The sequence below is a fragment of the Bordetella pertussis 18323 genome (assembly GCF_000306945.1).
GTDB classification, from domain to species: Bacteria; Pseudomonadota; Gammaproteobacteria; order Burkholderiales; family Burkholderiaceae_B; genus Bordetella; species Bordetella pertussis.
Window position 1 is genome coordinate 1 of sequence record NC_018518.1, and the last position, 57,355, is coordinate 57,355.

The 57,355-nt window shown below is 66.6% G+C and carries 47 protein-coding genes, 4 tRNA genes and 2 pseudogenes (1 of these 53 cut by a window edge); 40 read left to right on the forward strand and 13 right to left on the reverse strand.

What is annotated here, in order from left to right:
* From mnmG to rpoC, 19 genes and pseudogenes are all read left to right on the forward strand, one after another.
* Nucleotides 1–1,920, forward strand: coding sequence for a tRNA uridine-5-carboxymethylaminomethyl(34) synthesis enzyme MnmG (gene mnmG, locus BN118_RS00005; RefSeq protein WP_014905376.1), 1,920 nt, complete (start codon nt 1–3; stop codon nt 1,918–1,920).
* Nucleotides 1,917–2,609: a 16S rRNA (guanine(527)-N(7))-methyltransferase RsmG gene (rsmG, locus tag BN118_RS00010; RefSeq protein ID WP_003806878.1), complete on the forward strand. Its 693-nt coding sequence runs from the start codon at nt 1,917–1,919 to the stop codon at nt 2,607–2,609. Before mnmG ends, rsmG begins: the two co-directional genes overlap by 4 nt.
* Nucleotides 2,606–3,403 (forward strand): ParA family protein, encoded by a 798-nt coding sequence (locus tag BN118_RS00015; RefSeq protein ID WP_003806879.1) that lies wholly within the window; start codon nt 2,606–2,608, stop codon nt 3,401–3,403. The genes rsmG and BN118_RS00015 overlap by 4 nt, the downstream gene beginning before the upstream one ends.
* 6 nt (nt 3,404–3,409) lie before the next feature.
* A complete protein-coding gene (locus BN118_RS00020; protein ID WP_010929570.1) occupies nt 3,410–4,171 on the forward strand; it encodes a GNAT family N-acetyltransferase in 762 nt (253 codons plus the stop codon).
* A 43-nt stretch (nt 4,172–4,214) separates the two neighbouring features.
* A complete protein-coding gene (locus BN118_RS00025) occupies nt 4,215–5,132 on the forward strand; it encodes a ParB/RepB/Spo0J family partition protein (protein WP_010929571.1) in 918 nt (305 codons plus the stop codon).
* Nucleotides 5,125–6,126 (forward strand): annotated as a pseudogene (locus BN118_RS00030) (asparaginase). Before BN118_RS00025 ends, BN118_RS00030 begins: the two are co-directional and overlap by 8 nt.
* Nucleotides 6,127–6,235: 109 nt before the next feature.
* A tRNA-Tyr gene (locus tag BN118_RS00040) sits at nt 6,236–6,322 on the forward strand.
* A gap of 188 nt (nt 6,323–6,510) precedes the next feature.
* Nucleotides 6,511–6,584 (forward strand) — tRNA-Gly (locus tag BN118_RS00045).
* A 6-nt stretch (nt 6,585–6,590) separates the two neighbouring features.
* Nucleotides 6,591–6,665: transfer RNA gene (locus tag BN118_RS00050), tRNA-Thr, on the forward strand.
* Nucleotides 6,666–6,721: 56 nt separating this feature from the next.
* Nucleotides 6,722–7,912 (forward strand): elongation factor Tu, encoded by a 1,191-nt coding sequence (gene tuf / locus BN118_RS00055; RefSeq protein ID WP_003806883.1) that lies wholly within the window; start codon nt 6,722–6,724, stop codon nt 7,910–7,912.
* Nucleotides 7,913–8,022: 110 nt separating this feature from the next.
* A tRNA-Trp gene (locus BN118_RS00060) sits at nt 8,023–8,098 on the forward strand.
* Nucleotides 8,099–8,150: 52 nt separating this feature from the next.
* Complete coding sequence (secE, locus tag BN118_RS00065; protein ID WP_003806884.1) at nt 8,151–8,531, forward strand: preprotein translocase subunit SecE; 381 nt, start codon at nt 8,151–8,153, stop codon at nt 8,529–8,531.
* 9 nt (nt 8,532–8,540) lie between these two features.
* A complete protein-coding gene (gene nusG, locus BN118_RS00070; protein WP_003806885.1) occupies nt 8,541–9,074 on the forward strand; it encodes a transcription termination/antitermination protein NusG in 534 nt (177 codons plus the stop codon).
* A 63-nt stretch (nt 9,075–9,137) separates the two neighbouring features.
* Nucleotides 9,138–9,569 carry a 50S ribosomal protein L11 gene (rplK, locus tag BN118_RS00075; protein ID WP_010929572.1) on the forward strand — a complete coding sequence of 144 codons (432 nt, stop codon included), beginning with the start codon at nt 9,138–9,140 and terminating at the stop codon, nt 9,567–9,569.
* A 2-nt stretch (nt 9,570–9,571) separates the two neighbouring features.
* The gene (rplA, locus tag BN118_RS00080) at nt 9,572–10,270 is read left to right on the forward strand and encodes a 50S ribosomal protein L1 (RefSeq protein ID WP_003806887.1); all 699 of its coding nucleotides are present in this window, start codon (nt 9,572–9,574) and stop codon (nt 10,268–10,270) included.
* Nucleotides 10,271–10,512: 242 nt separating this feature from the next.
* Complete coding sequence (gene rplJ / locus BN118_RS00085) at nt 10,513–11,037, forward strand: 50S ribosomal protein L10 (RefSeq protein WP_003806888.1); 525 nt, start codon at nt 10,513–10,515, stop codon at nt 11,035–11,037.
* Between the two features lie 81 nt (nt 11,038–11,118).
* Entirely contained in the window at nt 11,119–11,502 is a 384-nt protein-coding gene (gene rplL / locus BN118_RS00090) for a 50S ribosomal protein L7/L12 (RefSeq protein ID WP_003806889.1), read from the forward strand.
* A 159-nt stretch (nt 11,503–11,661) separates the two neighbouring features.
* Nucleotides 11,662–15,774 carry a DNA-directed RNA polymerase subunit beta gene (gene rpoB / locus BN118_RS00095; protein WP_010929573.1) on the forward strand — a complete coding sequence of 1,371 codons (4,113 nt, stop codon included), beginning with the start codon at nt 11,662–11,664 and terminating at the stop codon, nt 15,772–15,774.
* The gene (rpoC, locus tag BN118_RS00100) at nt 15,774–20,018 is read left to right on the forward strand and encodes a DNA-directed RNA polymerase subunit beta' (RefSeq protein ID WP_014905377.1); all 4,245 of its coding nucleotides are present in this window, start codon (nt 15,774–15,776) and stop codon (nt 20,016–20,018) included. Before rpoB ends, rpoC begins: the two co-directional genes overlap by 1 nt.
* Nucleotides 20,019–20,126: 108 nt before the next feature.
* On the opposite strand, the gene BN118_RS00105 is transcribed toward rpoC, so the two are convergent.
* Nucleotides 20,127–20,531, reverse strand: a complete 405-nt coding sequence (locus tag BN118_RS00105; RefSeq protein ID WP_014905378.1) for a TssQ family T6SS-associated lipoprotein — start codon at nt 20,529–20,531, stop codon at nt 20,127–20,129.
* Between the two features lie 240 nt (nt 20,532–20,771).
* Between BN118_RS00105 and BN118_RS00110 the strand changes: the two genes are divergently transcribed.
* On the forward strand, nt 20,772–21,917 hold the full coding sequence (locus BN118_RS00110) for a serine/threonine-protein kinase (protein ID WP_014905379.1): 1,146 nt from the start codon (nt 20,772–20,774) through the stop codon (nt 21,915–21,917).
* A 60-nt stretch (nt 21,918–21,977) separates the two neighbouring features.
* On the opposite strand, the pseudogene BN118_RS00115 reads toward BN118_RS00110, so the two are convergent.
* The 3 genes and pseudogenes from BN118_RS00115 to BN118_RS00125 form a co-directional block, all read right to left on the reverse strand.
* Nucleotides 21,978–24,321: pseudogene (locus BN118_RS00115) on the reverse strand (CHASE2 domain-containing protein).
* Between the two features lies 1 nt (nt 24,322).
* Nucleotides 24,323–25,429, reverse strand: a complete 1,107-nt coding sequence (locus BN118_RS00120) for a FecR family protein (protein ID WP_014905380.1) — start codon at nt 25,427–25,429, stop codon at nt 24,323–24,325.
* 17 nt (nt 25,430–25,446) lie between these two features.
* Nucleotides 25,447–26,181, reverse strand: a complete 735-nt coding sequence (locus tag BN118_RS00125) for a response regulator transcription factor (protein ID WP_014905381.1) — start codon at nt 26,179–26,181, stop codon at nt 25,447–25,449.
* 257 nt (nt 26,182–26,438) lie between these two features.
* On the opposite strand from BN118_RS00125, the gene BN118_RS00130 reads away from it, so the two are divergent.
* Nucleotides 26,439–27,242 (forward strand): response regulator transcription factor, encoded by an 804-nt coding sequence (locus BN118_RS00130; protein WP_014905382.1) that lies wholly within the window; start codon nt 26,439–26,441, stop codon nt 27,240–27,242.
* Here the strand turns inward: BN118_RS00130 and BN118_RS00135 are convergent.
* The gene (locus BN118_RS00135; RefSeq protein ID WP_010929577.1) at nt 27,239–28,189 is read right to left on the reverse strand and encodes an IS481-like element IS481 family transposase; all 951 of its coding nucleotides are present in this window, start codon (nt 28,187–28,189) and stop codon (nt 27,239–27,241) included. The genes BN118_RS00130 and BN118_RS00135 overlap by 4 nt on opposite strands.
* Nucleotides 28,190–28,206: 17 nt before the next feature.
* Between BN118_RS00135 and BN118_RS20345 the strand changes: the two genes are divergently transcribed.
* On the forward strand, nt 28,207–28,371 hold the full coding sequence (locus BN118_RS20345; protein ID WP_023998031.1) for a hypothetical protein: 165 nt from the start codon (nt 28,207–28,209) through the stop codon (nt 28,369–28,371).
* Here the strand turns inward: BN118_RS20345 and BN118_RS00140 are convergent, their stop codons facing one another.
* Nucleotides 28,372–29,145 (reverse strand): class I SAM-dependent methyltransferase, encoded by a 774-nt coding sequence (locus tag BN118_RS00140; protein WP_003815086.1) that lies wholly within the window; start codon nt 29,143–29,145, stop codon nt 28,372–28,374. It abuts the gene before it with no gap.
* 89 nt (nt 29,146–29,234) lie between these two features.
* On the opposite strand from BN118_RS00140, the gene BN118_RS00145 reads away from it, so the two are divergent.
* Nucleotides 29,235–30,044: a helix-turn-helix transcriptional regulator gene (locus tag BN118_RS00145; RefSeq protein ID WP_003815084.1), complete on the forward strand. Its 810-nt coding sequence runs from the start codon at nt 29,235–29,237 to the stop codon at nt 30,042–30,044.
* Between the two features lie 10 nt (nt 30,045–30,054).
* Here BN118_RS00145 and mutY read toward each other — a convergent pair whose 3' ends face one another.
* Nucleotides 30,055–31,131: an A/G-specific adenine glycosylase gene (gene mutY, locus BN118_RS00150; RefSeq protein WP_010931673.1), complete on the reverse strand. Its 1,077-nt coding sequence runs from the start codon at nt 31,129–31,131 to the stop codon at nt 30,055–30,057.
* 148 nt (nt 31,132–31,279) lie between these two features.
* Here mutY and BN118_RS00155 point away from each other — a divergent pair, with 148 nt between their 5' ends.
* Nucleotides 31,280–34,888 carry an indolepyruvate ferredoxin oxidoreductase family protein gene (locus tag BN118_RS00155; protein ID WP_014905383.1) on the forward strand — a complete coding sequence of 1,203 codons (3,609 nt, stop codon included), beginning with the start codon at nt 31,280–31,282 and terminating at the stop codon, nt 34,886–34,888.
* 90 nt (nt 34,889–34,978) lie between these two features.
* Here BN118_RS00155 and cheD read toward each other — a convergent pair whose 3' ends face one another.
* From cheD to BN118_RS00170, 3 genes are all read right to left on the reverse strand, one after another.
* The gene (cheD, locus tag BN118_RS00160) at nt 34,979–35,659 is read right to left on the reverse strand and encodes a chemoreceptor glutamine deamidase CheD (RefSeq protein ID WP_014905384.1); all 681 of its coding nucleotides are present in this window, start codon (nt 35,657–35,659) and stop codon (nt 34,979–34,981) included.
* 211 nt (nt 35,660–35,870) lie between these two features.
* Complete coding sequence (locus tag BN118_RS00165) at nt 35,871–36,779, reverse strand: cell division protein FtsX (RefSeq protein WP_010927126.1); 909 nt, start codon at nt 36,777–36,779, stop codon at nt 35,871–35,873.
* Nucleotides 36,776–37,447 carry a cell division ATP-binding protein FtsE gene (locus BN118_RS00170; protein ID WP_003815073.1) on the reverse strand — a complete coding sequence of 224 codons (672 nt, stop codon included), beginning with the start codon at nt 37,445–37,447 and terminating at the stop codon, nt 36,776–36,778. The genes BN118_RS00165 and BN118_RS00170 overlap by 4 nt, the downstream gene beginning before the upstream one ends.
* A gap of 318 nt (nt 37,448–37,765) precedes the next feature.
* Between BN118_RS00170 and BN118_RS00175 the strand changes: the two genes are divergently transcribed.
* The 6 genes from BN118_RS00175 to BN118_RS00200 all read left to right on the forward strand — a co-directional run bounded on the left by BN118_RS00175 (nt 37,766) and on the right by BN118_RS00200 (nt 43,599).
* Nucleotides 37,766–38,782, forward strand: a complete 1,017-nt coding sequence (locus tag BN118_RS00175) for an amino acid ABC transporter substrate-binding protein (protein WP_003815070.1) — start codon at nt 37,766–37,768, stop codon at nt 38,780–38,782.
* 119 nt (nt 38,783–38,901) lie between these two features.
* Nucleotides 38,902–40,092, forward strand: coding sequence for an amino acid ABC transporter permease (locus BN118_RS00180; protein ID WP_014905385.1), 1,191 nt, complete (start codon nt 38,902–38,904; stop codon nt 40,090–40,092).
* 1 nt (nt 40,093) lies between these two features.
* Complete coding sequence (locus BN118_RS00185) at nt 40,094–41,194, forward strand: amino acid ABC transporter permease (protein ID WP_014905386.1); 1,101 nt, start codon at nt 40,094–40,096, stop codon at nt 41,192–41,194.
* 54 nt (nt 41,195–41,248) lie between these two features.
* Entirely contained in the window at nt 41,249–41,989 is a 741-nt protein-coding gene (locus tag BN118_RS00190; RefSeq protein WP_003815064.1) for an amino acid ABC transporter ATP-binding protein, read from the forward strand.
* 120 nt (nt 41,990–42,109) lie between these two features.
* Nucleotides 42,110–43,132 (forward strand): Bug family tripartite tricarboxylate transporter substrate binding protein, encoded by a 1,023-nt coding sequence (locus BN118_RS00195; protein WP_010931671.1) that lies wholly within the window; start codon nt 42,110–42,112, stop codon nt 43,130–43,132.
* Nucleotides 43,132–43,599 carry a CopD family protein gene (locus tag BN118_RS00200; RefSeq protein ID WP_003815061.1) on the forward strand — a complete coding sequence of 156 codons (468 nt, stop codon included), beginning with the start codon at nt 43,132–43,134 and terminating at the stop codon, nt 43,597–43,599. The genes BN118_RS00195 and BN118_RS00200 overlap by 1 nt, the downstream gene beginning before the upstream one ends.
* Before the next feature lie 18 nt (nt 43,600–43,617).
* Here the strand turns inward: BN118_RS00200 and glpK are convergent, their stop codons facing one another.
* On the reverse strand, nt 43,618–45,144 hold the full coding sequence (gene glpK / locus BN118_RS00205) for a glycerol kinase GlpK (RefSeq protein ID WP_010931670.1): 1,527 nt from the start codon (nt 45,142–45,144) through the stop codon (nt 43,618–43,620).
* Nucleotides 45,131–46,588: a DHA2 family efflux MFS transporter permease subunit gene (locus tag BN118_RS00210; RefSeq protein ID WP_010931669.1), complete on the reverse strand. Its 1,458-nt coding sequence runs from the start codon at nt 46,586–46,588 to the stop codon at nt 45,131–45,133. The genes glpK and BN118_RS00210 overlap by 14 nt, the downstream gene beginning before the upstream one ends.
* A gap of 97 nt (nt 46,589–46,685) precedes the next feature.
* On the opposite strand from BN118_RS00210, the gene BN118_RS00215 reads away from it, so the two are divergent.
* From BN118_RS00215 to BN118_RS00230, 4 genes are all read left to right on the forward strand, one after another.
* The gene (locus BN118_RS00215; protein WP_003815055.1) at nt 46,686–46,874 is read left to right on the forward strand and encodes a DUF3460 family protein; all 189 of its coding nucleotides are present in this window, start codon (nt 46,686–46,688) and stop codon (nt 46,872–46,874) included.
* Between the two features lie 26 nt (nt 46,875–46,900).
* A complete protein-coding gene (locus BN118_RS00220) occupies nt 46,901–47,788 on the forward strand; it encodes a segregation and condensation protein A (protein WP_003815053.1) in 888 nt (295 codons plus the stop codon).
* Between the two features lie 44 nt (nt 47,789–47,832).
* Nucleotides 47,833–48,675 carry a pantoate--beta-alanine ligase gene (gene panC / locus BN118_RS00225; RefSeq protein WP_003815051.1) on the forward strand — a complete coding sequence of 281 codons (843 nt, stop codon included), beginning with the start codon at nt 47,833–47,835 and terminating at the stop codon, nt 48,673–48,675.
* 97 nt (nt 48,676–48,772) lie between these two features.
* Nucleotides 48,773–49,120 (forward strand): LuxR C-terminal-related transcriptional regulator, encoded by a 348-nt coding sequence (locus BN118_RS00230; protein WP_003815049.1) that lies wholly within the window; start codon nt 48,773–48,775, stop codon nt 49,118–49,120.
* 82 nt (nt 49,121–49,202) lie between these two features.
* Here BN118_RS00230 and BN118_RS00235 read toward each other — a convergent pair whose 3' ends face one another.
* On the reverse strand, nt 49,203–49,946 hold the full coding sequence (locus BN118_RS00235; RefSeq protein WP_003815047.1) for a copper resistance protein NlpE N-terminal domain-containing protein: 744 nt from the start codon (nt 49,944–49,946) through the stop codon (nt 49,203–49,205).
* 240 nt (nt 49,947–50,186) lie between these two features.
* Here BN118_RS00235 and BN118_RS00240 point away from each other — a divergent pair, with 240 nt between their 5' ends.
* The 6 genes from BN118_RS00240 to BN118_RS00265 all read left to right on the forward strand — a co-directional run.
* Nucleotides 50,187–51,026 carry a prepilin peptidase gene (locus tag BN118_RS00240; RefSeq protein WP_003820519.1) on the forward strand — a complete coding sequence of 280 codons (840 nt, stop codon included), beginning with the start codon at nt 50,187–50,189 and terminating at the stop codon, nt 51,024–51,026.
* A gap of 2 nt (nt 51,027–51,028) precedes the next feature.
* Nucleotides 51,029–51,679: a dephospho-CoA kinase gene (gene coaE, locus BN118_RS00245; protein WP_019247320.1), complete on the forward strand. Its 651-nt coding sequence runs from the start codon at nt 51,029–51,031 to the stop codon at nt 51,677–51,679.
* Between the two features lie 41 nt (nt 51,680–51,720).
* Nucleotides 51,721–52,473, forward strand: a complete 753-nt coding sequence (gene zapD, locus BN118_RS00250; protein WP_023853184.1) for a cell division protein ZapD — start codon at nt 51,721–51,723, stop codon at nt 52,471–52,473.
* 180 nt (nt 52,474–52,653) lie between these two features.
* Nucleotides 52,654–53,904: an MdtA/MuxA family multidrug efflux RND transporter periplasmic adaptor subunit gene (locus tag BN118_RS00255; protein ID WP_010931666.1), complete on the forward strand. Its 1,251-nt coding sequence runs from the start codon at nt 52,654–52,656 to the stop codon at nt 53,902–53,904.
* Complete coding sequence (locus BN118_RS00260; RefSeq protein WP_010931665.1) at nt 53,901–56,969, forward strand: MdtB/MuxB family multidrug efflux RND transporter permease subunit; 3,069 nt, start codon at nt 53,901–53,903, stop codon at nt 56,967–56,969. The genes BN118_RS00255 and BN118_RS00260 overlap by 4 nt, the downstream gene beginning before the upstream one ends.
* Nucleotides 56,966–57,355, forward strand: partial view of a multidrug efflux RND transporter permease subunit gene (locus BN118_RS00265; protein ID WP_003815032.1) — the 5' end (the start) only. It continues 2,718 nt past the right edge of the window; 390 of the gene's 3,108 nt are visible here — the first part of the coding sequence; it begins with the start codon at nt 56,966–56,968; its stop codon lies off the right edge, out of view. Before BN118_RS00260 ends, BN118_RS00265 begins: the two co-directional genes overlap by 4 nt.

Genomic DNA, 57,355 nt, shown 5'->3' on the forward strand with positions numbered 1-57,355 from the left:
ATGGATTTTCCCCGCGAATTTGATGTGATCGTCGTTGGTGGCGGTCACGCCGGTACGGAGGCAGCCCTGGCTGCAGCCCGCGCCGGCGCACAGACATTGCTGCTTACCCACAATATCGAGACCCTGGGCCAAATGTCCTGCAATCCCTCCATCGGGGGGATAGGCAAGGGTCATTTGGTCAAGGAAGTCGATGCGTTGGGCGGCGCGATGGCTATCGCCACCGACGAGGCAGGTATCCAATTCCGTATTCTCAACAGCTCCAAGGGGCCAGCGGTACGTGCCACGCGTGCCCAAGCCGACCGGGTGCTGTACCGAAACGCCATACGTGCACAGCTCGAGAACCAGCCCAACCTCTGGCTGTTCCAGCAGGCGGTGGACGATCTGATGGTGCAGGGCGACCAGGTGGTGGGCGCCGTTACGCAGATCGGGTTGCGCTTTCGTGCCCGTACCGTGGTGCTGACGGCTGGGACCTTCCTCAACGGTTTGATTCACGTGGGGCTGCAGAACTATTCCGGAGGGCGGGCAGGGGATCCTCCCGCCAATTCCCTGGGCCAGTGGCTCAAGGAGCTGCAACTTCCGCAAGGCCGCCTGAAAACTGGCACGCCGCCGCGCATCGACGGACGCAGCATCAACTACAGTGTGTTGGAAGAGCAGCCCGGCGATCTTGATCCCGTGCCGGTGTTCTCGTTCCTGGGCAAGGCCTCCATGCACCCGCGCCAGCTGCCTTGCTGGATCACGCATACCAATGCCCGCACGCACGAAATCATCCGTGGCGGTCTGGACCGTTCGCCCATGTACAGTGGGGTCATCGAAGGAGTGGGGCCTCGTTACTGCCCATCCATCGAGGACAAGATCCATCGTTTTGCGGACAAGGCATCGCACCAGGTATTCCTGGAACCGGAAGGCCTGAATACCCATGAGATCTATCCGAACGGTGTTTCCACCAGCCTGCCTTTCGATGTGCAGTACGAGTTGATCCATTCCCTGCCCGGACTGGAGAACGCGCACATCCTGCGCCCGGGCTATGCCATCGAGTACGATTACTTCGACCCGCGTGCCCTGAAGTCCACGCTGGAGACCAAGGCGATTTCCGGGCTGTTCTTCGCCGGCCAGATCAACGGCACGACCGGCTATGAAGAGGCGGCGGCCCAAGGCCTGCTGGCCGGCGCCAATGCCGCCTTGCAGGCCCAGGGGAAAGAACCTTGGGTGCCGCGTCGCGATGAAGCCTATCTCGGCGTCCTGGTCGATGACCTGGTTACGCGCGGCGTGACCGAGCCTTATCGGATGTTCACGTCCCGTGCCGAATATCGGCTCAGCCTGCGCGAAGACAACGCCGATCTGCGCCTGACCGAAATCGGCCGCCGGCTCGGGCTGGTGGACGACGTGCGCTGGGATGCTTTCAGCCGCAAACGCGATGCCGTGGCCCAGGAAGTCGAACGGCTCAAATCCACGTGGGTGAACCCGCGCGTCCTGCCGGCGCATGCCGCCGAAGCCCTGCTGGGCAAGGCAATTGAGCGTGAGTACTCACTATCAGACCTGTTGAAACGTCCCAATGTTTCCTACGAGGCGTTGATGCAGGCCCGTACCGACGAGGGCGAGTTGCTGGCTGGTCCTGGCGTGCTCGAGGATCAAGTGCTGGCCGAGCAGGTCGAAACCCAGGTCAAGTACGCCGGCTATATCGCGCGCCAGCAAGACGAAGTGCAGAAACACCTCTCGCACGAGCAGCAGCCCATCCCTGCGGATATCGATTACGACGCCGTCACCAGCCTGTCGTTCGAGGTACGCCAGAAGCTGAAGACGCATCGGCCCGAGACCATAGGGCAGGCCGCGCGCGTCTCCGGGGTGACGCCGGCTGCCATTTCCCTGTTGCTGATCCATCTCAAGCGCCTGCATTACGGCTCGCGCAAGCAAGCGGCATGAGCGCCGTTCCCGATATCCCCGGCGGCCCCGCGCAGCGGCTGGCCCAGGCCTGCGATGCGCTGCGATTGCCGGCCGACGCCGGCCAGCAGCAGAAGCTGCTGCGCTATATCGAGCAAATGCAGCGCTGGAACCGCACGTACAACCTGACTGCCATCCGGGATCCGGGGCAGATGCTCGTGCAGCACCTGTTCGACAGTCTGTCGGTCGTGGCGCCGCTGGAGCGTGGCCTGCCCGCCGCCGGGTCCGGCGCGCGCGTCAAGCTGTTCGACGTCGGCTCCGGCGGCGGCCTGCCCGGCGTGGTGCTGGCCATCATGCGCGCCCATTGGGACGTCACATGCGTGGACGCAGTCGAGAAGAAAACCGCATTCGTGCGACAGATGGCCGGCGCGCTCGGACTGCCCAATCTGCAGGCCGCGCATACCCGTATCGAACAGCTCGAACCGGCGCAATGCGACGTGGTGATATCGCGTGCGTTCGCTTCGTTACAGGACTTCGCGAAGCTGGCCGGCCGCCACGTGCGCGAGGGTGGTACCCTCGTCGCCATGAAGGGCAAGGTGCCCGATGACGAAATCCAGGCGTTACAGCAACACGGCCACTGGACGGTCGAACGGATCGAACCGTTGGTGGTGCCGGCACTCGACGCGCAACGCTGCCTGATATGGATGCGACGCAGTCAAGGAAACATATGAAAAACATACCGCCCAGCAAGTCCGCCCGCGTGTTCTGCATCGCCAACCAGAAGGGCGGCGTCGGCAAGACCACCACCGCCATCAACCTTGCGGCTGGCCTGGCTACGCACAAGCAGCGGGTGCTGCTGGTCGATCTCGATCCGCAGGGCAACGCCACCATGGGCAGCGGCATCGACAAGAGTACGCTCGAATCCAACCTGTACCAGGTGCTCATCGGCGAGGCCGGTATCGAACAGACGCGCGTGCGTTCGGAGTCCGGCGGCTACGACGTATTGCCGGCCAACCGCGAACTGTCCGGCGCCGAGATCGACCTGGTGCAGATGGACGAGCGCGAGCGCCAGCTCAAGGCCGCCATCGACAAGATCGCCGGCGAATACGATTTCGTGCTGATCGATTGCCCGCCCACGCTGTCGCTGCTTACCCTTAACGGGCTGGCTGCCGCGCACGGCGTCATCATTCCGATGCAGTGCGAGTACTTTGCGCTCGAAGGCCTGTCCGACCTGGTAAACACTATCAAGCGCGTGCATCGCAATATCAACAACGAACTCCGTGTCATCGGTTTGTTGCGCGTGATGTTCGACCCGCGCATGACCTTGCAGCAGCAGGTGTCGGCCCAGCTCGAATCCCACTTCGGCGACAAGGTCTTCACCACGGTGGTGCCACGCAATGTGCGGTTGGCCGAGGCGCCCAGCTATGGCATGCCGGGCGTGGTGTATGACCGCGCGTCGCGCGGCGCGCAGGCCTATATTGCATTTGGCGCGGAAATGATAGAACGCGTCAAAGAGCTGGATTGAACCTCGATGCCAGCTGTGCTTGCTGTTCCGGCCGCCCACCCCGCTCCCGCAGCGGGAGGGGAGCTGGCGCGCCTGGAAGAGGCGGCGCTCAATGCCACCACGGTTCGCGAGCAGATGCTCTACGAAGGATGGCTGGTGCGTTGGGCGCCTTCGCGGGCCAAGCGTGCGCGCTGCGTCAATGTACTCGGGTTATCCACACGTCCGCTCGATGAGCGGCTGGCGTACTGTACCCGATGGTATGCGGGCCACGGGGTGCCGCTGATCGTGCGGTTGACCTCCATCGGCCCCGATTTTTCCCTGGATGCACAGCTGCATGAGCGCGGGTTCGTCGCGTTCGACCGTACCTGCGTCATGGCGGCGTCCGTCGTGCCGTTCACGGCGCAAGCGCCGTCCGGGCTGGTGTTCGAACGGACAACCCCCGGGCGGTTCGCACAGGAAGCAGGGCGCCTGCAGGCGGCGCCGCTGGAAAACTTGCCGCTGCTGGTGCGCGACGCCAGCGGCGAATGTATCGCGGCAGGGCTGGCGGCATTCGATGCCGAGCTGGTCGGGCTGTTCGATATCGTTACCGCGCCGCAGCGGCGCCGCCAGGGTTGCGGCGCGGCGGTGCTGAAGTATTTGCTGGAGCAGGCCAGCCACGCCGGCGCGCGCCAGGCGTACCTGCAGGTCGAGCCGCAGAACACGGCCGCCCGTGCCTTGTATGCGCGTTTCGGCTTCGTGGATCGCTACACGTATTGGTATCGTTCAATGTCCGAAGCAACGCCCGTTTGAGCGGTCAACGGTCAACTGCTGAAGGGAAGAGGATTTATTCGCTATGGTTACCAAGAAGCCCAAGGGCTTGGGTCGAGGACTGGATGCCTTGCTGGGCGCGGACGTGCCCGCCATCGACAACATCGGCAAGGCCCCCGCGGCCGCGCCGGAGGGACCGCCGGCGACCCTGCCTGTGTCCAAGATGCGCGCCGGCAAATATCAGCCGCGCACGCGCATGGACGAAGGCGCGCTCAACGAACTGGCCGAGTCCATCCGCACCCAGGGCATCATGCAGCCCATCCTGGTGCGTGCGCTGGGCGCCGACGCGCCCGGCCAGTACGAAATCATCGTCGGCGAACGGCGCTTTCGCGCGGCGCAACTGGCCGGCCTGAAAGAAGTGCCGGTGCTGGTGCGCGAAGTCGCCGACGAGAACGCCGCGGTCATGGCGCTGATCGAGAACATCCAGCGCGAAGACCTCAATCCGCTCGAAGAGGCGCACGGTGTTCGCCGCCTGCTCGACGAGTTCGGCCTGACGCACGAACAGGCCGCCCAGGCCATCGGCCGCTCGCGTTCGGCCACCAGCAACCTGCTGCGCCTGCTCAACCTGGCCGCGCCGGTGCAGACCATGCTGCTGGCGGGCGATGTCGACATGGGCCATGCCCGCGCCTTGCTGGCGGTCGATGCCGCCACGCAGATCCAGTTGGCCAACCAGGTCATCGCCAAGCGCCTGTCGGTACGCGAGGCCGAGAAGCTGGTCGCGCGGGCGCAAAAGGATGTCGACGCCGCGCCGCGCAAGAAGGGCAATGGCGCTTCGCGCGATGTCACGCGGCTCGAGGAAGCGCTGTCGGATCATCTCGGCACGCGCGTTGCGCTGAAGGTCGGGGCGCGTGAAAAAGGCCAGATCGTGATCGATTTCCATGGCTGGGAACATCTGAACTCGCTGCTGGAGCGCCAGGGCCTGTCCGGGGTAGTGGATGCCTGAGGCCCGGCTGCCGCGGATTGCCGTCCTGGCGACCGGCGGCACCATTGCCGGCGCGCAAACCGACGCGGCCAGCGGCGCTTACCGCGCCGGCTCGTACGGCGTCGGGCAGTTGCTGGCGGCCGTGCCTCAACTGGCCGGCCTGGCGCGCATCGGCGCCGAGCAGATCGCCAACGTCGGCAGCCAGAACATGAGCCATGCCGTCTGGCGGCAGCTCGCGCTGCGCGCCGCCGCGCTGTGCGACGATCCGGCGACCGACGGCATCGTCATTACCCATGGCACCGATACGCTGGAAGAGACCGCTTATTTCCTCAGCCTGGTATTGCCTGTGGATAAACCGGTGGTGCTGCTGGGCGCCATGCGCCCGGCCACCGCGTTGAGCGCCGACGGGCCGGTCAATCTATACAACGCGGTGGCGTTGGCCTGCCATCCGGCCGCACGCGGCCGCGGGCCGCTGGTCGTGATGAACGAGGATATCCATCTGGCCCGTCATGTGCAGAAAACGGCCGCCTCTGGCATCGCCGCGTTCGCTTCGCCCAATGCAGGCCGGGCCGGCGTCATGCAGGGCGGCCGGCCGGTGTTTCACGCCCGCGCCGAGCGCCAGGCCGCCGACGCGCTGCTCAGGCCGGACGAATTGCCGCAGCAGGCCTGGCCGCGGGTCGACATCGTGCATGCCTGTGTCGATCTCGACGGCGAGCTCATCGATTTCATGGCCGGGCGAGCCCAGGGCATCGTGTTGGCCGGCGTGGGCGACGGCAACGCCACCGACGCGGCCCTGTAGGCCCTGCAGCGGGCCAGCGCGCGGGGCGTTGCGGTGGTGCGGGCGTCGCGCACCGGCTCGGGCAAGGTGGGGCGCAATATCGAGATCGACGACGACGCCTGCGGCTTCATTGCCGCCGGCGACCTCAGCCCCCAGAAGGCCCGCGTGCTGCTTACCCTCGGCCTGTGCCAGACCCGCGATACCGCGCGCCTGCAGGCGTTGTTCGACAGCCGCTGAAACCGGGCGGCGCGTTGGCGCCCCTGTCGGCGGCTGGGCCGCCGATCCCGTTTCAACACCTTAATTTGACATTCAATTTGAATGTGTTCATAATCTCAAATTCTCCGCTGGAGGAGTGCCCGAGTGGTTAAAGGGGGCAGACTGTAAATCTGTTGGCCTTGCGCCTACGTTGGTTCGAATCCAACCTCCTCCACCAGAGACCCATGTTCCGGTCCAGTATGACGCCAGGATCGGCGCTTTGCGAGAGCAGCGCGCCCGTACCAGTTCCAGGCTCAGCAAGACGAAATCCAGGTGCGGTTCGGCCTGGATTTTGCAACGTAAGGCCAGGTGTCCTGGCTTGCCGCTGCGGGAATATGGAGGAGATGCAAGGTGAAAGGGTGGCCTGCGGGTGTAGCTCAATGGTAGAGCAGAAGCCTTCCAAGCTTACGACGAGGGTTCGATTCCCTTCACCCGCTCCAAGATTTGCCCATGTGGCTCAGTGGTAGAGCACTCCCTTGGTAAGGGAGAGGTCACGCGTTCGATCCGCGTCATGGGCACCATCGAATTCTAAGTTCTTCTTCAAGTCAGAAGCTTCAATCCAGGTCAGGAGTCAGCCATGGCAAAAGGCAAGTTTGAACGTACCAAGCCGCACGTGAACGTGGGTACGATTGGTCACGTTGACCACGGCAAAACGACGTTGACGGCGGCGATCACGACGGTGCTGTCGAACAAGTTCGGCGGCGAGGCTCGCGGCTACGACCAGATTGACGCGGCGCCGGAAGAGAAGGCGCGTGGGATCACGATCAACACCTCGCACGTTGAGTACGAGACGGAGACGCGTCACTACGCGCACGTTGATTGCCCGGGTCACGCTGACTACGTGAAGAACATGATCACGGGTGCTGCGCAGATGGACGGCGCGATCCTGGTGGTGTCGGCCGCAGACGGCCCGATGCCGCAGACGCGCGAGCACATTTTGCTGTCGCGCCAGGTTGGCGTGCCGTACATCATCGTGTTCCTGAACAAGGCGGACATGGTTGATGACGCGGAGCTGCTCGAGCTGGTGGAGATGGAAGTCCGCGAACTGCTGAGCAAGTACGATTTCCCGGGCGATGACACGCCGATCGTGAAGGGTTCGGCCAAGCTGGCGCTGGAAGGCGACAAGGGCGAACTGGGCGAGCAGGCGATTCTGTCGCTGGCGCAAGCGCTGGACACGTACATTCCGACGCCGGAGCGCGCGGTCGACGGTGCGTTCCTGATGCCGGTGGAAGACGTGTTCTCGATCTCGGGCCGTGGCACGGTGGTGACTGGCCGTATCGAGCGCGGCGTGGTGAAGGTTGGCGAGGAAATCGAAATCGTGGGCATCAAGCCGACGGTGAAGACGACCTGCACGGGCGTGGAGATGTTCCGCAAGCTGCTGGACCAGGGCCAGGCGGGCGACAACGTGGGTATCTTGCTGCGCGGCACCAAGCGTGAAGACGTCGAGCGTGGCCAGGTGCTGGCCAAGCCGGGTTCGATCAACCCGCACACGGACTTCACGGCCGAGGTGTACATTCTGTCCAAGGAAGAGGGTGGCCGTCACACGCCGTTCTTCAACGGCTATCGTCCGCAGTTCTACTTCCGCACGACGGACGTGACCGGCACGATCGACCTGCCGGCGGACAAGGAAATGGTGCTGCCGGGCGACAACGTGTCGATGACCGTCAAGCTGCTGGCCCCGATCGCCATGGAAGAAGGTCTGCGTTTCGCCATCCGTGAAGGCGGTCGTACCGTCGGCGCCGGCGTCGTCGCCAAGATCATCAAGTAAGGCGCGGTTTTCCCATGGATAGAGGGGCCGGATGGCCCTCTATCCATGTTTGCTGGAAAAGTAGTACTATGTATGGTTCCGCAAGGTGCCACGCGTAGCTTGAAAGTTTTAGGGGTATAGCTCAATTGGCAGAGCGTCGGTCTCCAAAACCGAAGGTTGTAGGTTCGATTCCTACTGCCCCTGCCACCCGCCGGAGAGTATCGCGAGTTGCGCATTCACGGCGGGCTCGTGTCGCAAAATGTCTAATACCAGCATAGAAACCGTTACCAGTACCGCTGACCGGATCAAGCTCGGGTTGGCGGTTCTCGTCGTTATTGCTGGCATCGTTGGGTTTTCCATGCTCGACGCGCAGCCCATGGTGGCGCGTATCGGCGTGTTTGTCGGCGGCCTGGTCGTCGCGGCGTTGCTTGCGTGGTTCAGCGAACCCGGCCGCCGTACCCTCAGCTTTGCCGGCGAGTCGTACAACGAAGTCAAGCGAGTCTCGTGGCCCACGCGCAAAGAGACGATCCAGATGACCGGTATCGTCTTCGCCTTCGTCGCGGTGATGGGTCTTCTGATGTGGGTGCTCGATAAAGGCATCGAGTGGGTTCTCTACGGCCTGTTGCTGGGCTGGAAATAAGGACGGCGCATGAGTAAACGTTGGTATGTCGTCCATGTGTATTCCGGCATGGAGAAAAGCGTACAAAAGGCTCTGAACGAGCGCATCGAGCGCGCGGAGCTGCAGACGTCTTTTGGCCGCATTCTTGTTCCCTCCGAAGAAGTCGTCGAGGTCAAGGGCGGACAGAAGTCGATCACCGAACGCCGCATTTTCCCCGGTTATGTCCTGGTCGAAATGGATCTGACCGACGAAACGTGGCATTTGGTCAAGAACACCAATCGTGTCACTGGTTTCCTGGGTGGTTCGGGCAACCGTCCGACGCCGATTTCCGAACGGGAAGTCGAGAAAATCCTCAACCAGATGGAAGAGGGTGTCGAAAAGCCCCGGCCCAAGATTCTGTTCGAAGTGGGCGAGATGGTGCGCGTCAAGGAAGGTCCGTTTGCTGACTTCAACGGCAACGTCGAAGAAGTCAACTACGAAAAGAGCAAGGTGCGTGTGTCGGTCACCATTTTTGGTCGCGCGACGCCCGTCGAACTCGATTTCAGCCAGGTCGAAAAGACCTGATTTTCAAACCCCGGGGAGCTCTGCGCATAGCCGCAGGGCGCTATAACCCGCAAGGAGCAAAGCATGGCGAAGAAGATCGTCGGCTTTATCAAGCTGCAAGTGCCGGCTGGTAAGGCAAACCCCTCCCCCCCGATTGGCCCGGCGCTGGGTCAGCGCGGCCTGAACATCATGGAATTCTGCAAGGCGTTCAACGCCAAGACCCAAGGCATGGAGCTCGGTCTGCCGATTCCGGTGGTGATCACCGCCTTCGCGGACAAGAGCTTCACCTTCATCATGAAGACCCCGCCCGCGACGGTCCTCATCAAGAAGGCGTCCGGCGTGCAAAAGGGTTCGGCCAAGCCGCATACCGACAAGGTCGGCACGCTGACGCGCGCCCAGGCTGAAGAAATCGCCAAGACCAAGCAGCCCGACCTGACCGCGGCCGATCTGGACGCCGCCGTCCGTACGATCGCTGGCAGCGCCCGCAGCATGGGCATCACGGTTGAGGGGGGTTAATCATGGCTAAATTGTCCAAGCGCGCCGCCGCCATTGCGCAGAAAATCGACCGTACCAAGCTGTACCCGGTCGGCGAAGCCCTGAATCTGGTCAAGGAAACCGCCACCGCCAAGTTCGATGAATCCATCGATGTGGCCGTCCAGCTGGGCATCGACCCCAAGAAGTCGGACCAACTGGTCCGTGGTTCGGTCGTGCTGCCCGCCGGTACCGGCAAGACGGTTCGCGTTGCCGTGTTCGCCCAAGGCGAAAAGGCTGACGCCGCCCGTGCCGCCGGCGCCGACATCGTCGGCCTGGACGACCTGGCCGAGCAGATCAAGGCTGGCCAGATGGACTTCGACGTGGTCATCGCCTCGCCCGACACGATGCGTGTCGTGGGTGCCCTGGGCCAGGTGCTGGGTCCCCGTGGCCTGATGCCGAACCCCAAGGTCGGTACCGTGACGCCCGACGTGGCCACCGCCGTGAAGAACGCCAAGGCCGGTCAGATCCAATACCGTACCGACAAGGCTGGCATCATTCACGCCACCATCGGCCGCGCCTCGTTCGGCGTGGAACAACTGCAAAACAACCTGGCCGCCCTGGTCGATGCCCTGCAAAAGGCTCGTCCCGCCGCTGCCAAGGGTATTTACCTGCGCAAGCTGGCCGTTTCGTCCACGATGGGCGGCGGTGCTCGCGTGGAAATTGCTTCGCTGTCGGCCAACTAACAGGCCGCTGGCACATAGAACTTTGGGCCGCATCCGGACTTGTCCGGATGCTGCTGTCAAAGACCGCTGGAGCGCTAGCCGGTTGTTTGGCGAATGCTTAATCCCGAAGCTGGTTCAGTTCGGATCCAGCGTAGACGGCGTCCCCAGGAAGATTTCTTTACCCGAAGAACTCAACCAGGCGCCGCATTCGGTTGACGCGCAAGGCTAGCGCCCCAAGCGTCTTTTGATGGAGTGTTCAAACCGTGAGTCTCAATCGCCAAGAGAAAGCGGTGGTAATCGAGGAAGTCTCGGCACAAGTGGCCAAGGCGCAATCGATTGTTATCGCCGAGTACCGTGGTCTGGACGTCGCCTCTGTCACCGTACTGCGCAAAACTGCGCGTGAATCGGGCGTTTACCTGCGTGTTCTGAAGAACACGCTGGTCCGTCGTGCGGTTGCTGGCACGGCTTTCGAGCCGCTGTCCGAGCAACTCACCGGTCCGCTGATCTATGGTATCAGCGCTGATCCGGTCGCCGCGGCCAAGGTTCTCGCTGGTTTCGCAAAAAGCAACGACAAGCTGGTCATCAAGGCGGGCTCGCTGCCCAACAGCCTGCTGACCCAGGATGGCGTCAAGGCCCTGGCCACGATGCCCTCCCGCGAGGAGTTGCTCTCGAAACTGCTGGGCACCATGCAAGCCCCGATCGCGCAATTCGTGCGTACGCTCAACGAAGTTCCGACCAAGTTCGCCCGCGGCCTCGCTGCCGTGCGCGATCAGAAAGCGGCGGCCTGATCAGGCTCCGCGTCCGGAATTCGCTGAACGACAAAGCGACACCCAACCCTGGCATTACCCAATTTTGGAGTTCTAAACAAAATGGCACTTAGCAAAGCTGAAATCCTTGACGCCATCGCTGGCATGTCCGTGCTCGAGCTGTCCGAGCTGATCAAGGAAATGGAAGAAAAGTTTGGCGTGTCGGCTGCTGCCGCCGCCGTGGCCGTGGCCGCCCCGGCCGCTGGTGGCGCTGGCGCCGCTGCTGCTGAAGAGCAGACCGAGTTCACCGTTGTGCTGCTGGAAGCCGGCGCGAACAAGGTCAGCGTCATCAAGGCCGTGCGCGAGCTGACCGGTCTGGGTCTGAAGGAAGCCAAGGACCTGGTTGACGGCGCTCCGAAGCCCGTCAAGGAAGCGCTGCCCAAGGCTGACGCCGAAGCCGCCAAGAAGAAGCTGGAAGAAGCTGGCGCCAAGGTCGAAGTCAAGTAAGACCTCGCGTCGACGCCCGGGGACAGCGCTCTTAGCCGTCCCCGGGCTTTTGCGTTTCCAGGAAACCCCTACTGATGGGTCGAGTTCAGCAGGGTTTCCTGGAGTCGTATCACCTGGGGCCGTGGTTTACGGTCCATGCAACCTCGAGTCGGAGTGCTCATGCCTTACTCGTACACCGAAAAAAAGCGCATCCGCAAAAGCTTTGCCAAACGTGAGGACGTTCAAAACGTTCCCTTCCTGTTGGCGACACAGCTTCAATCCTACCTAACTTTCCTGCAAGCCGACACCGCGACCTCGGATCGCGTCAATGAAGGTCTGCAGGCGGCGTTCTCGTCGATTTTTCCGATTGTCAGCCATAACGGAATGGCGCGCTTGGAGTTCGTCAGCTATGCGCTGGGCGAGCCGGTGTTTGATGTCAAGGAATGTCAGCAGCGCGGCCTGACCTATGCGTCGCCGCTGCGCGCCAAGGTGCGCCTGGTGCTGCTGGACCGCGAAGTCAGCAAGCCGACCATCAAGGAAGTCAAGGAGCAGGAAGTCTACATGGGCGAAATTCCGCTCATGACCGGCACCGGCTCGTTCGTCATCAACGGCACCGAGCGCGTCATCGTCTCGCAGCTGCATCGTTCGCCGGGCGTGTTCTTCGAGCACGACCGCGGCAAGACGCACAGCTCGGGCAAGCTGCTGTTCTCGGCCCGCGTGATTCCCTACCGCGGCTCGTGGCTGGACTTCGAATTCGATCCCAAGGACGTGCTGTTCTTCCGCGTGGACCGTCGCCGCAAGATGCCGGTGACGATCCTGCTGAAGGCCATCGGCATGACGCCCGAATCGATCCTCGCGCACTTCTTCGATTTCGACAACTTCGAACTCAAGAGCGAAGGCGGCATGATGGAATTCGTCGCCGAACGCTGGAAGGGCGAGATGGCGCGCTTTGACATCGCCGACCGCGACGGCAAGGTGATCGTCGAGAAGGACAAGCGTATCAACGCCAAGCACCTGCGCGACCTGGCTGCCGGCGGCATCCAGCGCGTGTCGGTGCCCGAGGATTTCCTGTACGGCCGCGTGCTGGCCAAGAACATCGTCGATCCCGACACCGGCGAAGTCGTGGCGCATGCCAACGACGAGATCACCGAAAGCGTGCTCAACGCGATGCGCGCCGCCAACGTGCGCGACATCCAGACGCTGTACACCAACGACCTGGATCGCGGTCCCTACATTTCGCAGACGCTGCGCGCCGACGAAACCGCCGACCAGATGGCCGCGCGCGTGGCGATCTACCGCATGATGCGTCCTGGCGAACCGCCCACCGAAGAAGCGGTGGAAGCGCTGTTCCAGCGTCTGTTCTACAGCGAAGAGACGTACGACCTGTCGCGCGTGGGCCGCATGAAGGTCAACAGCCGCCTGGGTCGCGGCGACGACAGCACCGGTCCGATGACGCTGACCAACGAGGACATCCTCGAAACCATCAAGGTGCTGGTCGAGCTGCGCAACGGCCGTGGCCAGATCGATGACATCGATCACCTGGGCAACCGCCGCGTGCGTTGTGTCGGCGAACTGGCCGAGAACCAGTTCCGCGCTGGCCTGGTGCGTGTCGAGCGCGCCGTCAAGGAGCGTCTGGGCCAGGCCGAGACCGAAAACCTGATGCCGCACGACCTGATCAACTCCAAGCCGATCTCGGCCGCCATCAAGGAGTTCTTCGGTTCGAGCCAGCTGTCGCAGTTCATGGACCAGACCAACCCACTGTCGGAAATCACGCACAAGCGTCGCGTTTCCGCACTGGGCCCGGGCGGCCTGACGCGCGAACGCGCCGGCTTTGAAGTGCGCGACGTGCACCCGACCCACTACGGCCGCGTCTGCCCGATCGAAACGCCGGAAGGCCCGAACATCGGCCTGATCAACTCGATGGCGCTTTACGCGCGCCTGAACGAGTACGGCTTCCTGGAAACCCCGTATCGCAAGATCATCGACGGCAAGGTCAGCGACCAGATCGACTACCTGTCGGCCATCGAGGAAAGCCACTACGTGATCGCGCAGGCCAACGCCGCGCTCGATGACGAAGGCCGTTTCGTCGACGACCTGGTGGCTTGCCGCGAAGCGGGCGAAACCATGCTGACCGCGCCGGGCAACGTGCACTACATGGACGTGGCGCCGTCGCAGATCGTGTCGGTCGCGGCGTCGCTGATCCCGTTCCTCGAGCACGACGACGCCAACCGTGCACTGATGGGCGCCAACATGCAGCGCCAGGCCGTGCCTTGCCTGCGTCCGGAAAAGCCGCTGGTCGGCACCGGCGTCGAGCGCACCGTTGCGGTCGACTCGGGCACGACCGTGCAGGCGCTGCGTGGCGGCGTGGTTGACCACGTCGACGCCGACCGCGTCGTGATCCGCGTCAACGACGAAGAGAACGTCGCTGGCGAAGTGGGCGTGGACATCTACAACCTGATCAAGTACACGCGTTCCAACCAGAACACGAACATCAACCAGCGTCCCATCGTGGCCCGCGGCGACAAGGTCGCCAAGGGTGACGTGCTGGCCGACGGCGCGTCCACCGACCTCGGTGAACTCGCGCTGGGCCAGAACATGCTGATCGCGTTCATGCCCTGGAACGGCTACAACTTCGAAGACTCGATCCTGATCTCCGAACGCGTCGTGGCCGACGATCGCTACACCTCGATCCACATCGAAGAGCTGACCGTGGTCGCTCGCGATACGAAGCTGGGACCCGAGGAAATCACGCGCGACATCAGCAACCTGGCTGAAACGCAGCTCAACCGCCTGGATGACTCCGGCATCGTCTACATTGGCGCGGAAGTCAGCGCCGACGACGTGCTGGTGGGCAAGGTCACGCCGAAGGGCGAAACCCAGCTCACGCCGGAAGAAAAGCTGCTGCGCGCCATCTTCGGCGAAAAGGCTTCCGACGTTAAGGACACCTCGCTGCGCGTGCCCTCGGGCATGACCGGCACGGTGATCGACGTGCAGGTGTTCACGCGCGAAGGCATCGTGCGCGACAAGCGCGCCCAGTCCATCATCGACGATGAACTGCGCCGTTATCGCCAGGACCTCAACGACCAGCTGCGCATCGTCGAGAACGACCAGTTCGACCGTATCGAGAAGATGCTGGTCGGCAAGACCGTCAATGGCGGCCCGCGCAAGCTGGCCAAGGGCGCCACCTTGACCAAGGCCTACCTGGCCGACCTGGATCGCTGGCAGTGGTTCGACATCCGCCTGGCCGACGAACAGCACGCTGTCGTGCTGGAGCAGGCCAAGGAATCGCTCGAGCAGAAGCGCCACCAGTTCGACCTGGCCTTCGAAGAGAAGCGCAAGAAGCTGACGCAGGGCGACGAACTGCCGCCGGGCGTGCTGAAGATGATCAAGGTCTACCTGGCCGTCAAGCGCCGCCTGCAGCCGGGCGACAAGATGGCCGGCCGCCACGGCAACAAGGGCGTGGTTTCGCGCATTACGCCGGTCGAGGACATGCCCCACATGGCCGACGGCACTCCCGCCGACATCGTTCTGAACCCGCTGGGCGTGCCCTCGCGGATGAACGTCGGCCAGGTGCTGGAAGTCCATCTGGGCTGGGCCGCCAAGGGCGTGGGCTACCGCATCGCCGACATGCTGCGCGACGAGCGCACGGCGCAGGCCAAGAGCGTCCGCGGCTACCTGGAGAAGGTGTACAACACCACGGGCAGCAGCGCGCATATCGACAGCCTGACCGACGAGGAAGTGCTGGAACTGGCCAACAACCTGAAGAAGGGTGTGCCGTTTGCCACGCCGGTGTTCGACGGTGCGACCGAAGAAGAAATCGGCAAGATGCTGGAACTGGCCTATCCCGACGACGTCGCCGCGCGCATGCGCCTGACGGCGTCGCGTTCGCAGGCATGGCTGTATGACGGCCGTACCGGCGAGCAGTTCGAGCGTCCGGTCACGATCGGCTACATGCACTACCTGAAACTGCACCACTTGGTGGACGACAAGATGCACGCGCGTTCCACCGGCCCGTACTCGCTGGTTACCCAGCAGCCGTTGGGCGGCAAGGCGCAGTTCGGCGGTCAGCGTTTCGGGGAAATGGAAGTGTGGGCGCTGGAAGCCTACGGCGCCTCCTACACCCTGCAGGAAATGCTGACGGTGAAGTCCGACGACATCACCGGCCGCACGAAGGTTTACGAAAACATCGTCAAGGGCGACCACGTCATCGATGCCGGCATGCCGGAATCGTTCAACGTGCTGGTCAAGGAAATTCGCTCGCTGGCCCTGGACATGGATTTGGAGCGTAACTGATGAAAGCGCTACTCGACCTCTTCAAGCAAGTCTCGCAAGACGAGCAGTTCGATGCCATCAAGATCGGCATCGCCTCGCCCGAGAAGATCCGTTCGTGGTCTTTCGGCGAAGTTCGCAAGCCCGAGACGATCAACTACCGTACGTTCAAGCCCGAGCGTGACGGCCTGTTCTGCGCCAAGATCTTCGGTCCCATCAAGGACTACGAATGCTTGTGCGGCAAGTACAAGCGCCTGAAGCATCGTGGCGTGATCTGCGAAAAGTGCGGCGTGGAAGTCACCGTCGCCAAGGTGCGCCGCGAGCGCATGGGCCATATCGAACTGGCCAGCCCGGTTGCGCACATCTGGTTCCTCAAGAGCCTGCCGTCGCGCCTGGGCATGGTGCTCGACATGACGCTGCGCGACATCGAGCGCGTGCTGTACTTCGAAGCCTGGTGCGTGATCGAGCCCGGCATGACGCCGCTCAAGCGCGGCCAGATCATGTCCGATGACGACTTCCTGGCCAAGACCGAAGAGTACGGCGACGACTTCCGTGCCCTGATGGGCGCCGAGGCCGTGCGCGAACTGCTGCGCACCATCGACATCGATCGCGAAGTCGAGACGCTGCGCGGCGAGCTCAAGGCCACCAGCTCGGAAGCCAAGATCAAGAAGATCTCCAAGCGTCTGAAGGTGCTGGAAGGCTTCCAGAAGTCCGGCATCAAGGCCGAATGGATGGTCATGGAAGTGCTGCCCGTGTTGCCGCCGGACCTGCGTCCGCTGGTGCCGCTGGACGGCGGCCGCTTCGCGACCTCCGACCTGAACGACCTGTACCGCCGCGTCATCAACCGCAACAACCGCCTCAAGCGCCTGCTCGAACTGAAGGCGCCCGAGATCATTCTGCGCAACGAAAAGCGCATGCTGCAGGAAGCCGTCGACTCGCTGCTCGACAACGGCCGCCGCGGCAAGGCCATGACCGGCGCCAACAAGCGCCAGCTCAAGTCGCTGGCCGACATGATCAAGGGCAAGAGCGGTCGTTTCCGCCAGAACCTGCTGGGCAAGCGCGTCGACTACTCGGGCCGTTCGGTCATCGTGGTGGGCCCGCAGCTCAAGCTGCACCAGTGCGGCCTGCCCAAGCTGATGGCGCTCGAGCTGTTCAAGCCGTTCATCTTCAATCGCCTGGAGATGATGGGCCTGGCCACGACCATCAAGGCTGCCAAGAAGCTGGTCGAGAGCCAGGAGCCGGTGGTGTGGGACATCCTCGAAGAGGTGATCCGCGAGCACCCGGTCATGCTCAACCGTGCGCCGACGCTGCACCGCCTGGGCATCCAGGCGTTCGAGCCGGTGCTGATCGAAGGCAAGGCCATCCAGCTGCACCCGCTGGTCTGCGCCGCCTTCAACGCCGACTTCGACGGCGACCAGATGGCCGTGCACGTGCCGCTGTCGCTCGAAGCGCAGCTCGAAGCGCGTACGCTGATGCTGGCCTCGAACAACGTATTGTTCCCGGCCAACGGCGAGCCGTCCATCGTGCCGTCGCAGGATATCGTGCTGGGCCTGTACTACACGACCCGCGAACGCATCAACGGCAAGGGCGAAGGCATTTTCTTTGCCGACGTGTCGGAAGTGCAGCGCGCCTATGACAACGGCGAAGTCGAACTGCAGACCCGCATCACCGTACGCCTGACCGAGTACGAGCGCGACGAGCAGGGCGAGTGGCAGCCGGTCAAGCACCGCCATGAAACGACGGTCGGCCGTGCGCTGCTGTCCGAGATCCTGCCCAAGGGCCTGCCCTTCACGGTGCTGAACAAGGCCCTGAAGAAGAAAGAGATCTCGCGCCTGATCAACCAGTCGTTCCGCCGTTGCGGCCTGCGCGACACGGTGATCTTTGCCGACAAGCTGATGCAGTCGGGCTTCCGCCTGGCCACGCGCGGCGGCATCTCGATCGCCATGGAAGACATGCTGATCCCGAAGGCCAAGGAAGGCATCCTGGCCGAGGCCAGCCGCGAGGTCAAGGAAATCGACAAGCAGTACTCGTCGGGTCTGGTGACCTCGCAAGAGCGCTACAACAACGTGGTCGATATCTGGGGCAAGGCCGGCGACAAGGTCGGCAAGGCGATGATGGAGCAACTGGCCACCGAGCCGGTCGTCAACCGTCATGGCGAGGAAGTGCGCCAGGAATCGTTCAACTCGATCTACATGATGGCCGACTCGGGCGCCCGTGGTTCGGCCGCCCAGATTCGCCAGCTGGCCGGCATGCGCGGCCTGATGGCCAAGCCGGACGGCTCGATCATCGAGACCCCGATTACCGCCAACTTCCGCGAAGGCCTGAACGTACTGCAGTACTTCATCTCGACGCACGGCGCGCGCAAGGGCTTGGCCGATACCGCGCTGAAGACGGCGAACTCGGGCTACCTGACGCGCCGCCTGGTCGACGTGACCCAGGATCTGGTGATCACCGAAGACGATTGCGGCACCAGCCATGGCTACGCGATGAAGGCCCTGGTCGAGGGCGGTGAAGTCATCGAACCGCTGCGCGACCGTATCCTCGGCCGCGTGGCCGCGATCGACGTCGTCAACCCCGACACGCAGGAAACGGCCATCGCGGCTGGCACCCTGCTCGACGAAGACCTGGTCGACCTGATCGACCGCCTGGGCGTGGACGAAGTCAAGGTCCGCACGCCGCTGACGTGCGAAACGCGTCACGGCCTGTGCGCGCATTGCTATGGCCGCGATCTGGGCCGCGGTTCGCACGTCAACGTGGGCGAGGCCGTCGGCGTCATCGCCGCGCAATCGATCGGCGAACCGGGCACGCAGCTCACCATGCGGACGTTCCACATCGGTGGCGCCGCTTCGCGTTCGGCCCTGGCCAGCGCCGTGGAAACCAAGTCCAACGGCACGGTCGGCTTCGCCAGCACGATGCGCTATGTCACCAACGCCAAGGGCGAGCGTGTGGCGATTTCGCGTTCCGGCGAACTGGCCATCTTCGACGACAACGGCCGCGAGCGCGAGCGCCACAAGATCCCTTATGGCGCCACCGTCCTGCTTGGCGACGGCGAAGCGGTCAAGGCCGGCACCCGTCTGGCCAGCTGGGATCCGCTGACCCGTCCGATCGTGTCCGAGTACAGCGGCGCGGTGCGCTTCGAGAACATCGAAGAAGGCGTTACCGTTGCCAAGCAGGTCGACGAAGTCACCGGCCTGTCGACGCTGGTCGTGATCACGCCCAAGACGCGCGGCGGCAAGATCGTCATGCGTCCGCAGATCAAGCTGGTCAACGAGAACGGCGAAGACGTCAAGATCGCCGGCACCGATCACTCGGTGAACATCTCGTTCCCGGTGGGTGCGCTGATCACCGTGCGCGACGGCCAGCAGGTTGCCGTGGGCGAGGTCCTGGCGCGTATTCCGCAGGAATCGCAGAAGACCCGCGACATCACCGGCGGTCTGCCGCGCGTGGCCGAGCTGTTCGAAGCCCGTTCGCCCAAGGATGCCGGCATGCTGGCCGAAGTCACGGGTACGGTATCGTTCGGCAAGGACACCAAGGGCAAGCAGCGCCTGGTCATCACCGACCTGGAAGGCGTCAGCCACGAGTTCCTGATCCTGAAGGAAAAGCAGGTTCTGGTGCACGACGGCCAGGTGGTGAACAAGGGCGAAATGATCGTCGACGGCCCGGCCGATCCGCACGACATCCTGCGCCTGCAGGGCATCGAGAAGCTGGCGACCTACATCGTCGACGAAGTGCAGGACGTCTACCGTCTGCAGGGCGTGAAGATCAACGACAAGCACATTGAAGTGATCGTCCGCCAGATGCTGCGCCGCGTGAACATCGTCGATCCGGGTGACACCGAGTTCATCCCGGGCGAGCAGGTCGAGCGTTCGGAACTGCTCAACGAGAACGATCGCGTGGTCGCCGAGGACAAGCGTCCGGCTTCGTACGACAACGTGCTGCTGGGTATTACCAAGGCCTCGCTGTCGACCGATTCGTTCATCTCGGCGGCGTCGTTCCAGGAAACGACCCGCGTGCTGACCGAAGCGGCGATCATGGGCAAGCGCGACGACCTGCGCGGGCTGAAGGAAAACGTGATCGTCGGCCGTCTCATCCCGGCTGGTACTGGCCTGGCGTATCACATTGCCCGCAAGGACAAGGAAGCGCTGGAAGCTGCCGAGCGCGAAGCCGCCCGGCAGCTGGCCAACCCGTTCGAGGATGCGCCGGTTACGGTCGGCGGCGAACCGGAGGCTCCGGCCGCCGATACGCCGTCGGACGACTCGGCCGAGTGATGCCGTACTGACTGGAAGGCGCGCCCCGCGAGGGGCGTGGCCCGACAGCCAAAAAAAGGCCGCTGATGCATATCAGCGGCCTTTTGCTTGACGCGGTTGCGATTGCGGTCAGGTGCCGGCTTTCGATTGCGCGGCCCGAAAGACCGGGCCCCAGGCGGGATGTCCGGCTTCGTTGGGCGCCAGCGTGAAACTGGAGTCCAGGTGCAGTATGCGCACGAATGCGTCTTCGCACAGCTGGGTGTAATTGCTCACGCAGTAGCTGAATGCCTGCAGCTTGAACGCTTCGATACGCACCGCTTTCGGCGCGGCCGCCAGTTCATCGGAGCGCGCGACGCGGCGGATGACCTCGCCATAATGGCCTGCGCCATATTCCGTACGTACTTCGGCTAGGGCCTGCAGCGCGGCGGGGGTGGCGGGGACCTCGGCAGCGGGCTGGGACAGGTTGGCGCAGCCGCTTAGCGCGAGCACGGCCAGGGAAAGACTGGGCAGGAAAGGGCGGAGGATTATGGGCATGATGGACGAGGGCAGGAAACGGGGTTCGAGGTTGGTATATCCTTGCGCCGCGGGCATATTCGTAAAATCCGGCCAAGTAGCCTGGATAATATCCATAAGGCGGCCCGCAAGGATGGGCGTGTCCTACGAAGTGCGTCGAGACGACAATATGTTTATCGAAACGTAAGGATAGCCGCGCTTTCAGCATCACAAGCACAATATCCGGTTATCGCTGCCGTTTTTTGCTTTTGTCATAGAACTATGCCTCTTTTCGCCGCTTCCCAGCATCCCCGCAGTCCTTTTGCAGGCGCCGCGCCTCTCGCGCATCGCCCGTTGAGCGCTATTGCGGCCACCGCTGCCGGAGGCGTGCCGCAAGCCCGCATCAAGCGCCTGCTGGGCGAGCTGGTGCCGCAGCTGGCCAGCGTGCATGAGCAGGGACATATCTGCGGCGACATCACCGTCGATTCGGTGGGGCTGGATGAAAGCGGGCGCGCGCATCTGCTGGCGCTCAATGGGGCGGCCCAGGGCGAAGCCGCGCTGCCGGCGCCGGGATACGCGCCATTCGAGCTTTATGTGGAGGATCCTGCCTGGCCGCGCGGTCCTTGGACCGACATCTACGCATTGAGCGCCGTGGCGCACTCGCTCATTACCGGCCGCCGCCCGCCTGCGGCGCCGGAGCGCTCGGTCAACGACGGCTATCAGCCGCTCGCGCAGCGCGATCTGCCCAAGTATGACAACGATTTCCTGCGCGCCATCGATGCCGGCCTGGCCGTGCGGCCGCACACGTTCGAGGCCTTTGTCGACTCGCTCAAGTTCCCCGAGCCGGAGCCGCCCGCCGAGGCCATGGCGCCTCTGCCCAGCGAACCGCCGCCACGCGACGAGGTGCACGACGAAGAGCCGGTACGGCAGCGTCCGGCGGTGCGCAGCATTCTGTTCGCGATCCTGCTGGCGTTGGCGACGCTGGGCGTGGCCGTCTATTGGTGGCAGCGCCTGACCGGTACGCCCAGCGGCGTGATCACGAGCTCCGAACGCGTGACGACGCCCGGCGCCACTGCCACGCCATCAGACTCCCGCGAGGCTGAACCGCCGGCCGCCGGCAGCGCCGATACATCCGGCGCTGCGCCGCCGGCGCAAGCACAGGCTGGTCCGGACGCCGCTCCCGCGCCCGATGTTGCGCCGGAGGACGCTGCAACAGACGCGCAGGCCGAATCCGAGGCCGCCGCGACGCCGGCACCGGCCGCTGCCCGCGTGACGGTACGCATCAACGTGCAGCCGTGGGGCGAGATCTGGATCAATGGCGTGCGGCGTGGTGTCAGCCCGCCCATGAAGGAATTGCGCCTGGTGCCGGGACGCTACTCGGTCGTCGTGCGCAATGCCGACCTGCCGCCGTATCGGGCCACGCTCTAGGTCAAGGCGGGCCAGCCGGCTCGCATCACGCACGTGTTCCAGTGAGCGTCCGGATGGCTCTCAGCCAGGGGGTGGGCTGGCCGGCAGGCGCAGCACGAAGGTAGAGCCGGCGGGCCCCGTGCCCGATGGCGGGCTGATGACCTCGGCCCGGCCGCCCAGCCGTTCGGCGACGGTGCGCACGAATGCAAGCCCCAGGCCAGCGCCGCCTACTTCGTTCGAGCCGGCGGTGTTGACGCGCGTAAAGGGCTGGAAGATCTGCAGCTGGTCCTGGGGAGCGATGCCAGGTCCGTCGTCCTGGATCGATGCGACCCAGTCATCGGCGTCACGCACGACCGTGCAGCGGATACGGCCATCGGACGGACTGAATTTGATGGCGTTGTCCAGCAGGTTGCTCAGGGCCTGCTGCAGCAAGGTGTCGTCGCCGCGCACCAGGGCGATGGGCAGGGGTTCGTCGATCTCGATGCGGATGCCGCGCGCGCGCCGGCGCCCAGAAATCGTCGGTCGCCTCGCGCAGCAACTCGCTCAGGTCCAGCTCCGTCGGTGCGATCTTCATCGATTCCGCGCGTGTCAGGTGGACGAAATCGTCGACCAGCCGCAATGTGCGGTTGGCCAGCATGGCGATGCGGGCGAGCGCGTCGCTCTGCTGCACGCCATTGAGCGAGTCCTGGTTCATGGCCACCAGGGCAAGTATCGAATTCTGCGGCGCGCGCATGTCGTGCGAAATGAAGCGCAGCGTCTCTTCACGCTTGCGCTCGGCCTGTCGTATGACGGTGATATCCGTCAGGGTGGCCACGGTGCCGGCGAAAGCGCCTTCGTCGGTGCGAATGGGCGCGCACTTCAGGATCAGGTCGCGTCCGGCCTGGTCTCGGACCTCCATGTCCACGTTCCACGGCGAATCCTGCGCATCGGGCGGCGTATGCCGCAGGGCCTCGGTCAAGGTCTGGCGGTTGCGTTCGTCGGTGATGGCGCGCTGGAACAGATCGGCGGCCAGCTGGCCATGGCGCGGCGCACGCAACCCCAGGCTGCGAAAATACTGGATCGCCGCGCGGTTGCGAAACTGCAGCCGGCCGCGCGGGTCGAACACCAGCGTCGCGTCGGGCATGCCGTCCAGGCCATCGGTCAGGAAGCGTCGCAGGTTGCGCACGCGCGCCAGCGCTTCGCGCAATTTGCCCAGGCGGTCTTCCAGCGAACGGTTGACCAGCAGCGTGTGGGTACGGCCTTCGTTGAGCACCGGCGGATATTCGCGCTGCAGCCGCTTGAGTTCATTGTCCATGTAGCGCAGCACGGCTTCCTGGCTGCGCCAGCTCCAGATCGGATAGCACAGCGCCAGCACCAGCATCGTGGCCGTCGGCGGAAACCACACCTGGCCAAAGCGCAGGGCCAGATAGGTGACCGGCAATACGGCCAGCAATATGGCGCCGTTGAGCACCAGCGCCGCCTTGGGCGAGAGCACCCGCAGGCCCAGGCACAGCAGCAGGACGGGCAGCGCAGCGGCCAAGGCGTTATGCCAGGGGCTGGCGACGGTATAGGAAATATTCTGGCGCGCCGCCTGCAGCATGTTGCCGATGATCTCCACGCCCGCCATGCCATTGGCCTGGTGCGAGACGGGCGTGGGGAACGCATCGGTCAGGCCCGTTGCCCACGATCCCACCAGCACATACTTGCCGCGGATCCATTCGGGCGGTACGTTGCCCTGCAGCACGCTGATATACGACACCGTGCGCAAATGGCCGGGGGGGCCGGCGTATGGGATGCGGGTCTGGCCGGCCGCCAGTTGCGCGGTGGCAAACTGCAGGGCCTGTTGCGCCTCGCCGCCCACGCTCATCAGCGACAGCGAGAAATGCGGCCATAGCGCGGTGCCGACCTGGGCTGTCCAGATCGAGCGCCGCAGCACGCCGTCGGTATCGAGCTCGACATTGATGAAGCCCAGTGCGGCGGCGGCCTGCGCCAGCGACTCGAGCGGCGGCTCGTGGCCCGTCGCGCGCGGCAGGCGGTTGAGCACCACCGGCAGCACCACCTTGCCGTTGCGGCGGATGGCCTCGGCCAGTTGCGCGTCGACCGCGGGTTCGGCGCGGTCGGGTTCGGCAAAGATGATATCCAGGCCCACTGCGCGGGCCTCGCCCAGCTTGTCCAGCAGGGCCGCGTGCACCGTCCTGCTCCAGGGCCAGCGCCCCAGCGTGGCGATACTGTCGTCGTCGATCATGACGATCAGGATTTCCGGGCTGGCTGGCCGGCCGGACAGCGATACGGCCCGGTCGTACAGCGTCAGGTCGATGCGGCCCATGCCGCCCAGGGCGCCCAGCAGTCCCGCAACCGTCACCAGCACCATCGTCAGCATGATGCCGGTGCGCGCCGCCAGCCAGCGCCGGGCGGGGGAGTCGGGCAGGGGGCGGCGGCGGCGCACCTTAGAATTCGCTGAGCAGCACCAGGTCGCCGGTGCCGGTGGCTACGGACAGGCCATAGGGCGTGGACAGCACGTTTGCGCCTTCGAAAGGCTGCACGGCTTCGCGCCCGTTCAAACCGGAGGCATCCACGGCGCGAACCGCCACGTAGTAGGTTCCGGCGCCGGGCGCGCGGAACCGTACATCGTTGGTATCGAACCGGTCGGACGCCACCACGTGCATGCCCTCCGCGTCGCGCGAAACCCTCACTATATAGGCGGAAGCGCCGGATACGGGCGCAAACGGCACCGTCCAGCCGCCCGAGGCGGCGCGCGCCGGGGCTTGCAGTTGGGGGGCGGGCAGCAGGGCCTGCACGCCCGAGAACGCGCCGTCGCTGCCGACATTGGCGCCGTAGCCCGAGGACACCGCTACCGGCGTGGCCGGCGCGGCGTCGGGGGCGTGCGGCTGCAGGCGTACGCTGCCTTCCAGGACTTCGCTGCTGGCGCCCCGCGGACTGCTCTTGACGCGAAAGCGGGTGCCGCGCACGCCCGTGACCGCCACCGGCGTACGGATCTCGAAGCGGCCAACGCCCTGGCCGCCCGGGGCCACGCGCGATTCGAGCTCGCCTTGCTGTACCTGGAAGATCGAATCGGTAAGCGGCACGCGCTGGAATTGGCGCAGGCGGTTGGCGGCCACCGTGCCGTTCTCGGGAATCGTCACCTGGCTGCCGTCGGACAGTTTCAGGGTAACGAAGCTGCCGGACGCGGTCCTGATGGTGCTGCCCTCGACGATCTGCGTGCCGACCCGCAGGGCCTGGCCGTCGGCGGTGGCGTTGCCGCTGACGTGGACCACCTCGGCGCCTGCCGCCTGCACCGGGATCATGGCCAGCGGAATGCGCAGCTCGAGGGCGATCGGCAGGCGCTGGGGGTCGTCCACCCGGTTCAGCGTCTGCAGGATCGACCAGTTGGATTCATTACCGGTGTAAGTGCTTGCTAACGCTATAAGCGTGTCGCCAGAACGCACTCGGTAAAGAAAATTCTCTCCCAGGCTACCTGCGGGCTGGGCTTGTACCGCGGCGCTGGCCACAAGGGCGCACACCAGCATGAACGCTGGCGCGAACGGCCGAATCATGAACTTCTCTCCTTGGATTAGTCGTCTTTGGCGTCGTCGCCCTGCGGCTGCGGGTCGCTGACCAATTCCAGCCGATAGCCCAGGGCATAGGACGAAGACAAGCGCACCCCATTCTGGGGGCGCAACTGCAACTTCTGGCGAATATTCGACAAATGCGTATCAAGGGTGCGCGAGGTCGCCGGGATCTCCCGGTTCCACACGCTTTCTGCAAGCACATCGCGCGAGATCAGGCGCCCGACGTTGCGAAAAAACAACTGCGCGAGTTCGAATTCCTTGGGCGGCAACGGTACGACCTGGCCGTCGAGGGCGATGGAGCGCTCGTTGGGATCGATGCGATAGCCCGCGACCGAGAACGGCAGATAGTCGGGCAGGGCGCCCTGGCTGCGGCGCAACAGGGCCGCCACGCGCGCCAGCAATTCGGCGGGCCGCATGGGCTTTACGATGTAGTCGTCGGCGCCTGCCTGCAGGCCTTGCACCAGGTCGCTTTCCTGGTCCCGGCTGGTCAGGAAAATGATAGGCACGGCAAAACCGTAGCTCGTGCGCAGCCGGCGCACGACTTCGTCGCCATTCATGTCGGGCAACTGCCAGTCGAGCAGGATGAGGTCGAACGCCTGGACGCGCAGCGCCGCCAGCAGGTCGAGGCTGCGCGGATAGCTGGTACATGTGTATCCGGCCGCGGAGAGCACCTGCTGGATATGCTGCGCCTGGTCCAGATCGTCTTCGAGCGACGCAATTTTCATTCGTTGTGACACAGAGCGATGCTCGCACGGCAGTCTGCGAGCAGGTTACGGACAAGGCCGGGATCCGGTGCGGCGAACCGCGCGTTCGCCAATTCGTCGCGAGCGCATCTGGCGTCCCAGAAACTTACTGTTCGCACATTGGCGTAGGCGTCATCCAAAAGTGTATGGAACCCTAACCAAACGCATGATAACCCGGGGCTCTTGTTACATCGTCCCCAATGAGCATAAGTGTCAAACATTGCAAAGTTGACAAATGTTGACTGGCTCTGTTGCGCAACACCGCGCCACACTGTCTCAAATGCGTACAGGCGCGCGCTTTCCCTTTTGAGCGCCTGAAAGCCGGCCGCGAACCCGCGGACTGGCAGGGATTCGTTATGAAGCAATTGAGCACGTTGATCATGACGCCCGACGACGCCGATCGCGACCGCATCATTGCAGCAATGCTGCTGGCCGGGATCTCGGCCAAGGGCTGTTCCACGCCCCTGGAGCTGTTCGGGCTGTTGAGTGAGGATACCTACGACGCGGTCGTGATGGACCTTTCCGAGCTGGGCGAGCTGGGCTACGCCCTGGTGGCGCGCCTGCGTGGCTCGCCGGAGCTGGGCATCATCGTCATTGGCGGCAACCTGACCCTGGACGCCCGCCTGCGCTGCCTGCAAAGCGGCGCGGACGCCTGCGTGCCCCTGCCGGCCGACGAGCGCGAGCTGGCATGCGTGCTGCTTGCCCTGGCGCGGCGCCTGCCCGCCTGGCAGGAAGACGAAGAGGCCGTCGCGCAACGCGGTACCGACGACGAGGGCTGGGAGCTGCGCGACCAGGACTGGACGCTCGTGGCCCCCGGCGGGGAAGAGCTGTCGCTGTCGGCCAACGAGCGGCAGATCGTCCGCCTGCTGCTGGGCGCGGCCGGCCGCGCCGAACTGGCCAGCGAGCTGGCTGTCGACGGCCCGGCGGTGCGTTCCACCGGCGAGCGCAGCATCGACGTCATCGTCAGCCGGCTGCGCCGCAAGGCCGAGCTGGCGGGCCTGGTGCTTCCCATCCGAACGGTCTACGGCAGCGGCTACCTGTTCGCCAACTCCTAGCTGTGAACTGTCAATAGGTTGTATTTGTCCAGGTTGAGTCTGGAGATGGGTACAGCGCGCCCGATGCCTTGGTGGGGTCGATGCCAGTTGTAGTGGTGTAGCCAGGATTTCATGGCATCGGCTCGGTGTTGGGAGTTCTGGTAGGTGTGAGCGTAAGCCCACTCACGCAAGGCCGACTGGATGAAGCGTTCGGCCTTGCCATTGGTCTGTGGGCGGTAAGGTCGGGTAAAGCGGTGCTTGATGCCCAGCTCATGGCACAGCGCGGCGAAGGCGCGGCTGCGAAAGGCCGAGCCATTGTCGGTGAGCAAGCGCTGGATGGTCACGCCCAGGCGCTGGTAGTAGGCCACTGCGTCCTTGAGGAACTGGACGGCGCTGGGGAAGCGCTCGTCGGGGTGGATGTCGGTGAAGGCCACGCGGGCGTGGTCATCGATGGCCACGAAGACGAAGTCCCAGCCGGCCCCCTCAACGGTATCGCGTCGGTTGCCCGTGACCCGGTGACCAGGGCGCTGGATACGTCCCAGCTTCTTGATGTCGATGTGCAGCAGATCGCCGGGGGCCTGATGCTCGTAGCGCACCACCGGCTCGGCCGGCTCCAGGTCGGCCAGGTGCGACAGACCGGCGCGGGCCAGGACGCGGCTGACGGTGCTGGCTGACACGCCCAGCGCCTGGGCGATGCGCGCTTGGGTCAGCCGCTTGCGGCGCAGCTCCACGATAGCCAGCGCCTTGGCCGGCGCAATCGCTCGGGGCGAGACCGTCGGGCGCGAGGACGCATCGGCCAAGCCCGCCTGGCCCTGAGCCAGGAAGCGGCCCAGCCATTTGCGCACAGTCGGCGCGGTGACCCCATAGGCGCGGGCCGCTTCAGGCACACAAACTTGATGGGCGATCAATTGCTGGACCATTTCGAGTCGACGTAGGAAGGTCAATCGGGCATGCTTATGGGTGTTCATCCGGCCGGGCTCCTTGAGTGAACTGGGGGGTCGGCGATTTCCAGTTTCTCAAATCCGGTTCGGATGAACCATGCATACAACCTATTGAATCTTCACAGCTAGCGGGGCCGGCGCGGCCTGTGCCCGGGAATCCGGGTGCCTGTCCCCGCCGGGACAGGCACACGCACGGGCAGACGCCATGACTAGGCCGGACGCACCGCCACCAGCGTCAACGTGTCGCTGGTGAACGAACCGTCGGGCTGGATGGCGAAGTGCCGGCGCACCGGCGCGGGCGCGATGTCCGTCATGGCGCGCAGCGCCGTCACCAGCTCGGGCGGCGTGCGCATGCGCTCGACCCACGAGGTGAATTCCAGCGGCAGCCGGCGCGCGGTCATGCCCTGCGTGACCAACCCGGCCTCGGCCGCCATGCGCAGCCATTCGGCGGCCGAATAATCGCGCACGTGCGACGTGTCGCGCAGGACTTCGATGGTCTGCAGCCAGGTGTCCAGCAGGGCTTCGCCCGGGCTGACGACATCGGCGAATACCGCGATGCCGCCGGGCTTGAGCACGCGGCAGGCCTCGCGCAGGGCCTGGCCCGGATCTTCCCAGTGATGGGTGGAATAGCGGCTCATTACCAGGTCGAACTCGCCATCGCCGAACGGCAGCGCCTCGGCCTTGCCGCGACAGGTGCGCAGGTTGGCCAGGCCGCGGCGCGCGGCTTCGCCGGCCACCACGTCCAGCATGGACTGCGACAGGTCATAGGCCACGACTTCGGCCACATGGGGCGCCACATGGAAGCTGACGTGCCCGCCGCCGGTGCCCAGGTCCAGCAGCCGCGCGCCGGGGTGTTCGCGGGCGATGGCGGCCATCTGCAGCAGGTCTTCGCCCTGGGCATGGACGGCGCTGGTCAGGTAGGCGCTGGCGCGGGGGCTGAATTGGCGTTCGACGGCGGCGTCGTGGGTGGGTGTGGCTGACATGGAAATCCTTGGTAGGCAGGGGCCGCGGGTGCGGCACGAGTAAGATAGAAGGCTTCCGATACGCGTACAAGCCTATTGCTCATCCTGGTATGAACAGTGCTACCCATTTGGCCGCCCATGAAGGCTCGGCCCGGCGCCGGCAGGCGCTGGGCGAATTCGTGCGCACGGCGCGCGCCCGCATCACGCCGCAGATGGCCGGGCTGCCGGCCGGCTCGCGGCGCCGCACGCCGGGCCTGCGGCGCGAAGAAGTGGCGCAGCTCTCCGACATCAGCGTCACCTGGTACACCTGGATCGAGCAGGGCCGCGAAGTCACCGTATCGCCCGCGGTATGGGCGCGTATCGCCAATGTCCTGCACCTGGCGCGCGCCGAGCGCGCCTATCTGTTCGAGCTGGCCGAATGCGCCGACCCGCAGCAGCCGCGCGACGAGGGCGGCGATGCGCCCGTGTCGCTGCAGGCCTGTGTCGATGCCATCGACGCGCCAGCCTACGCACTGGACCGCGCCTGGAACCTGCTGGCCAGCAACGCCGCCATGCGCGAGCTGTTCGACGACTGGCCGCTGCGCGACGCGCAGCCCAACCTGTTGCGCTACATCTTCCTGGACCCGGCCGCGCGCGAGCTGGTGGTCGATTGGGACCAGCGCGCCCGCCGCGTGGTGGCCGAATTTCGCGCCGACGCGGGGGCCCACCTCGACGAGGCCGACGTGGTCGCGCTGCTCGACGAACTCAACCGCGCCAGCCCGGTCTTCGCGCATTGGTGGACGCGCCACGCCGTGGTCGAGCGCGAGGGCGGCCTGCGCGAGTTCCAGCACCCGCGCAGCGGGCGGCAGAACCTGCAGCAGATCACCTTCAGGCTGGCCACGCACCCGGAACTCAAGCTGGTGATGCTGTTGCCCTCGTAGGGCGTCGGCGCTATGCCTGGCGCGGCGGCGCGGGCAGGGCGGCCAGCAGGCCGTCGAGCAGCTTGCGCACCGGGGCGGGCAGCGCGGTGGCGGGCAGTTCGGCGGGGCTGACCCAGCGTTCCGGCGTGGCCGCCTGGCGCAGCGCCGCGCCGCGCACCGCGAGATACCAGGGCCGCACATGCAGCCGGTAGTGGGTGAACGTGTGGGCGAAGGCGGCCAGTTCGACCGGCGCCTCGGCCTGCAGGCCCAGCTCGCGGGCCGCCGCGCCCGGGTCGTGGGCGGGGTCGCATTCGGGCAGGCTCCACAGGCCGCCCCAGATGCCCGGCGCGGGGCGCAGATGCAGCAGGATGCCGTCGGGGCCGTGCAGCACCAGCATGGCCGTGCTGCGTTCGGGGATGGCCTTGCGCGCCTTGGGCGTGGGCAGTTCGGCCTGGCGTCCGTCGCGGCGCGCGATACAGGACTGCGCCACCGGACAGCGTTCGCAGGCCGGCTTGCCGCGCGTGCACAGCGTGGCGCCCAGGTCCATCAATCCCTGTGTATAGCCGGGCATGTCGAGATCCGGCGCGGCCTGCACCTGGGCCGCGGCCAGCGCCCATAGCTGCTGTTCCACCGCGCGGCGGGCAGGGTCGCCCTCGATGCCGAAGTGGCGCGTGAACACCCGCTTGACGTTGCCGTCCATGATGGGGCTGCGCTCGCCGTAGGCGAAGGCGGCGATGGCCGCGGCCGTGGAGCGGCCGATGCCGGGCAGGGTGGCGATCTCTTCGGCGCGCGGGGGAAAGCGGCCGACGCAGCGCTGCATGATTTCCTGCGCGCAGCGGTGCAGGTTGCGGGCGCGCGCGTAGTAGCCCAGGCCGGCCCAGTAGGGCATGACATCTTCCTGGCGCGCCGCCGCCAGGGCGGCCACATCGGGAAAACGTTCCAGGAAGCGCTGGTAATACGGAATGACCGTCGCCACCTGCGTCTGCTGCAGCATGATTTCCGAGAGCCAGATGCGATAGGGGTCGCGGGTGTTCTGCCAGGGCAGATCGTGGCGGCCGTGGCGGGCCTGCCAGGCCGTGATGCGGGAGGCGAAGTCCATGGGCGCCATTATCGCATTGCCCTATTGCGGGGACGGGTCGGGCCGGGTACAAAGAAGGAAAAGAAGAAAGGCGTAGACGCGCCCGGATCTGTTGCCGTTGCCTCACAAGGGCTTGAGCGCGTGGCTGGTTCGGACACCCCTTACAAATGGAGTAGACATGAATGCCCCTCTGACGCCCGCGCAGCGCGCGGCGCTTGAGTCCGTACATCTGGACGACAAATACACCCTGACTGCCGGCCGCGCCTGGATGAGCGGCATCCATGCGCTGGTGCGCCTGCCCATGATGCAGCGCGTGCGCGACGAGCGCGCCGGGCTGAACACGGCCGGCTTCGTGTCCGGCTACCGGGGGTCACCGCTGGGCGGGGTCGACCAGAACATGTGGAAGGCCGCCAAGTACCTGAAGCAGCATCACATCGAATTCCAGCCCGGCATCAACGAGGACCTGGCCGCCACCGCCGTGTGGGGCTCGCAGCAGGTCAACCTGTTCCCGGGCGCCAAGTACGACGGCGTGTTCGGCATGTGGTACGGCAAGGGGCCGGGCGTGGACCGCTGCGGCGACGTCTTCAAGCACGCCAATGTGGCCGGCACCTCGCGCCACGGCGGCGTGCTGGTGGTGGCCGGCGACGACCATCCGGCCAAGTCGTCGACGCTGCCGCACCAGAGCGACCACATTCTCAAGGTCTGCATGATCCCGGCGCTGTTTCCCGCCAGCGTGCAGGAAGTGCTGGACTACGGCCTGCATGGCTGGGCCATGAGCCGCTATGCCGGGGTGTGGGTCGGCATGAAATGCATCACCGACATCGTCGAGGTGTCCGCCTCGGTGGAGGTCGACCCCGAGCGCACGCGCATCGTGCTGCCCGAGGATTTCCAGCTGCCGCCCGACGGGCTGAACATCCGCCTGCCGGATACGCCGCTGCAGCAGGAGGCGCGGCTGCTGGACTACAAGCTGTACGCCGCGCTGGCCTACGCCCGCGCCAACCGGCTGAACCGCGAAATGTGGCAGGTGCCCAACGCGCAGGCGCGTTTCGGCATCATGACCTCGGGCAAGGCCTACCTGGACACGCGCCAGGCGCTGGCCGACCTGGGCCTGAGCGAGGAAATCTGCAAGCGCATCGGGCTACGGCTGTTCAAGGTGGGCATGGTGTGGCCGCTGGAGGCCACCGGCATGCAGCGGTTCGCCGAGGATCTCGACGAGATCCTGGTGGTCGAGGAAAAGCGCCAGGTGCTCGAATACCAGCTCAAGGAAGAGCTGTTCAGCTGGATCGGCACCGGCAAGAAGATCCCGCGCGTGGTCGGCAAGTTCGACGACAAGGACGGCGGCGAGTGGTCGGTGCCGCAGGGCAACTGGCTGCTGCCGGCGCACTACGAGTTCTCGCCCGCCATGGTGGCCAAGGCCATCGGCGCGCGCCTGCTGCGCTTCGAGCTGCCCGAGGACGTGCGCGCCGGCATCCAGGCGCGCCTGGATTTCATCGCCGAGCGCGAGCAGGCGCTGGCCCGGCCGCGCCTGGTGGTGGACCGCAAGCCGTGGTTCTGTTCGGGCTGTCCGCACAATACCTCGACCCGCGTGCCCGAGGGCTCGCGCGGCATGGCCGGCATCGGCTGCCACTACATGGTGACCTGGATGGGCCGCAACACCCAGGTGTTCACCCAGATGGGCGGCGAGGGCGTTCCGTGGGTGGGCCAGGCGCCGTTCACCGAGGAAAAGCATGTATTCGCCAACCTGGGCGACTGCACCTATTACCACTCGGGCCTGCTGGCGATCCGCGCCGCCGTGGCGGCCAAGGTGCCCATCACCTACAAGATCCTGTTCAACGACGCCGTCGCCATGACCGGCGGCCAGCCGGTCGACGGTCCGATCAGCGTGCCCATGATCACGCGCCAGATGGCCGCCGAAGGGATCGAGAAGATCGTCGTCGTCACCGACGAGCCGGAGAAATACCGCCACGTCACCGACCTGGCGCCGGGCGTGCCGGTCAAGCACCGCGACGAGCTGGACGCGGTCATGAAGGAGCTGCGCGCCTATCCCGACGTGTCGGTGCTGGTCTACGACCAGACCTGCGCCACCGAGAAGCGCCGCCGCCGCAAGCGCAACGCCTATCCGGACCCGGCCTTGCGCGTGGTGATCAACGAACGCGTCTGCGAAGGCTGCGGCGATTGTTCCGAGAAGTCGCATTGCCTGTCGGTCGAACCGCTGGAAACCGAGTTCGGACGCAAGCGCACCATCAACCAGTCCAGCTGCAACAAGGATTATTCCTGCCTGAAGGGCTTCTGCCCCAGCTTCGTCACGGTCGAGGGCGGACGCCTGCGCAAGCCGCGCGCGCTGGCGCAGCAGGACGCCATCGACCAGGGCCTGCCGGCGCCGCGCGCCGACGCGCTGGCCGGCCACTACGGCGTGTTCATCGCCGGCGTGGGCGGCACCGGCGTGGTCACCATCGGCCAGTTGCTGGGCATGGCCGCGCACCTGGAAGGCAAGGGCTGTTCGGTGCTGGACATGGCGGGCCTGGCCCAGAAAGGGGGCGCCGTGTACTCGCACGTCGTGCTGGCCCCCACGCCGGGCGAACTGCTCAATACGCGAGTGGCCATGGGCGAGGCCGACCTGGTGCTGGCCGGCGACCTGGTCGTGGGCACCAGCCCCGAGGCCATCGCCCGCATGCGCCCGGGCCGCACGCATACGCTGCTCAACAGCGACGTCGCGCCCACGGCCGCCTTCGTCCACGATCCCGACTGGACCCTGCCCGGCTCCAACCTGCAGGCCGACCTGGCCAAGGCGTGCGGGGCGGACAACGTGGCCACCATCGACGCGGCCGAGCTGGCGGTCGGCCTGCTGGGCGACGCGATCTACGCCAATCCGCTGATGATGGGCTATGCCTACCAGAAGGGCTGGCTGCCGCTGGGCGAGGCCGCGATGCAGCGCGCCATCGAACTCAACGGCCAGCAGGTCGAGAACAACCTGGCCGCGTTCGCCTGGGGGCGGCGCGCCGCCCACGACCTGGCGCAGGTGCAGGCGCTGATCGGCAAGGGCCAGCCGGCGGCGGGCGACGAAGGCATCGTCGAAGTCAAGCGCGGGCAGGGCGCCGTGGTGGACTTCAAGCGTCCGGCCGGCGAGCTGGGCGCGCTGGCGCGGATCCGCCGCGCGTTCCTGGCGCAGTATCAGAACGAAGCCTATGCGCGGCGCTACCAGGATCTGGTCGACCAGGTGGCCGCGGCCGAGCAGGCCGCCACCGGCACCACGCGGCTGGCCGAGGCGGTGGCGCGCTATTACTTCAAGCTGATGGCCTACAAGGACGAGTACGAAGTGGCGCGCCTGTACTCGGACGGCGAGTTCCTCAAGCGTATCGACGCGCAGTTCGAAGGCGACTGGAAACTGAACTTCCACCTCGCGCCGCCGTTGTTTTCCAAGCGCGACAGCGAAGGGCACCTGGTCAAGCGCCGCTATGGGCCGGCCACGCTGCGCCTGTTCGGCGCGCTGGCGCGCCTGCGCTTTCTGCGCGGCACGGCCTTCGATGTGTTCGGGTACACGGCCGAGCGGCGCGCCGAGCGCGCGCTGATCGAGCAATACCGCGAGCAGCTGGGCGCGATCCTGCCCAAGCTGAACCGCGGCAACCTGGAGCACGCCGTCGCGCTGGCCAGCCTGCCCGAGGAGATCCGCGGCTATGGCCACATCAAGGAGGCCGCCATGGCGCGCGCCGATGTCCGCCGCGCCGAACTGATGCGCGAATTCAGCGCCTCGGTGGTGCCGATCGGCGGCGGGGTGCGCGCCGCCTGACCGTGGCCAGCGCGGAGCCGGGTGCCTGTCCCCGCCGGGACAGGCACCCCGTCATGCGCCATGAACGGCGGGGACAGGCGCCCTGGGGAACTACGCGCCCACCGGATCGCGGCGACTGGGCGTGTCGAAGCGCTCGACGCGCATGCCGCCGGGGCGCGCGAAGCGCTCCACGCGCGGGGCGGCGCGGGTTTCGGCCTGGACCGTCTGGGCGGCCGCGGCTTCGCGCTGTGCGATCAGCGCCTCGGCCTTCTGGTGGTGCGGCGCCATCTTGCGCACCATGACGCGGCCGTCGCGCGGGAAGTAATTGATGCGCCGGGCGTGGACGTCGCCCAGGTCCTGGGCGCGCACCGGGATGCCTTCGGTCTTGAGGTAATTCAGCACGAACTGGCCGTTGCGCTCGCCGATATTCATCAGCTGCATGGCGCTGAGCACCGCGCCGCCGCCGAACACCTTGGCTTCGAGGCGCTCGCGGACCGCGCCGGCCTTGAGCAGTTCGTTGATCAGCACTTCCATGGCGAAGGCGCCATAGCGCATGGTGGCCGAGGCCGGCGAATGGATGTCGCCTTCGGGCAGCATGAAGTGGTTCATGCCGCCTACCCCGATCACCGGGTCGTGGATGCAGGCCGCCACGCAGGAACCCAGCACGGTCGACAGCATGACGTCCTCGCCGTTCGTGACGTAATACTCGTTCGGCAGGATCTTGACGGCCGGACTGTTGAAGGCGTTATCGAAATAGCGGCGCGTGGCGCGGGCATCAAGTCGGGCAGGCATGGCAGGGCAGGGGCTCGGCCGGCGGGCACGAAGCCGGGCGCGCCGAAGTTTTATTCAAATTGTGATTATTCCTTGCAAAAAATCGACATACAAGTGAATTTTTGCGTTCGCGCGGACAGGGGTGCGTCCCTTTTTCGGCGCGAGCCCGGTTTCCCGGGCAAGTCTGGACTTTACCCGGGAATGCGCGCCTGCTTTCGGCGGAACAAGGGGCTTAAAAGCGCGTACTGCGGGTCACTGACCAGCGCGCCGACAGCGCGCCCAGCACGCCGGCGGCGATGACGGCCACGGCCAGCACCGGCAGGCCGGGCAGGTGCAGGGCGAATTCGGCCCCATAGCTGCGCGCCAGCCCCAGCAGCGCATCGTTGAGCGGGGTCAGCGCCATGGCCGCCGCGCCGATGGCGATCAGGGCCGATACGGCGCCGGTCAGGGCGCCCTGGTACAGGAACGGGCGGCGCACGAAGGACTCGGTCGCTCCCACCAGGCGCGCCACGGCGATTTCCTCGCGCTGGGTCATGGCCTGCATGCGCACGGTATTGAACACGGTGGCCAGCACTACCACCGCCACGCAGGCCGCCAGGAACGCCAGCCCGATGCGGGCAAAGCGCAGCAGCGCTTCCAGCCGCTGCACCCAGGCGCTGTCCAGTTGCACCTGGTCCACGCCGTCCCATTTGCCCCAGTCCTGCGCCAGCGCGCCGGCGCGCCCGGCCAGGTTCTCGCCGTCGGCCAGCGTCACCACCACCGCGTCGGGCAGCGGATTGCCGGGCAGCACGGCCAGGGCCTGCTCCCAGGCGGGGTTGTCGCGCAGCGCCGCCAGCGCCTGGTCGCGCGGCACCACCCGCACCGCGGCGATCTGGCTGGCGTAGTCGCGGCCGATGCGCTCGGCCACCGCGCCGGCCGCCGTGGCGGGGGCCTGGGTCTGCATGAACACGGTCAGCTCGGGGGTGACCGATACCTGGCGCGCCAGGGGCTGGACCGAAACCAGGATGGCGCTGCCCAGCAGCGGCAGGGCCAGCGCCAGCGCCATGACCAGCAGGTTGGCCAGCGACGAGAACGGCTGGGCCGCCAGCCGGCGCAGGGTGATCGCCAGCGCGTAGCGGTGTTGTCGCAACCAGGCCTTCATGCTTGGCCTCCGTGCGTGTCGTGGAAGCGCCCGTGCTCGATGCTGAGCGTGCGCGTGGCGTAGCGGGCCATCAGGTCCTGGTCGTGCGAGGCGATCAGCGTGGTCACGCCGACGCGGTTGAAGTCGCGGAACACATTCATGATGCGCTGCGCGTTGTCATGGTCGAGGTTGGCGGTCGGCTCGTCGGCGATCAGGATGGCCGGCCGGTTGACGATGGCGCGGGCGATCGCCAGGCGCTGCTGTTCGCCGCCCGACAGTTCGATGGGGTTGAGGTCTTCCTTGCCGGCCAGGCCGACCTTGTCCAGGGCGGCGCGGGCGCGCGCGGCGGCCGAGTCCGGGGCCTGGCCGGTCACCGCCAGGGGCAGCATGACGTTCTGGAAGGCGCTGCGGTCGTACAGCAGGTGCGTGTCCTGCAGGATCACCCCCACGGCGCGCCGCAGATACGGCCGGGCCCGGCTGGGCAGTCTGTCCAGCCGCTGGTTGTTGACCTGGATGGATCCACGGCTTGGCGGCTCCAGGCCGCCGATCAGCTTGAGCAATGTCGACTTGCCGGCGCCCGACGGCCCGGACACGAAGACGAACTCTCCAGCGCTGATGCGAAAGTTGATGTCGGCCAGGATATTTCGGCCGCGCCCGTAAGATTTGAAGACGTGCTGGAATTCAATCATGGCGAGGTATAGGAAGAAGTCGCAATAGTAACCCCGCGCGCGCGCCCGGCGATGACAATTCGCGACAGGCGGCCGGCATGCCGGCGCGCCGGCGCCCGTGCCGTCCTGCAAGATAGCCGCCGCAAATGGCGCGCCGCCGCATGACGCGTACCCCGGCGCGTGGGACGCGCATCTCAAACAGATGTCCCCGTTTTCGTGAATTACCCTAAAAGGGATTTCCCCCATGTCCCCAAATTAATCCGAACGCTACCATCCGCCCAAGCGCGTTGGTCTACGAGGCCTCGCGTATTCGATGTTGTCCTAACAGGAGATCAACACATGAAGATGCTCAAGCTGGCCGCTGCCGGCGCTGCCCTGTTTGCCGCGGGGTCGGTCGCGCACGCGGGCGCCACGTTCGACAACGTGAAGAAGAAGGGCTTTGTGCAATGCGGCGTATCGACCGGGATCCCGGGTTTCTCGATCGCCGACAGCAAGGGTGAATGGAAGGGGCTGGACGTGGACATGTGCCGCGCCATCGCCGCCACCATGTTCGGCGATGCGTCGAAGTTCAAGGTCACGCCGCTCAATACGCAACAACGCTTCACCGCGCTGCAGTCCGGCGAGGTCGACGTGCTGACCCGCAACACCACCGTCACGCTGACGCGCGACACGACGCTGGGCCTGATCGGGGTGGGCGTCAACTACTATGACAGCCAGGGCGTCATGGTGTCCAAGGAGCTGGGCGTCAAGAGCGCCAAAGAGCTCAACGGCGCCACCGTCTGCGTGCAGCCGGGCACGACCACCGAGCTCAACCTGGCCGACTGGTTCCGCGGCAACAAGATCGAGTTCAAGCCTGTCGTGATCGACAAGTACGACGAGATCGTGCGCGCCTTCTCGGCGGGCCGTTGCGATGCCTTCACGACCGACAAGTCGCAGCTGGCCTCGACGCGCACCACGCTCGAAAAGCCCGATAACTACGTCATCCTGCCGGAGGACTTCTCGAAAGAGCCGCTCGGGCCGATGGTGCGCCAGGGCGACGAGCAGTGGTTCAACGTCGTGCGCTGGTCGCTCAACGCCATGCTGGAGGCCGAGGAATACGGAATCACGTCCAAGAACGTCGACGAAATGGCCAAGAGTTCCAACCCCAACATCCAGCGCATTCTCGGCGTGACGCCGGGCATGGGCAAGAACCTGGGCGTGGACGACAAGTGGGCCTTCAACATCATCAAGCAGGTCGGCAACTATGGCGAGAGCTTCGAGGCCACGCTCGGCAAGAGCAGCGCCATGAAGCTGGAGCGTGGACTGAATGCCTCGTACAAGCAGGGTGGCCTGATGTACGGCTGGCCGGTGCGCTGATCCGCTCCTGAAGCGGGCAAGGGCGGCCATGCGGCAGCCCTTGCCCGGTCCGTGCGAGCGGGCGCAAAGCAGGCCGGCGCGTCCGCGCCGGCCGAACGTCCGACTCTGTAGATTGATTTATGACGACTACCAATCGAAACGCCCCGATTCCGGCACCGCGACGTCGTCTCAACTGGAATGATCCCGGCCTGCGCGCCGTGGTCTACCAGTTCGTCGCGCTGGTCGTGGTTGCGCTGGTGGCGTGGTTTCTGGTTTCCAATACGCTGCACAACCTGTCGGTGCGCAATATCGCCACGGGTTTCGGATTCCTCGACCGCGAGGCCGGTTTCGCGATAGGCGAAACGCCCATCGCCTATTCCCCTTCGGACACGTATGGCCGCGCAATCCTGGTCGGCGTGCTCAACACACTGCGCGTCGCCGTCATCGGCATCGTGCTCGCCACCCTGCTGGGAACCCTCATCGGCATCGGCCGGTTGTCCAAGAACTGGCTGGTCGCGCGCCTGACCTCGATCTATGTCGAAGTCATGCGCAACGTGCCGCTGCTGCTGCAGCTGTTCTTCTGGTACGCGCTGATCACCGAGAACATGCCGGGGCCGCGCCAGGCGCACAACCCCTTGCCGGGCGTGTTCATCTCCAATCGCGGCGTGCGCGTTCCCAGCCTGGAAGGCAACGCGCTGGACTGGATGCTGGGCGGGCTGGCGCTGGCCATCGTGGCCATCATCGTGCTGGGCCACTGGGGCCGCAAGCGCCAGGAAGCCACCGGCCGGATATTCCCGCTGGGCCGCGCCGCCATCGCCCTGCTGATCGGGCTGCCCATCGTGGGCTGGCTGGTCAGCGGCGCCTCGCTGGCGCTGGACATGCCGGCGCTCAAGGGCTTCAACTTCCAGGGCGGCCTGAACATGTCGCCCGAGTTCGCGGCCCTGCTGGCCGGGCTGGTGATCTACACCTCGGCTTTCGTCGCGGAAGTGGTGCGCTCGGGCATCCAGGCGGTCAACCAGGGGCAATGGGAAGCCGCCGGCTCGCTGGGGCTGCGCCGCGCCCAGGTGCTGCGCCTGGTGGTGCTGCCGCAGGCGCTGCGCGTCATCATCCCGCCGATGACCAGCCAGTACCTCAACCTGACCAAGAACAGTTCGCTGGCCGTGGCCATCGGCTATCCGGACATCGTCTCGGTGGTCAACACCACGCTCAACCAGACCGGCCAGGCCATCGAGGGCATCCTGATCATCATGGGGGCCTACCTCACGGTCAGCCTGACGATCTCGATATTCATGAACTGGTACAACAAGCGCATCGCGCTGGTGGAGCGTTGACATGAGCAGTGCTACGCATACCCCCGGCGAGGCGCTGCCTCCCCCGTCCGGCCATGTCGGCGTCTGGCATTGGCTGCGTACCCGCCTGTTCTCCTCGCCGCTGAGCATCCTGGCCACCGTGCTGCTGGCATGGCTGGTGCTGATGGCCGTGCCTGCGCTGGTCGAATGGGCGCTGATCGGCGCCAATTTCACCGCCACCTCGGCGCAGGAATGCCGCCAGTCGGAGGGGGCCTGCTGGGCCTTCATCGTCGAGAAGCATCGGCTGATCCTGTTCGGCACCTATCCGTACGACGAGCAGTGGCGGCCGCTGCTGGCCACCATCATCCTGATCGCCGTGATCGTGTGCAGCGGCATGCGCCGCTTCTGGAAGCCCAGCCTGGCGCTGGTCTGGATCGTGGGCCTGAGCGCGGTCGCGGTGCTGATGTGGGGCGGCGTGCTGGGCCTGACCTACGTCGAGAACGCGCGCTGGGGCGGCCTGCCGCTGACCCTGATCCTGGCCACCTTCGGCATCGCCCTGGCGTTTCCGTTCGGCGTGCTGCTGGCCCTGGGCCGGCGCTCGCGCATGCCGGCCATCAAGGCGCTGTGCGTCGTGTACATCGAGCTGATCCGCGGCGTGCCGCTGATCAGCCTGCTGTTCATGTCGTCGGTGATGCTGCCGCTGTTCCTGCCCGAGGGTTTTTCCATCGACAAGCTGCTGCGGGCGCAGATCGCCATCATCATGTTCGCGGCGGCCTATATCGCCGAGACCGTGCGCGGCGGCCTGCAGGCCATTCCCAAGGGGCAGTACGAAGGGGCGGACTCGCTGGGGCTGACCTGCTGGCAGCAGATGCGCAAGGTAATCCTGCCGCAGGCGCTGAAGATCGTCATCCCGCCGCTGGTCAGCATCTTCATTGCGTTGTTCAAGGATACGTCGCTGGTCGTGATCATCGGCATCTTCGACCTGACGCTGGCCGCCAAGGCCGCGCTGTCGGACGCCGCGTGGCGCGGCTTCGGGGTCGAGGCCTATGTGTTCATCGCCCTGATCTACTTCGTGTTCTGCTTCTCGATGTCCAAGTACAGCCAGGCGCTGGAGCACCGCCTGGCGACCGGTCATCAACGCTAGCAACTTGCCGGCGCCCCGACGCACGGGCGCCGGCGCCATTGAGGGAGTACATCCGTGACGGATGCCATCATTCGCATGCAGGACGTGAACAAGTGGTACGGCCAGTTCCACGTGCTGCGCAATATCAACCTGGACGTCGCGCCAGGCGAACGCATCGTGGTATGCGGCCCGTCGGGTTCGGGCAAGTCCACCATGATCCGCTGCATCAACCGGCTGGAGGAACACCAGCAAGGGCACATCATCGTCGACGGCACCGAGCTGACCAACGATCTCAAGCACATCGAGGCGATCCGCCGCGATGTCGGCATGGTGTTCCAGCACTTCAACCTGTTCCCGCACCTGACCGTGCTGGAGAACCTGACGCTGGGCCCGACCTGGGTGCTGAAGAAGTCGCGCGCCGAGGCCGAGGCCACCGCCATGAAGTACCTGGAGCGGGTGCGCATCCCGGAGCAGGCCACCAAGTATCCGGGGCAGCTGTCCGGCGGCCAGCAGCAGCGGGTGGCCATCGCGCGCTCGCTGTGCATGAACCCCAAGATCATGCTGTTCGACGAGCCCACCTCGGCGCTGGACCCGGAGATGGTCAAGGAAGTGCTGGACGTGATGGTGCGGCTGGCCCAGGAAAGCGGCATGACCATGCTGTGCGTCACGCACGAGATGGGTTTTGCCCGCAAGGTGGCCAACCGCGTGATCTTCATGGACCGTGGCGAGATCATCGAGCAGAACACGCCCGACGAGTTCTTCGACAATCCGCAGAACGAGCGCACCAAGCTGTTCCTGAGCCAGATCCTGCACTGAGGCGGCGGGCCGGGGCGGCGGGAAACGGCGCTGGCGCCGGGCTTTCCGGCGGATCGCCCGGCGGGACACTGGAGTATGCTACGGGCCGCACAGACGCCAAAAAGCACAGGAGACCCGCTTATGTCCCGCTCCCATTCCTTCGTTTCCGTCACGCGGCGCGCCCTGCTGGGCGGGGCCCTGGCCGTGGCGGCAGGCCTGTCGTGGACGGCCCCGGCCGTTGCGCAGGGCGACGCTTTCCCCGCCAAGCCGCTGCGCTTCGTGGTGCCTTACCCGCCCGGCGGCCCGCTCGATTCCATGGCCCGCCTGCTGGCCGAGAAGGTGCGCGAATCGCTGGGCCAGCCCATCATCGTCGAAAACCGCTCGGGCGCGGGCGGCAACATCGGCGCCGACCTGGTGGCCAAGGCCGCGCCGGACGGCTACACCCTGGTGATGGGCGCGGTCGCCACGCATGCCATCAACCCGTGGCTGTTCGCCAACCTGCCCTATGATCCGGTCAAGGACTTCGCCCCGGTCACCATCGTGGCGTCGGTGCCCAACGTGCTGGTCATGAACCTCGAGTTCGCCGAGAAGAACAACATCCAGAACCTGGGCGACCTGCTGGCCTATGCCAAAAAGAACCCCGGCCGCCTGAACTACGGCTCGGGCGGCAACGGCAGCGCCGGCCACTTGTCGGGCGAGCTGCTCAAGGCGCGCGCCGGCATCGCCGCCGAGCACATTCCCTACCAGGGCGCCGCGCCGGCCCAGCTGGCCCTGCTGTCGGGCCAGTCGGACTTCATGTTCGACAACCTGGCCGCCGCCGCGCCCCTGATCAAGGACGGCAAGGTCAAGGCGCTGGCCGTGACCACCGCCAAGCGCTCCTCGCTGCTGGCCGACGTGCCCACCGTGGAAGAAGCCGGCGTCAAGGGCTTCGACCTGGGGACCTGGTTCGGCGTGTTCACCACCGGCGGCACGCCCGCGGACGTGGTGGCCAAGCTGAACAAGGCCTATGCCGACGCGATGCGTCTGCCCGACGTGCGCCAGCGCCTGCTGACCATGGGGTCGGAGGCCGAGCCGATGACGGCCGACGCCTTCGCCGCATTCGTGAAGCAGGAAATGGCCAAGTACCAGGAAATCGTCAAGATCTCGGGCGCCAGCCTGAACTGATGCCGGAAGGCCGGCCGGGCGCCCGCGGGCCCCGGCCGTCGTACCCAATGTTGTATTCCTGGATCAAGATCGTGCACGTGGCGGCGATGGCCGCCTGGACGCTGGGGCTGCTGGTGCTCAGCTCGGTGACCGCGTTTCCGGCCCGCCAGGGCCAGGGACCCGGCCGTTTCGCGCAGCGCCTGGCGCGCTGCAACCGGTGGCTGATCTCGCCCGCCATGCTGCTGGGGGTGGGTTGCGGCCTTTATCTGGCTTCGATGGCCGGGTGGTTCGGACAACCCTGGCTGGACGTCAAGCTGGCCCTGGTGGGCCTGCTGGTCGTGTTGCATGGCGCGCAAAGCCTGGTGCTGCGCCGCCAGCTGGCCAGCCCCGCGGCCGGCGCGCCGGCGTGGCTGGCCGCGGGCGGCGCGGCGGTGTTCTTCGCCAGCGCCGCGATCGTGCTGCTGGCCGTGGTCAAGCCGTCTTTGTGACGCGCCGGCGCCGCGCCTTCACGCGTGGCCGGCGGCAGGGCGCGACCAGCCCTTCGATAGCTCCACCGCCTGGCGCCAGCGTTGCATGCGGGCTTCGCGCACATCGGCCGGCCAGGCCGGCTCGAAAGTGCGTTCGGCCTGCCACTGCGCGCCGAACTCGTCCAGGCTCGACCAGAACCCGACCGCCAGGCCCGCCAGCCCGGCCGCGCCCAGCGCGGTCGACTCGGGCACGCGCGGGCGCACCACCGGCACGCCCAGCAGGTCGGCCTGCATCTGCATCAGCAGGTCGTTGCGCGCCGCGCTGCCGTCGACGCGCAGCTCGGACAGCGGGATGCCGCTGTCGGCATTCATGCACGACAGCAGTTCGGCGCTTTGCAGCGCGATCGATTCGAGCGTGGCGCGCGCGATGTGGGCGCGCGTGGTGCCGCGCGTCATGCCCACCAGCGTGCCGCGCGCGTAGGGATCCCAGTGCGGCGCGCCCAGGCCGGCGAAGGCCGGCACCATGAATACGTCGTCCGTGTCGGCCACGCTGGCCGCCAGGGCCTCGATGTCGGCCGAGCGCTGGATGATGCCCAGGCCGTCGCGCAGCCATTGCACCGCTGCGCCGGCCATGAACACGCCGCCTTCCACCATGTAGGTGGCGTGCGTGGCGTTGCCCGCCGGCAGGCTCCAGCCCACGGTGGACAGCAGGTTGTGGCGCGAGGCCACCGGCGCGTCGCCCACGTTCATCAGCATGAAGCAACCGGTGCCGTAGGTGTTCTTGGCCATGCCCGGCGTGAAGCAGGCCTGCCCGAACGTGGCGGCCTGCTGGTCGCCGGCCACGCCGGCGATGGGTATCGAGCCGCCCAGCCACTCGGGCAGGGTTTCGCCGATGCGCGCGCTGCTGGGGGCGATGCGCGGCAATATGCCGCGCGGAATGTTCAAGAGGGCCAGGATATCGTCCGACCAGTCCTGGGCGTGCAGGTCGAACAGCATGGTGCGCGAGGCGTTGCTCGGGTCGGTGCTGTGCACGGCGCCGCCGGTCAGCTGCCAGACCAGCCAGGTGTCCATCGTGCCGAAGGCCAGCTCGCCGCGCTCGGCCATCTTGCGCGCGCCCGGCACGTGATCGAGCAGCCAGGCCAGCTTGGTGCCGGAAAAGTACGCGTCGACGACCAGGCCGGTGCGCTCCTGCAGCATCCGGCCGTGGCCGTCGTGCAGCAGTTTTTCGCACATCGCCGCGGTGCGGCGGTCCTGCCAGACGATGGCGCGGGCCAGCGGGCGGCCGGTGGCGCGCTCCCAGATCAGGGTGGTTTCGCGCTGGTTGGTGATGCCCAGCGCGGCGAGGTCGGCGGCGCTGGCGCCGGCGTTGCGCAGCGCCTCGCGCGCGACCTCGAGCTGGCTTTGCCAGATTTCGCCGGCATCGTGCTCGACCCAGCCCGGCCGCGGGTAGTGCTGGCGGAATTCGCGCTGCCCCATGCCGCGCACCGTGCCGGCGCGGTCGAACACGATGGCGCGGGAGCTGGTCGTGCCCTGGTCCAGCGCCAGGATGAATTCATTTGCCGTCACGGGGAACCTTGACGTTCTGAAGTTGGGCGCCGGCCGATGGCGCCAGACGGCGGAACGACAGCACCGAAAGCATGCACAGCGCGCCGACCACCATGAAGCCGACCACCACGTCGCCGATGGTCAGCGAGGCGGCGCCGCGCGCCGCCATGCTGACGTTGAGCGTGACGGCCGCCACGCCGACCCCCAGGCTGATGCCGAGCTGCTGCGCCATGGCGGCGAAGCTGCTGGCGCGGCTCATGCGTTCGGGGCCGATATCGGCATAGGTTAGCGTATTTACCGCCGTGAATTGCAGCGAACGGAAGAAACCGCCGGCCAGCAGCACGGCGATCATTGCCCAGGCCGGCGTCACGGGGGTGAAGGCGGCGCAGGCGACGATGAACAGGCCGGTGAGGATGGCGTTGATCGTCAGGACGCGGCGAAACCCGTAGCGGGTGACGATGGGCGTGGCCACGAATTTCATCAGCAGCGCGCCGGCGGCGCTGGCGAAGGTGATCATGCCGGCGGCAAACGGCGACAGGCCGAAGCCGACCTGCAGCAGCATGGCCAGCAGGAAAGGCACGGCGCCCACCGCGAAGCGGCACAGGTTGTCGCCCAGCACCGAAATGGCGAAGGTCGGCGTGCGCAGCAGCGACAGGTCCAGGATGGGGTGTTCGACGCGCCGCGAATGCCATACGTACAGCACGCCGCACAGCAGGCCGGCGGCGATCAGCGCGCCCAGCTCCAGCGGCGGCAGCAGCCCGTGGCCCAGCGCCTCGAAGGCGCTGACCAGCGCCGCCAGGCAGATGCCGCTCAGCAGGAAGCCGGGCAGGTCCAGGCGCGGGGCGTTTTCCTCGCGAATCTCGCTGACGAAGCGCAGCACCAGCGCGATGCCCAATATGCCGATCGGGATGTTGATCAGGAAAATCCAGTGCCACGACATGTACGTGACCATGAAGCCGCCCACCGGCGGGCCGATCACGGGGCCGAGCAGCGCCGGTATGGACAGGAACGACATGGCCTTGAGCAAGTCCTGCTTGGGCACGGTGCGCAGCAGGATGATGCGGCCCACCGGCACCATCATCGCGCCGGCCATGCCCTGGACGATGCGCGCGACCACCAGCTGGCCGAGGTTCTGCGACAGCGCGCAACCCACGGAGCTGAGGGTGAACAGGGTGATGGCGGCGATGAGGACGCGGCGCGCGCCGAAGCGGTCGGCGGCCCAGCCGCTGATGGGCACGAATACCGCCACCGCCAGCAGGTACGAGGTGATCGCCACGTTCAGGCGCACCGGCGTGGAGCCCAGCGCCGCGGCCATGGCCGGCAGGGCGGTGGCCACCACCGTGGAGTCCAGCATCTGCATGAACAGCGCGCACCCCACGATGAAGGGAATCATGCGGGCGGCGCGGGCGGCGTCCGGGTTGGCGAGAGGAGGGGGCGCGGCGGCTGTGGCGGGGTCTGCGGACATGTCTGGGGGACGCAAGAGGCGTCAATCGATTGTAACGCCGGCCCGGGGCCCGCCTGAAGTAAACTCCCCCTATCTGAAACCTGCTGAAGCTGTTGTCATGGCCAAAAACTACGAATCCGAGATCACCCGCTTCCTCAAGGAATACAAGACCGCGCATCCGGACACCGAGCAGCGCCAGCGCGAAGGCCGCGCCCGCCTGTGGGACAAGGCGCAGAACACCGAGCTGCTCGAAGGCTTTCGCGCCGCCCGCGTGCCGCAGAAGCCCTATGTGTATCAGGCCGACTGATACCCACGGGCCCGTGCGCGGCGCATATGGCACATAACGCCTCGATTTCCGGCGACGACCTGGCGGCGCTCGTGGAGCCACAGGTCGACAGCACGCCCGACGTGGTCGACAGCGTGGCGTTCGCGCGCCTGTACGGCGAGCCGCTGTTCCAGCTGCCCACCGACCTCTACATTCCGCCCGACGCGCTGGAAGTGTTCCTGGAGGCGTTCGAGGGGCCGCTCGACCTGCTGCTCTACCTGATCCGCAAGCAGAACTTCAACGTGCTCGACATCCCGATGGCCGATGTCACGCGGCAATACCTGTCGTATGTCGAGCAGATCCGTGTCCACAACCTCGAACTGGCGGCTGAATACCTGCTGATGGCCGCCATGCTGATCGAGATCAAGTCGCGCATGCTGCTGCCGGTCAAGAAGTCGGACACCGGCGAAGAGCCCGAGGACCCGCGCGCCGAACTGGTGCGTCGCCTGCTCGAGTACGAGCAGATGAAGCTGGCGGCGCAGAAGCTGGACGCGCTGCCCCAGCTGGGGCGCGATTTCGTGCGCAGCCAGGCGGTGGCCGAGATCAGCGTCGAGCGCATGCTGCCCGAGGTCAGCGTCGACGACCTGCGCGCCGCGTGGGCCGACATCATGAAGCGGGCGCGCCTGAACCAGCACCACCACATCACGCGCGAACAGCTGTCGGTGCGCGACCACATGACCCACATCCTGCGGCGCCTGAACGACGTGCGCTTCATGGAGTTCGGCGAGCTCTTCCTCGAACGCATCAACGAGGGCGCTCCGGTGGCCGTGGTGGTCGTGCACTTCATCGCCATGCTCGAACTGGCGCGCGAATCCCTGCTCGACATCACCCAGGCCGAGCCCTACGCGCCCATCTACGTGCGCCTGGCCTACGCCAGCGTGGCCGCCGCCGCGTAAGGCGGCCGGCCCCATCCCCGACCCGGCCCTTCCGGAGAACCCCCTTGAAAGTCGTACACACCATCCAGGACCTGCGGGATCACCTGCGCGGCCAGAACCGCGTGGCGTTCGTGCCCACCATGGGCAACCTGCACGAAGGACACCTGGCGCTCATGAAGCTGGCGCGCCAGCATGGCGACCCGGTGGTGACCAGTATTTTCGTCAACCGGCTGCAGTTCGGCCCCAACGAGGATTTCGACCGCTATCCCCGCACGCTGCCCGACGATGTCGCGAAGATGGAGCGCGACCGCGACGTCTATCTGGTGTTCGCGCCCGACGAGCGCGAGATGTACCCGGAGCCGCAGAACTACCGCGTGCTGCCGCCCGACGACCTGGGCGATATCCTCGAGGGCGAGTTCCGCCCGGGTTTTTTCACGGGCGTGTGCACCGTGGTGATGAAGCTGCTGGCCTGTGTGCAGCCGCGCGTGGCGGTGTTCGGCAAGAAGGACTACCAGCAGCTGATGGTGGTGCGCAACATGTGCCGGCAATTGCAGCTGCCGGTGGAAATCCTGGCGCACGAAACCGTGCGCGCCGATGACGGCCTGGCGCTGTCTTCGCGCAACCGCTACCTGTCGGAGGCCGAGCGCGCCGAGGCGCCGGTGCTGTACGAGACGCTGCGCGGCATCGCGCAGCGCCGCGCCGGCGGCGAGCAGGACCCGGCCGCGCTCGAACGGGTGGCCGCGCAGGCCCTGGCCGATCGTGGCTGGAAGGTCGACTACGTGGCGGTGCGCCGCCAGCGCGACCTGAAGGCTCCCGATGTGGCCGAGATGAGCGCCGGCGAGCCCCTGGTGGCGCTGGCCGCCGCGAAGCTGGGCGCCACGCGGCTGATCGACAACCTGGAGTTCTGAGCCGCGGCCGCGGCAGATCCTGTCAAATTTGACAGCTTCTCGGCGCAGGCCGGGCGTGGCAGACTGCATTGCAATCGTAGTTTGCAAAGGAGGTCCCATGCTTCCCACGCCTGGCAACGCCTCATCCGCGCAGCCGGCCCTGCCTGTCGTATCCATCTGCCATCCGATCGCGCCTTCCGTTGGCGGCCGCGCCGAGGCTCGGCCGCCGGCCGCCTTGACGGCACGCGAGCGCCAGGTGGCCGCCTATCTGGCGGCAGGCAAGGCAAACAAGGTCATTGCCATCGATCTGGGTATTTCCCGGCGTACCGCCGAAGCGCATCGCGCGCGCATCTTCCGCAAGCTGGGCGTGCGCAACGCGTTCGAGCTGGCCTGCCGCATGTGTCCGCATCGGCGCGCGGCCACGTCCATGGCGGGGCAGGGGGCGACCCCGGCCGGCGAGTCTTGAGTCCTCGGGTTTCGGTGCCTCTGCGTCGCGGGCGGGCGGCCTGCACGCATGGCAGGCCTGCCCGCGGCGCGTCAGCGCCGCATCAGGGGCACTTGGGCGCGGCCTGCTTGTCGAGCTCGGCGATGGCGTCCAGATCGGGCTGGCGGGTGAGGTTGTAGTTCAGGTTGGGGGTACGGCCGCCCACCGAACGTACGCGCAGCACGTTGTTGGCGGTCATGACCAGCTCGGCGCGCATGTTGCCGCTGCCGTCGAGCAGCAGCACGCGGGGCGGGCGTTCCTGGGTGGCGTCCCAGCAGCCTTGCTCGGCCACGGGGGCGCTGGCCTGGGGTTGCTTGTCCAGGTAGTTGGTGCGGCTGCGCCAGCGGCCGTTGGGCGCCAGGGTCAGCGTGACGCGCTGGGCTTCGCAAGCCAGGCCGGCGGCAAAGCACGGGAAAGTGCCCTGGTAGGTTTGCGCCTGCGGGATGATGGCTTGCGCGCCGGGGCTGGCCGTCTCGGGCTGCGGCTGCGGGGCTGCCTGGCCTTCGGGCACGGCCGTGCCGTCCTCGGTGGATTGCTGGCCGGCCTGGGCCTGGGCGTTCTGCTGGCGCGCGGGCTGGTTGGGCTTGAGCTCGATCTGCAGTTGCGACGGCGCGTGCACCACCGTACGGTAGCCGGCCGCCTGGCCCTGGTATTGGGCGTCGGTGATGGTGCTGGCGCCGGGCGGGTCGTAATAGCCGGCGCTGCGCTGTTGCGCGCAGCCGGCCAGGGCCAGGGTGCCTGCCAGTACGATTCCGGTCGCAAAACGGGTATTGAGACGAAGCGCGGGCGTATCGAGTGGGGCAGACATGGCAGCGTGTCCGGTTGGTTGTTCTGTAACTGCGATTCTACGCACTTATGAGAAGATCCGATACATTGTCGCGGCTTTGCGTGCGCAAGTGCGGCGTTTGTGCAAATCGGGGCGCGCCGCAATAATGCCGCCTGCGGCATCGCGCTGCCGCCCGGCCCTGGCGGACCTTCCGGTCCGGTACGCGCCGGGTGTCCGGCGCTTCCTCTTCTTGTCCTCCCTTTCCGTGTACCTCCTGGCGCCATGTGGCATGTCTTCCCGCTCGATCCGGCGTTGAATGTGGTGCTGGCCGCCCTGCTGGGGCTCGTGGCCGGCAGCTGGCTCAGCGTGGTGGCGCATCGGCTGCCGCGCATGATGGAGCGCGAATGGCGCACGGCCATGCGCGAGGAGGACGGCGGCGCCGAGTCGGGCTATGGCCTGTGGCGGCCGGCCTGGCATTGCCCGTCGTGCCAGGCCGCCTTGCGTGGCTGGCGCGCCGTTCCGCTGGCCGGCTGGTTGCTGCAGCGCGGCCGCTGCGGGCATTGCGGGCAGCCCATCGGGTTGCGCTACCCCATGCTCGAGCTGGCCGCGGCCGTGCTGTTTGCCGCCTGCGCCTGGCGCTTCGGGCCCACGCCGATGGCGCTGGCCGCCATGGGCCTGACCGGCGCGCTGCTGGCGCTGGCCTGGATCGATCTCGAACACAGCCTGCTGCCCGACGCGGTGACCCTGCCGCTGATCTGGGCCGGCCTGCTGGTCAACCTGGACGGCGCGCTGGCGCCGCTGCCGCTGGCCGTGCTGGGCGCGGTCGCGGGCTATCTGTTCCTGTGGGTGATCTTTCATTTCTTCCGCCTGCTGACCGGGCGCGACGGCATGGGTCATGGCGACTTCAAGCTGATGGCGGCGCTGGGCGCCTGGCTGGGGCTGGGGGCATTGCCGTGGTTGCTGCTGGGGGCCTCGCTGGCGGGCGTGCTGGTGGGCTGGAGCCTGCGGCTGGCCGGACGGGTCGGCAGGGGGCAGCCGCTGCCTTTCGGTCCTTACCTGGCGCTCGGCGGTATCCTGATGCTGCTGGCGGCGGGCCGGCCCGCCTGGCTGCAGTTCTATTGAGGATGGGCATGTACAAGATCGGATTGACCGGCGGCATCGGTTCGGGCAAGTCCCGGGTGGCCGACATGCTGGCCGAATGGGGCGCCAGCGTCATCGATGCCGACGAGATTTCGCATGCGCTGACCGCGCCCGGCGGCGCGGCCATGCCGGCCATCGCGCGCGAATTCGGCCCGCAGGCGGTGGCCGCCGACGGCGCGCTGGATCGCGCCTGGATGCGCGACCTGGTGTTTCGCGAACCCACGGCGCGCGGCCGCCTCGAAGCCCTGCTGCACCCGCTGATCGGCCTGCACACCGAGCAGGCCGCCGCACAGGCGCGCGGCCTGTACCTGGTTTTCGTCGTGCCCTTGCTGGTCGAATCCGGCCGCTGGCGCGGCCGGGTCGACCGCATCTGCGTGGTCGATTGCGACCCGGCCACGCAGATCGCCCGGGTGCAGAAACGCAGTGGGCTGACGGAGCCGGCCATCAGGCGTATCATGGCGGCACAGGCTGCGCGGGCAACCCGGCTGGAGGCCGCGGACGACGTCATCGTCAACGATGGCGCCACCTCGCCCGATACCTTGCGCGCGCGGGCAAGAACTCTGCACGACCGCTGGCTCGCGCTGGCGGGCGCGGCCAGCCAGCCAGGCGGCAAGGCGGCCGGTACCCCTGAATAACCCCGGCCCGCGGGCCGATCACCGACGGGCCTGTGGCAAGCGTGATTCTGTACGAATACCCTTTCAACGAACGTATCCGGGCCTATCTGCGTCTGGAGTACCTGTTCGACAGGTTGTTCTTTTTCGCGCGCGAGGGCGACGCCCGGCTGCACCAGATCGCGGTTTCCTCCCTGTTCGATCTGCTCGATGCCAGCGAGCGCACCGACATCAAGGGCGCGGTGCTGCAGGACCTGGAGCGCCAGCGCATGGCCCTGGTGGGGCTGCGCGACCATCCCGGCGTGGCCCAGGATGCGCTGGAGGCCATGCTGCGCGACATGGAGCGCGTGGTGGCGGCGCTGGCGGCGCAGGGCAAGACCGGCCAGGCATTGCGCGAGAACGAATGGCTGGTCAGCCTGCGCGGCAGGCTGGCGGTGCCGGGCGGCGCCACGCAGGTGGACATGCCGTCCTATCATGCCTGGCAGAACAAGCCCGAGTCGGTGCGCTGCGCCGACCTGCAAAGCTGGCTGGCCCCCTTGCTGCCCCTGCATGAAGGCCTGTCCATGGCGTTGCGGCTGCTGCGCGAATCCGGGCGGCGCGCCGATATCGCGGCCGAGCAGGGCGGCTACCAGCAGATGCTGGCCGGCAAGATCTACCATTTGCTGCGCGTCTGGGTCGATCCCAGCCTCGGCGTCTTTCCCGAGATCAGCGCCAACAAGTACATGGTCTGGATACGCTTCTCGACCCAGGACGGCGAGGTCAAGCCGCAGCAGGTGTCGCGCGACGTGGCGTTCCAGATGTCGCTCTGCAGCTCCTGACGGCGCGCCGGCGCCGGCCGGCATCGCCCGCGTTGCCCCTGTCCGGGCCGAACGACCCGTGATCGCGGGCGTGTGGGGGCCGAATCCTGTTGCGGTCTATTTCAGCAGCGCCCGGCAAACTGCCAGTTTGGGCCGGTCTGGTGGAAAATAGCGGCTCCTTGCCGTCTTGCCGGATACCTCATGCCTGAAAGCCGTTCCGTTGCGCCGCCTGCCCGCCAGGGGCGCCGCCGCCTGATCGCAGCCGCGATCGCCGTCCTGGCCGTCCTGGCCCTGGCCTGGTGGCTGTGGCCGAAGGACACGGGCGGGCAGCAGGGCCGGCCCGGCGGCCGCGGCGCCATGCGCGGCGGCCCGGCCTCGATGATGAACATGGCGGTGCCGGTGCGCGTGGGCGAGGCCCGCACCCAGGATATCCAGATCGTCCTGCGGGCGCTGGGCACGGCGACCGCCTACAACACCGTGACGGTGCGCAGCCGCGTCGATGGCGAACTGGTCAAGGTGGCGTTCCAGGAAGGCCAGCACGTCAAGGCCGGCGATCTGCTGGCGCAGGTCGACCCGCGGCCCTTCGAGGTGGCGCTGGCGCAGGCGCAGGGCCAGCAGCAGCAGAACCTGGCGCAACTGGAAAACGCGCGCCGCGACTTGCAGCGCTACCAGACGCTCTACAAGCAGGATTCGATCGCCCGCCAGCAGCTCGACACGCAGGCGGCGCTGGTGCGCCAGTACGAGGGCACCATCAAGAGCGACCGGGCGGCCGTGGACAGCGCCCGGCTGCAACTGGATTTCTCGCGCATCACCGCGCCCATCGCTGGCCGGCTCGGCCTGCGCCAGGTGGACCAGGGCAACCTGATTTCCAGCGGCGACGCCAATGGCCTGGTGGTGATCACCCAGACCCAGCCCATCGCGGTGGTGTTCACGCTGCCCGAAACCCAGCTGCCCGAGGTGCTGGCGCAGTTGCGCGCCGGGCGGCAGCTGCCGGTGGAAGCCTATGACCGCGCCGACACGCGCCGCATCGCCAGCGGCCAGCTCGAGACCGTCGACAACCAGATCGACGTGGCCACCGGCACGGTCAAGCTGAAGGCGCGTTTCGACAACGCCGAGGAGGCGCTGTTTCCCAACCAGTTCGTCAACGTGCGCCTGTATGTCGAGACGCGCAGCGGCATGACCGCGATACCCAACGCGGCGGTGCAGCAGGGTTCGGCCGGCGCCTTCGTGTTCCTGGCCCAGCCCGATGACACGGTGTCGGTGCGGCAGGTCAAGCTGGGCGCCATCAACGGCGACTGGGTGGCGGTCAACGAGGGCCTGCAGCCCGGCGACAAGGTCGTGGTCGAAGGCATGGACCGGCTGCGCGCCGGCGCCAGGATAGAGATCGTGACCGGCACCACGCCGGAAGCGGCCGCGCCGGTCAATACCGGGGCGCCCAGGCGGACGCCGTGAGCCCGTCGCGCCTGTTCATCCTGCGGCCGGTCGCCACCACCTTGTCGATGGTGGCGATCCTGATCGCCGGCCTGATCGCCTATCGGCTGCTGCCCGTGTCGGCGCTGCCCGAAGTCGACTATCCGACCATCCAGGTGGTCACGCTGTATCCCGGCGCCAGCCCCGATGTGATGACCTCGCTGGTGACCTCGCCGCTGGAGCGCCAGTTCGGCCAGATGCCGGGCCTGAACCAGATGTCGTCCACCAGCTCCGGCGGCGCGTCGGTCATCACGCTGCAGTTCAGCCTCGACCTGTCGCTGGACGTGGCCGAGCAGCAGGTGCAGGCGGCCATCAACGCGGCCTCCAACCTGCTGCCCAACGATCTGCCGGTGCCGCCCACCTACAACAAGGTCAACCCGGCCGACGCGGCCGTGCTGACCCTGGCGGTGACCTCGCCCACCATGCCGCTGCCGCAGGTGCGCGACCTGGTCGATACGCGCATGGCCCAGCGGCTGTCGCAGATTCCCGGCGTGGGCCTGGTCAGCGTGGCGGGCGGGCAGCGCCCGGCGGTGCGGGTACAGGTCAATCCGCAGGCCCTGGCCTCGGCCGGCCTGAGCCTGGCGGACCTGCGCACGGCGGTGGTCGGCGCCAACGTCAATCAGCCCAAGGGCAACCTGGACGGGCCGATCCGCTCCACCACCATCAACGCCAACGACCAGCTGAAGTCGCCCACCGACTACAACGACCTGATCATCGCCTACCGCAACGACGCGCCGCTGCGCCTGTCCGACGTGGCGCGCGCGGTGCAGGGCGCCGAGGACATCCGCCAGGCGGCCTGGGTGGGCGACAAGCCCGCCATCCTGCTGAACGTGCAGCGCCAGCCCGGCGCCAACGTGATCGACGTGGTGGACTGCATCCATGCCTTGCTGCCGCAGCTGCGCGCCGCGATGCCGGCCACGCTGGACCTGGTGGTGGTGGCCGACCGCACCCAGACCATCCGCGACTCGGTGGCCGACGTGCAGTTCGAGATGCTGCTGGCGGTGGGGCTGGTGGTGCTGGTCACGTTCCTGTTCCTGCGCAGCCTCACGGCTACCGTGATCCCCAGCGTGGTGGTGCCGCTGTCGCTGATCGGCACGTTCGGCATCATGTACCTGGCCGGCTTCAGCATCAACAACCTGACCCTGATGGCGCTGACCATCGCGACCGGCTTCGTGGTCGACGACGCCATCGTCATGATCGAGAACATCGCGCGCCACCTGGAAGAGGGCGAGACGCCCCTGCAGGCGGCGCTCAAGGGCGCCGCGCAGATCGGCTTCACGCTGATTTCGCTGACCTTCTCGCTGATCGCCGTGCTGATTCCGCTGCTGTTCATGACCGAGGTGGTGGGGCGGCTGTTCCGCGAGTTCGCGGTGACGCTGGCCGTGGCGATCCTGATCTCGCTGGTGGTGTCGCTGACGCTTACGCCGATGATGTGCGCGCGCCTGCTGCGGCCCGAGTCCGAGCAGCGCCATGGGCGCTTTCACCAGGCCACCGGCGCGCTGATCGACCGCGTGATCGCCGGCTACGACCGCATGCTGCTGGTGGCGCTGGGCACCTTCGCGCTGACGGTGCTGCTGTACATCGTCGTGCCCAAGGGCTTCTTTCCGCAGCAGGACAGCGGGCTGATCCAGGCCATCACGCAGGCGCCGCAGACCATCTCGTTCGCCGCCATGTCGCAGCGCCAGCAGGAGGCCGCGCGCATCATCGTGCAGGATCCCGACGTGGCCGCCGTGTCCTCGTTCATCGGCGTCGACGGCAGCAACCCCACGCTGAACAACGGCCGCATGCAGATCGCCCTCAAGCCGCAGAGCGAGCGCAGCGGCGATCTCAAGACCGTGATGGCGCGCCTGCAGGACGCGCTGCATGGCGGGACCGACCTGGGCCTGACGGTGTACATGCAGCCGGTGCAGGACCTGACCATCGAGGACCGCGTCAGCCGCACGCAATACCAGATGACGCTGTCCAACCCCGACCTGGCCGTGCTCAGCGAGTGGGCGCCCAGGCTGGTCGAGCGGCTGCGCCAGGTGCCGCAGCTTGCCGACGTCACCTACGACCTGCAGGACCAGGGCCTGCAGACCTGGGTCGAGATCGATCGCGACGCCGCCTCGCGGCTGGGGATCACCGCCGCGGTGATCGACGAGGCGCTTTATGACGCATTCGGCCAGCGGCTGATTTCCACCGTCTTCACGCAGTCCAACCAGTACCGGGTGGTGCTGGAGGTGCTGCCGCAGTTCCGCCAGTCGCCCCAGTCGCTGGACCATATCCATGTGCCGACGGCTTCCGGCGCGCAGGTGCCGCTGTCGTCGGTCGCGCGCATTTCCGAGGGGCGCACGGTGCTGGCGGTCAACCGGCTCGACCAGTTCCCCATGACCACGGTGTCGTTCAACCTGGCGCCCGGGGCCTCGCTGTCGGGCGCGGTCGAGGCGATTTCGGCCGTGCAGGCCGAAATCGGGCTGCCGCTGGCGATCGACACGCGCTTCCAGGGGGCGGCGCTGGCGTTCCAGAATTCGCTCGACAGCACGCTGTGGCTGATCCTGGCCGCGGTGGTCACCATGTACATCGTGCTGGGCATCCTGTATGAAAGCTACATCCACCCGATCACGATCCTGTCCACCCTGCCTTCGGCCGGGGTGGGGGCGCTGCTGGCCCTGCTGATCAGCGGCACCGACCTGGACATGATAGGCATCATCGGCATCATCCTGCTGATCGGCATCGTCAAGAAGAACGCCATCATGATGATCGACTTCGCCCTGGAGGCCGAGCGCAAGCGCGGGCTGGCGCCGCGCGAAGCCATCCACGAGGCGGCGCTGCTGCGCTTTCGGCCCATCCTGATGACGACGCTGGCGGCCCTGTTCGGCGCGCTGCCGCTGATGCTCTCGACCGGCACCGGGGCCGAGCTGCGCCAGCCCCTGGGGCTGGTGATGGTGGGCGGGCTGCTCGTCAGCCAGGTGCTGACGCTGTTCACCACGCCGGTGATCTACCTCATGTTTGACCGGCTGGCGCGCCGTCGCGGCGGCGCCGGCGCGGCCGCGCGGCAGGCGCCATGATTCTGTCGGCGCCGTTCATCGTCCGTCCGGTGGCCACCACGCTGCTGTGCCTGGGCGTGGTGCTGGCCGGGCTGCTGGCGTACCGCCTGTTGCCGGTCGCGCCCCTGCCGCAAGTGGACATCCCGACCATTTCGGTATCGGCCAGCCTGCCCGGCGCCAGCCCCGAGACCATGGCCTCCAGCGTGGCCACGCCGCTGGAGCGCTCGCTGGGCAGCATCGCCGGCGTTACCGAGATGACCTCGCGCAGCTCGCAGGGGTCGACCCGCATCACCCTGCAGTTCGATCTCAGCCGCGACGTCGATGGCGCGGCGCGCGACGTGCAGGCCGCCATCAACGCGGCGCGCTCGCTGCTGCCCACCAGCCTGCGCAGCAACCCCACGTACCAC

What these genes read in the sequence shown, in the direction of transcription:
- mnmG (WP_014905376.1), top strand. Translation starts at nt 1, where the DNA reads ATGGATTTTCCCCGCGAATTTGATGTGATCGTCGTTGGTGGCGGTCAC.
- rsmG (WP_003806878.1), top strand. Translation starts at nt 1,917, where the DNA reads ATGAGCGCCGTTCCCGATATCCCCGGCGGCCCCGCGCAGCGGCTGGCC.
- BN118_RS00015 (WP_003806879.1), top strand. Translation starts at nt 2,606, where the DNA reads ATGAAAAACATACCGCCCAGCAAGTCCGCCCGCGTGTTCTGCATCGCC.
- BN118_RS00020 (WP_010929570.1), top strand. Translation starts at nt 3,410, where the DNA reads ATGCCAGCTGTGCTTGCTGTTCCGGCCGCCCACCCCGCTCCCGCAGCG.
- BN118_RS00025 (WP_010929571.1), top strand. Translation starts at nt 4,215, where the DNA reads ATGGTTACCAAGAAGCCCAAGGGCTTGGGTCGAGGACTGGATGCCTTG.
- tuf (WP_003806883.1), top strand. Translation starts at nt 6,722, where the DNA reads ATGGCAAAAGGCAAGTTTGAACGTACCAAGCCGCACGTGAACGTGGGT.
- secE (WP_003806884.1), top strand. Translation starts at nt 8,151, where the DNA reads ATGTCTAATACCAGCATAGAAACCGTTACCAGTACCGCTGACCGGATC.
- nusG (WP_003806885.1), top strand. Translation starts at nt 8,541, where the DNA reads ATGAGTAAACGTTGGTATGTCGTCCATGTGTATTCCGGCATGGAGAAA.
- rplK (WP_010929572.1), top strand. Translation starts at nt 9,138, where the DNA reads ATGGCGAAGAAGATCGTCGGCTTTATCAAGCTGCAAGTGCCGGCTGGT.
- rplA (WP_003806887.1), top strand. Translation starts at nt 9,572, where the DNA reads ATGGCTAAATTGTCCAAGCGCGCCGCCGCCATTGCGCAGAAAATCGAC.
- rplL (WP_003806889.1), top strand. Translation starts at nt 11,119, where the DNA reads ATGGCACTTAGCAAAGCTGAAATCCTTGACGCCATCGCTGGCATGTCC.
- rpoB (WP_010929573.1), top strand. Translation starts at nt 11,662, where the DNA reads ATGCCTTACTCGTACACCGAAAAAAAGCGCATCCGCAAAAGCTTTGCC.
- rpoC (WP_014905377.1), top strand. Translation starts at nt 15,774, where the DNA reads ATGAAAGCGCTACTCGACCTCTTCAAGCAAGTCTCGCAAGACGAGCAG.
- BN118_RS00105 (WP_014905378.1), bottom strand. Translation starts at nt 20,531, where the DNA reads ATGCCCATAATCCTCCGCCCTTTCCTGCCCAGTCTTTCCCTGGCCGTG.
- BN118_RS00110 (WP_014905379.1), top strand. Translation starts at nt 20,772, where the DNA reads ATGCCTCTTTTCGCCGCTTCCCAGCATCCCCGCAGTCCTTTTGCAGGC.
- BN118_RS00120 (WP_014905380.1), bottom strand. Translation starts at nt 25,429, where the DNA reads ATGATTCGGCCGTTCGCGCCAGCGTTCATGCTGGTGTGCGCCCTTGTG.
- BN118_RS00135 (WP_010929577.1), bottom strand. Translation starts at nt 28,189, where the DNA reads ATGAACACCCATAAGCATGCCCGATTGACCTTCCTACGTCGACTCGAA.
- BN118_RS00140 (WP_003815086.1), bottom strand. Translation starts at nt 29,145, where the DNA reads ATGTCAGCCACACCCACCCACGACGCCGCCGTCGAACGCCAATTCAGC.
- BN118_RS00145 (WP_003815084.1), top strand. Translation starts at nt 29,235, where the DNA reads ATGAACAGTGCTACCCATTTGGCCGCCCATGAAGGCTCGGCCCGGCGC.
- mutY (WP_010931673.1), bottom strand. Translation starts at nt 31,131, where the DNA reads ATGGCGCCCATGGACTTCGCCTCCCGCATCACGGCCTGGCAGGCCCGC.
- BN118_RS00155 (WP_014905383.1), top strand. Translation starts at nt 31,280, where the DNA reads ATGAATGCCCCTCTGACGCCCGCGCAGCGCGCGGCGCTTGAGTCCGTA.
- cheD (WP_014905384.1), bottom strand. Translation starts at nt 35,659, where the DNA reads ATGCCTGCCCGACTTGATGCCCGCGCCACGCGCCGCTATTTCGATAAC.
- BN118_RS00165 (WP_010927126.1), bottom strand. Translation starts at nt 36,779, where the DNA reads ATGAAGGCCTGGTTGCGACAACACCGCTACGCGCTGGCGATCACCCTG.
- BN118_RS00170 (WP_003815073.1), bottom strand. Translation starts at nt 37,447, where the DNA reads ATGATTGAATTCCAGCACGTCTTCAAATCTTACGGGCGCGGCCGAAAT.
- BN118_RS00175 (WP_003815070.1), top strand. Translation starts at nt 37,766, where the DNA reads ATGAAGATGCTCAAGCTGGCCGCTGCCGGCGCTGCCCTGTTTGCCGCG.
- BN118_RS00180 (WP_014905385.1), top strand. Translation starts at nt 38,902, where the DNA reads ATGACGACTACCAATCGAAACGCCCCGATTCCGGCACCGCGACGTCGT.
- BN118_RS00185 (WP_014905386.1), top strand. Translation starts at nt 40,094, where the DNA reads ATGAGCAGTGCTACGCATACCCCCGGCGAGGCGCTGCCTCCCCCGTCC.
- BN118_RS00195 (WP_010931671.1), top strand. Translation starts at nt 42,110, where the DNA reads ATGTCCCGCTCCCATTCCTTCGTTTCCGTCACGCGGCGCGCCCTGCTG.
- BN118_RS00200 (WP_003815061.1), top strand. Translation starts at nt 43,132, where the DNA reads ATGCCGGAAGGCCGGCCGGGCGCCCGCGGGCCCCGGCCGTCGTACCCA.
- BN118_RS00210 (WP_010931669.1), bottom strand. Translation starts at nt 46,588, where the DNA reads ATGTCCGCAGACCCCGCCACAGCCGCCGCGCCCCCTCCTCTCGCCAAC.
- BN118_RS00215 (WP_003815055.1), top strand. Translation starts at nt 46,686, where the DNA reads ATGGCCAAAAACTACGAATCCGAGATCACCCGCTTCCTCAAGGAATAC.
- BN118_RS00220 (WP_003815053.1), top strand. Translation starts at nt 46,901, where the DNA reads ATGGCACATAACGCCTCGATTTCCGGCGACGACCTGGCGGCGCTCGTG.
- BN118_RS00230 (WP_003815049.1), top strand. Translation starts at nt 48,773, where the DNA reads ATGCTTCCCACGCCTGGCAACGCCTCATCCGCGCAGCCGGCCCTGCCT.
- BN118_RS00235 (WP_003815047.1), bottom strand. Translation starts at nt 49,946, where the DNA reads ATGTCTGCCCCACTCGATACGCCCGCGCTTCGTCTCAATACCCGTTTT.
- BN118_RS00240 (WP_003820519.1), top strand. Translation starts at nt 50,187, where the DNA reads ATGTGGCATGTCTTCCCGCTCGATCCGGCGTTGAATGTGGTGCTGGCC.
- coaE (WP_019247320.1), top strand. Translation starts at nt 51,029, where the DNA reads ATGGGCATGTACAAGATCGGATTGACCGGCGGCATCGGTTCGGGCAAG.
- BN118_RS00255 (WP_010931666.1), top strand. Translation starts at nt 52,654, where the DNA reads ATGCCTGAAAGCCGTTCCGTTGCGCCGCCTGCCCGCCAGGGGCGCCGC.